General features: G+C 40.2%; 55 protein-coding genes and 1 other RNA gene (1 of these 56 running past the window's edge). 15 read left to right on the plus strand and 41 right to left on the minus strand.

Annotated elements, in window-relative coordinates:
* Nucleotides 1-286 precede the first annotated feature (286 nt).
* The 3 genes from CH377_RS05575 (at nt 287) to CH377_RS05585 (ending at nt 3,143) form a co-directional block, all read left to right on the plus strand.
* Nucleotides 287-1,045 carry a helix-turn-helix transcriptional regulator gene (locus tag CH377_RS05575; RefSeq protein ID WP_100722835.1) on the plus strand — a complete coding sequence of 253 codons (759 nt, stop codon included), beginning with the start codon at nt 287-289 and terminating at the stop codon, nt 1,043-1,045.
* A gap of 30 nt (nt 1,046-1,075) precedes the next feature.
* Nucleotides 1,076-1,906 carry a sterol desaturase family protein gene (locus tag CH377_RS05580; RefSeq protein ID WP_100722836.1) on the plus strand — a complete coding sequence of 277 codons (831 nt, stop codon included), beginning with the start codon at nt 1,076-1,078 and terminating at the stop codon, nt 1,904-1,906.
* A gap of 226 nt (nt 1,907-2,132) precedes the next feature.
* Nucleotides 2,133-3,143 carry a patatin-like phospholipase family protein gene (locus CH377_RS05585; protein ID WP_100722837.1) on the plus strand — a complete coding sequence of 337 codons (1,011 nt, stop codon included), beginning with the start codon at nt 2,133-2,135 and terminating at the stop codon, nt 3,141-3,143.
* Between the two features lie 3 nt (nt 3,144-3,146).
* Here CH377_RS05585 and CH377_RS05590 read toward each other — a convergent pair whose 3' ends face one another.
* Both CH377_RS05590 and CH377_RS05595 read right to left on the minus strand, forming a co-directional pair.
* Complete coding sequence (locus CH377_RS05590; protein ID WP_100722838.1) at nt 3,147-3,983, minus strand: RNA polymerase subunit sigma-70; 837 nt, start codon at nt 3,981-3,983, stop codon at nt 3,147-3,149.
* A 104-nt stretch (nt 3,984-4,087) separates the two neighbouring features.
* Entirely contained in the window at nt 4,088-4,861 is a 774-nt protein-coding gene (locus CH377_RS05595; RefSeq protein ID WP_165780505.1) for an intradiol ring-cleavage dioxygenase, read from the minus strand.
* 254 nt (nt 4,862-5,115) lie between these two features.
* On the opposite strand from CH377_RS05595, the gene CH377_RS05600 reads away from it, so the two are divergent.
* The gene (locus CH377_RS05600; RefSeq protein ID WP_100722840.1) at nt 5,116-5,514 is read left to right on the plus strand and encodes a hypothetical protein; all 399 of its coding nucleotides are present in this window, start codon (nt 5,116-5,118) and stop codon (nt 5,512-5,514) included.
* 12 nt (nt 5,515-5,526) lie between these two features.
* Here CH377_RS05600 and CH377_RS05605 read toward each other — a convergent pair whose 3' ends face one another.
* Nucleotides 5,527-6,090, minus strand: a complete 564-nt coding sequence (locus CH377_RS05605; RefSeq protein WP_100722841.1) for a SelL-related redox protein — start codon at nt 6,088-6,090, stop codon at nt 5,527-5,529.
* A gap of 76 nt (nt 6,091-6,166) precedes the next feature.
* Between CH377_RS05605 and CH377_RS05610 the strand changes: the two genes are divergently transcribed.
* Entirely contained in the window at nt 6,167-6,877 is a 711-nt protein-coding gene (locus CH377_RS05610) for a TerC family protein (RefSeq protein ID WP_100722842.1), read from the plus strand.
* Here CH377_RS05610 and CH377_RS05615 read toward each other — a convergent pair.
* The 6 genes from CH377_RS05615 to rnpB all read right to left on the minus strand — a co-directional run bounded on the left by CH377_RS05615 (nt 6,837) and on the right by rnpB (nt 11,777).
* Nucleotides 6,837-8,285 carry a peptidase C69 family protein gene (locus CH377_RS05615; RefSeq protein WP_100722843.1) on the minus strand — a complete coding sequence of 483 codons (1,449 nt, stop codon included), beginning with the start codon at nt 8,283-8,285 and terminating at the stop codon, nt 6,837-6,839. The genes CH377_RS05610 and CH377_RS05615 overlap by 41 nt on opposite strands.
* A 49-nt stretch (nt 8,286-8,334) precedes the next feature.
* Nucleotides 8,335-9,522: a PP2C family protein-serine/threonine phosphatase gene (locus CH377_RS05620; protein ID WP_243402105.1), complete on the minus strand. Its 1,188-nt coding sequence runs from the start codon at nt 9,520-9,522 to the stop codon at nt 8,335-8,337.
* A 100-nt stretch (nt 9,523-9,622) separates the two neighbouring features.
* On the minus strand, nt 9,623-10,045 hold the full coding sequence (locus tag CH377_RS05625) for an acyl-CoA thioesterase (protein WP_086446347.1): 423 nt from the start codon (nt 10,043-10,045) through the stop codon (nt 9,623-9,625).
* A 96-nt stretch (nt 10,046-10,141) separates the two neighbouring features.
* The gene (locus tag CH377_RS05630; RefSeq protein ID WP_100722845.1) at nt 10,142-10,690 is read right to left on the minus strand and encodes a hypothetical protein; all 549 of its coding nucleotides are present in this window, start codon (nt 10,688-10,690) and stop codon (nt 10,142-10,144) included.
* A gap of 95 nt (nt 10,691-10,785) precedes the next feature.
* Nucleotides 10,786-11,361 carry a hypothetical protein gene (locus CH377_RS05635; protein WP_244283705.1) on the minus strand — a complete coding sequence of 192 codons (576 nt, stop codon included), beginning with the start codon at nt 11,359-11,361 and terminating at the stop codon, nt 10,786-10,788.
* A 24-nt stretch (nt 11,362-11,385) separates the two neighbouring features.
* An RNA gene (rnpB, locus tag CH377_RS05640) (RNase P RNA component class A) lies at nt 11,386-11,777 on the minus strand.
* A gap of 111 nt (nt 11,778-11,888) precedes the next feature.
* Between rnpB and CH377_RS05645 the strand changes: the two genes are divergently transcribed.
* The 5 genes from CH377_RS05645 to CH377_RS05665 all read left to right on the plus strand — a co-directional run bounded on the left by CH377_RS05645 (nt 11,889) and on the right by CH377_RS05665 (nt 15,818).
* Nucleotides 11,889-12,584 carry a lysophospholipid acyltransferase family protein gene (locus CH377_RS05645; RefSeq protein WP_207797660.1) on the plus strand — a complete coding sequence of 232 codons (696 nt, stop codon included), beginning with the start codon at nt 11,889-11,891 and terminating at the stop codon, nt 12,582-12,584.
* A gap of 214 nt (nt 12,585-12,798) precedes the next feature.
* On the plus strand, nt 12,799-13,260 hold the full coding sequence (locus tag CH377_RS05650; RefSeq protein ID WP_100722847.1) for a tetratricopeptide repeat protein: 462 nt from the start codon (nt 12,799-12,801) through the stop codon (nt 13,258-13,260).
* A 240-nt stretch (nt 13,261-13,500) separates the two neighbouring features.
* The gene (gene hpf, locus CH377_RS05655; RefSeq protein WP_020771476.1) at nt 13,501-13,788 is read left to right on the plus strand and encodes a ribosome hibernation-promoting factor, HPF/YfiA family; all 288 of its coding nucleotides are present in this window, start codon (nt 13,501-13,503) and stop codon (nt 13,786-13,788) included.
* Entirely contained in the window at nt 13,788-14,720 is a 933-nt protein-coding gene (locus tag CH377_RS05660) for a hypothetical protein (protein WP_100722848.1), read from the plus strand. Before hpf ends, CH377_RS05660 begins: the two co-directional genes overlap by 1 nt.
* Nucleotides 14,721-14,756: 36 nt before the next feature.
* The gene (locus tag CH377_RS05665; RefSeq protein ID WP_207797659.1) at nt 14,757-15,818 is read left to right on the plus strand and encodes an NAD(P)H-dependent flavin oxidoreductase; all 1,062 of its coding nucleotides are present in this window, start codon (nt 14,757-14,759) and stop codon (nt 15,816-15,818) included.
* Between the two features lie 4 nt (nt 15,819-15,822).
* Here CH377_RS05665 and CH377_RS05670 read toward each other — a convergent pair whose 3' ends face one another.
* The 4 genes from CH377_RS05670 to CH377_RS05685 all read right to left on the minus strand — a co-directional run bounded on the left by CH377_RS05670 (nt 15,823) and on the right by CH377_RS05685 (nt 18,963).
* The gene (locus CH377_RS05670; protein WP_100722850.1) at nt 15,823-16,389 is read right to left on the minus strand and encodes an LIMLP_12425 family protein; all 567 of its coding nucleotides are present in this window, start codon (nt 16,387-16,389) and stop codon (nt 15,823-15,825) included.
* 6 nt (nt 16,390-16,395) lie between these two features.
* A complete protein-coding gene (locus CH377_RS05675; protein WP_100722851.1) occupies nt 16,396-16,998 on the minus strand; it encodes an RNA polymerase sigma factor in 603 nt (200 codons plus the stop codon).
* Between the two features lie 95 nt (nt 16,999-17,093).
* The gene (locus CH377_RS05680) at nt 17,094-17,447 is read right to left on the minus strand and encodes a PilZ domain-containing protein (RefSeq protein ID WP_100722852.1); all 354 of its coding nucleotides are present in this window, start codon (nt 17,445-17,447) and stop codon (nt 17,094-17,096) included.
* Between the two features lie 55 nt (nt 17,448-17,502).
* Nucleotides 17,503-18,963 (minus strand): MBOAT family O-acyltransferase, encoded by a 1,461-nt coding sequence (locus CH377_RS05685; protein ID WP_100722853.1) that lies wholly within the window; start codon nt 18,961-18,963, stop codon nt 17,503-17,505.
* 255 nt (nt 18,964-19,218) lie between these two features.
* Here CH377_RS05685 and CH377_RS05690 point away from each other — a divergent pair, with 255 nt between their 5' ends.
* The gene (locus CH377_RS05690) at nt 19,219-19,824 is read left to right on the plus strand and encodes a DUF3332 family protein (RefSeq protein ID WP_100723218.1); all 606 of its coding nucleotides are present in this window, start codon (nt 19,219-19,221) and stop codon (nt 19,822-19,824) included.
* Nucleotides 19,825-19,885: 61 nt separating this feature from the next.
* Here the strand turns inward: CH377_RS05690 and CH377_RS05695 are convergent, their stop codons facing one another.
* From CH377_RS05695 to CH377_RS05710, 4 genes are read right to left on the minus strand one after another with little or no spacing between them, the layout of a single operon-like run.
* Nucleotides 19,886-20,344 (minus strand): DUF192 domain-containing protein, encoded by a 459-nt coding sequence (locus tag CH377_RS05695; RefSeq protein ID WP_100722854.1) that lies wholly within the window; start codon nt 20,342-20,344, stop codon nt 19,886-19,888.
* Between the two features lie 6 nt (nt 20,345-20,350).
* Nucleotides 20,351-21,124, minus strand: a complete 774-nt coding sequence (locus CH377_RS05700) for an enoyl-CoA hydratase-related protein (protein WP_100722855.1) — start codon at nt 21,122-21,124, stop codon at nt 20,351-20,353.
* A 4-nt stretch (nt 21,125-21,128) separates the two neighbouring features.
* A complete protein-coding gene (locus CH377_RS05705; protein ID WP_100722856.1) occupies nt 21,129-22,502 on the minus strand; it encodes a PP2C family protein-serine/threonine phosphatase in 1,374 nt (457 codons plus the stop codon).
* Nucleotides 22,486-22,902: a hypothetical protein gene (locus tag CH377_RS05710; RefSeq protein WP_207797658.1), complete on the minus strand. Its 417-nt coding sequence runs from the start codon at nt 22,900-22,902 to the stop codon at nt 22,486-22,488. Before CH377_RS05710 ends, CH377_RS05705 begins: the two co-directional genes overlap by 17 nt.
* A gap of 133 nt (nt 22,903-23,035) precedes the next feature.
* Between CH377_RS05710 and CH377_RS05715 the strand changes: the two genes are divergently transcribed.
* Nucleotides 23,036-24,049: a hypothetical protein gene (locus CH377_RS05715; RefSeq protein WP_243402104.1), complete on the plus strand. Its 1,014-nt coding sequence runs from the start codon at nt 23,036-23,038 to the stop codon at nt 24,047-24,049.
* Here the strand turns inward: CH377_RS05715 and CH377_RS05720 are convergent.
* Complete coding sequence (locus CH377_RS05720; RefSeq protein WP_100722857.1) at nt 24,046-26,115, minus strand: methyl-accepting chemotaxis protein; 2,070 nt, start codon at nt 26,113-26,115, stop codon at nt 24,046-24,048. The two genes, CH377_RS05715 and CH377_RS05720, sit on opposite strands and share 4 nt — an antisense overlap.
* Nucleotides 26,116-26,135: 20 nt before the next feature.
* Nucleotides 26,136-27,704, minus strand: a complete 1,569-nt coding sequence (locus tag CH377_RS05725) for an LA_0442/LA_0875 N-terminal domain-containing protein (protein ID WP_243402103.1) — start codon at nt 27,702-27,704, stop codon at nt 26,136-26,138.
* Nucleotides 27,705-28,043: 339 nt separating this feature from the next.
* Between CH377_RS05725 and CH377_RS05735 the strand changes: the two genes are divergently transcribed.
* On the plus strand, nt 28,044-32,456 hold the full coding sequence (locus tag CH377_RS05735) for a PAS domain-containing protein (RefSeq protein WP_100722859.1): 4,413 nt from the start codon (nt 28,044-28,046) through the stop codon (nt 32,454-32,456).
* Here the strand turns inward: CH377_RS05735 and CH377_RS05740 are convergent.
* The 4 genes from CH377_RS05740 to CH377_RS05755 form a co-directional block, all read right to left on the minus strand.
* Entirely contained in the window at nt 32,446-34,512 is a 2,067-nt protein-coding gene (locus CH377_RS05740; RefSeq protein WP_100722860.1) for a methyl-accepting chemotaxis protein, read from the minus strand. The two genes, CH377_RS05735 and CH377_RS05740, sit on opposite strands and share 11 nt — an antisense overlap.
* 22 nt (nt 34,513-34,534) lie before the next feature.
* Nucleotides 34,535-36,784, minus strand: a complete 2,250-nt coding sequence (locus tag CH377_RS05745) for an ATP-binding protein (protein ID WP_100722861.1) — start codon at nt 36,782-36,784, stop codon at nt 34,535-34,537.
* Between the two features lie 13 nt (nt 36,785-36,797).
* Nucleotides 36,798-37,184, minus strand: coding sequence for a response regulator (locus CH377_RS05750; protein ID WP_008597002.1), 387 nt, complete (start codon nt 37,182-37,184; stop codon nt 36,798-36,800).
* A gap of 173 nt (nt 37,185-37,357) precedes the next feature.
* Nucleotides 37,358-39,079, minus strand: a complete 1,722-nt coding sequence (locus tag CH377_RS05755) for an EAL domain-containing protein (protein ID WP_100723222.1) — start codon at nt 39,077-39,079, stop codon at nt 37,358-37,360.
* Between the two features lie 89 nt (nt 39,080-39,168).
* Between CH377_RS05755 and CH377_RS05760 the strand changes: the two genes are divergently transcribed.
* Both CH377_RS05760 and hisC read left to right on the plus strand, forming a co-directional pair.
* On the plus strand, nt 39,169-40,797 hold the full coding sequence (locus tag CH377_RS05760) for a peroxidase family protein (RefSeq protein ID WP_165780503.1): 1,629 nt from the start codon (nt 39,169-39,171) through the stop codon (nt 40,795-40,797).
* 22 nt (nt 40,798-40,819) lie between these two features.
* Nucleotides 40,820-41,917 (plus strand): histidinol-phosphate transaminase, encoded by a 1,098-nt coding sequence (hisC, locus tag CH377_RS05765; protein ID WP_100722862.1) that lies wholly within the window; start codon nt 40,820-40,822, stop codon nt 41,915-41,917.
* A gap of 8 nt (nt 41,918-41,925) precedes the next feature.
* On the opposite strand, the gene CH377_RS19675 is transcribed toward hisC, so the two are convergent.
* From CH377_RS19675 to CH377_RS05855, 18 genes are all read right to left on the minus strand, one after another.
* On the minus strand, nt 41,926-42,096 hold the full coding sequence (locus tag CH377_RS19675; protein WP_165780259.1) for a hypothetical protein: 171 nt from the start codon (nt 42,094-42,096) through the stop codon (nt 41,926-41,928).
* Nucleotides 42,097-42,338: 242 nt separating this feature from the next.
* A complete protein-coding gene (locus tag CH377_RS05775) occupies nt 42,339-42,785 on the minus strand; it encodes an OsmC family protein (protein ID WP_100722864.1) in 447 nt (148 codons plus the stop codon).
* A gap of 127 nt (nt 42,786-42,912) precedes the next feature.
* The gene (locus CH377_RS05780; RefSeq protein WP_100722865.1) at nt 42,913-43,422 is read right to left on the minus strand and encodes a DUF1801 domain-containing protein; all 510 of its coding nucleotides are present in this window, start codon (nt 43,420-43,422) and stop codon (nt 42,913-42,915) included.
* Nucleotides 43,415-43,993 carry a YdeI/OmpD-associated family protein gene (locus CH377_RS05785; RefSeq protein ID WP_100722866.1) on the minus strand — a complete coding sequence of 193 codons (579 nt, stop codon included), beginning with the start codon at nt 43,991-43,993 and terminating at the stop codon, nt 43,415-43,417. Before CH377_RS05785 ends, CH377_RS05780 begins: the two co-directional genes overlap by 8 nt.
* Before the next feature lie 7 nt (nt 43,994-44,000).
* Nucleotides 44,001-44,369 carry a DoxX family protein gene (locus CH377_RS05790; RefSeq protein WP_100722867.1) on the minus strand — a complete coding sequence of 123 codons (369 nt, stop codon included), beginning with the start codon at nt 44,367-44,369 and terminating at the stop codon, nt 44,001-44,003.
* A 10-nt stretch (nt 44,370-44,379) separates the two neighbouring features.
* Nucleotides 44,380-44,844, minus strand: coding sequence for an SRPBCC family protein (locus CH377_RS05795; protein WP_100722868.1), 465 nt, complete (start codon nt 44,842-44,844; stop codon nt 44,380-44,382).
* A gap of 3 nt (nt 44,845-44,847) precedes the next feature.
* Nucleotides 44,848-45,171 (minus strand): ArsR/SmtB family transcription factor, encoded by a 324-nt coding sequence (locus tag CH377_RS05800; RefSeq protein ID WP_100722869.1) that lies wholly within the window; start codon nt 45,169-45,171, stop codon nt 44,848-44,850.
* Between the two features lie 241 nt (nt 45,172-45,412).
* Nucleotides 45,413-46,675 carry a replication-associated recombination protein A gene (locus CH377_RS05805; RefSeq protein WP_100722870.1) on the minus strand — a complete coding sequence of 421 codons (1,263 nt, stop codon included), beginning with the start codon at nt 46,673-46,675 and terminating at the stop codon, nt 45,413-45,415.
* Nucleotides 46,659-46,901 carry a hypothetical protein gene (locus tag CH377_RS05810; protein WP_086446281.1) on the minus strand — a complete coding sequence of 81 codons (243 nt, stop codon included), beginning with the start codon at nt 46,899-46,901 and terminating at the stop codon, nt 46,659-46,661. The genes CH377_RS05805 and CH377_RS05810 overlap by 17 nt, the downstream gene beginning before the upstream one ends.
* A gap of 45 nt (nt 46,902-46,946) precedes the next feature.
* Nucleotides 46,947-47,543 carry a YqaA family protein gene (locus CH377_RS05815; protein ID WP_100722871.1) on the minus strand — a complete coding sequence of 199 codons (597 nt, stop codon included), beginning with the start codon at nt 47,541-47,543 and terminating at the stop codon, nt 46,947-46,949.
* A 3-nt stretch (nt 47,544-47,546) separates the two neighbouring features.
* Nucleotides 47,547-49,331, minus strand: coding sequence for a DNA mismatch repair endonuclease MutL (gene mutL, locus CH377_RS05820; RefSeq protein ID WP_100722872.1), 1,785 nt, complete (start codon nt 49,329-49,331; stop codon nt 47,547-47,549).
* A gap of 37 nt (nt 49,332-49,368) precedes the next feature.
* Entirely contained in the window at nt 49,369-51,405 is a 2,037-nt protein-coding gene (locus tag CH377_RS05825) for a sensor histidine kinase (RefSeq protein ID WP_100722873.1), read from the minus strand.
* A gap of 73 nt (nt 51,406-51,478) precedes the next feature.
* A complete protein-coding gene (locus CH377_RS05830) occupies nt 51,479-52,735 on the minus strand; it encodes a chloride channel protein (RefSeq protein WP_100722874.1) in 1,257 nt (418 codons plus the stop codon).
* A gap of 21 nt (nt 52,736-52,756) precedes the next feature.
* On the minus strand, nt 52,757-53,794 hold the full coding sequence (purM, locus tag CH377_RS05835; RefSeq protein ID WP_100722875.1) for a phosphoribosylformylglycinamidine cyclo-ligase: 1,038 nt from the start codon (nt 53,792-53,794) through the stop codon (nt 52,757-52,759).
* Nucleotides 53,795-53,847: 53 nt separating this feature from the next.
* On the minus strand, nt 53,848-54,459 hold the full coding sequence (gene lsa19, locus CH377_RS05840) for an adhesin Lsa19 (protein WP_100722876.1): 612 nt from the start codon (nt 54,457-54,459) through the stop codon (nt 53,848-53,850).
* A gap of 77 nt (nt 54,460-54,536) precedes the next feature.
* On the minus strand, nt 54,537-55,310 hold the full coding sequence (murI, locus tag CH377_RS05845; RefSeq protein ID WP_100722877.1) for a glutamate racemase: 774 nt from the start codon (nt 55,308-55,310) through the stop codon (nt 54,537-54,539).
* Between the two features lie 3 nt (nt 55,311-55,313).
* Nucleotides 55,314-56,618 carry a pyridoxal phosphate-dependent aminotransferase gene (locus CH377_RS05850; protein ID WP_100722878.1) on the minus strand — a complete coding sequence of 435 codons (1,305 nt, stop codon included), beginning with the start codon at nt 56,616-56,618 and terminating at the stop codon, nt 55,314-55,316.
* Nucleotides 56,619-56,642: 24 nt separating this feature from the next.
* Nucleotides 56,643-57,671 carry the 3' portion of a S1C family serine protease gene (locus CH377_RS05855; RefSeq protein ID WP_100722879.1) on the minus strand. It continues 72 nt past the right edge of the window, so only the last 1,029 of its 1,101 coding nucleotides appear in the window; its start codon lies off the right edge, out of view; its stop codon occupies nt 56,643-56,645.

The following is a 57,671-nucleotide window of genomic DNA, read 5'->3' on the forward strand; positions in this document are numbered from 1 at the left end:
AATCTCGCGGGTCACGCTACTCTATATGTTTTCAAAGATCTTTTAAGATCCCCTCAGGCTTCTTTCCCTCCCGGGTGAACTCCTTCAGGCGTAAAGACCATATTAATTACGTCACTCAACCGGTCAAATCACTTTTGTAAAAAAGGAAGAAGATTTTCTTCCTTTTTAGAAGAAAATCTAAGACAAATTCTCCTGATTTTTGAAGAAATCGACCTAGAGAAAATTCAATTCTAAGCTTTCATTTGTCGAATAGCGCAGAAGATCAGAGATCTCATTCAATTTATTTATGATATCACAACTATGTATCTGGCCGGATAAGGTTCTATATTTAGGAAATCATTTCGAAACGGAATCTCACAGTCATTTTTTGACTCAAACCGTGATTGGAATACAAGCAGCCGTGTTAATAGAATTAGAAAATCTGCATATACGATCCGACTTTCATCACATTCCTGCGAATACTCCTCATAGAATATTAGAAGGACCTTCTTCCGTTTTATTATGTTATGCCGATCCACATTCCAGGATCAACTCAGCATTACTAGCCGCTCACAAAGAACGAAATGGAAGCATCCCAAAAGAACTCAAAGAAGATCTGCTCCTATTGAGTCAAAAGAATCCGGACCCAATTTCATTAGAGAAACTTTTTTATAAGATCGCTTACGTTAAAAAGAATACATTCGAAATTCCTAAAATAGATCCAAGGATCCAATCTTCTCTGTCTCTCTTAAGAGAATGGGATTTCGAGAAGCGCCCTACTCTTTCCAAATTCGCACAGAATGCGGGTCTTTCTTCTGGAAGATTTACTCATTTATTTTCAGAGTCTTTAGGGATCTCTTTTAAAAGATTCATACTTTGGACCAAACTTTCCAGAGCCGTCCTCTCTTTGAAGAACGGAAAGAATCTAACAGAGGCATGTCACTCTTCCGGATTTTCGGATTCTTCTCATTTTAGCCGGACGTTTATGGACATGTTCGGAGTGAATCCATCTAAATTTCTAACGGATAGCCGCTCCGTTCAAGTATATATCTTCGATCCAGTATAGACTGAAGACAATCTTTGACCGGAGACATTCATGCAGGTCCTTCGTTATTCCATTTATCCTCTTTTCATGAGCATAGGAGTCTTTCTCTTCTTCTTTCTTTCGGGGAAGATTGATCCTTTGGTGGCTTCTCTTATTAGCATTCTGGTATTAGGAAGTATCGTATTTTATCTGGAACGATTACTTTCTTACGATCCGAATTGGAATCGGAATATTGGAGATCTATTTACGGATATTATTCATAATCTGGTGAATTTTCTTTTTATAACTTTCAGCTTTGAGTGTATCCAAGCCTTAAGAAGTAAAACTTCCTTTCCTTCCTTCTTGCCGGAAGGTCTTCCTTATATTCTTCAGGTGCTTATCGCGGGGATCTTTATCGATCTGGGAATGTACTGGGTGCATAGGCTCAGCCATTCTGTTCCTTTTTTATGGAGACTACATTCGGTCCATCACAGCTCGGAAAGATTGTATTGGCTTAATGGAGAAAAGAGGCATCCAATCCACGCAATCCTGGAAGGAAGTCCAGGGATCCTATTGATCCTTATTCTGGGAGCCTCTTCTCAAGTAGTCTTAGGCTGGCTAACAATACTAAGTATTCATCTCATGTTCCAGCATGGGAACATGGATTATAAGAGCGGTTTCTTGAAATACATATTCTCTGTTGCAGAACTTCATCGATGGCATCATAGAAAAAAATACAGAGAGACCCAAGTAAACTATGGAGCAGTATTTTCTTTTTGGGATCGTATCTTCGATAGTTACCTTAATGGAGAAGGTTTTGTAAAAGGAGCAGAGGTAGGCTTAGAAAGAAGAACTAGTTTTCCCAAAGATTATTTAGGACAACTTACGGAACCGTTTAAGTAAAGGACCTCCGCGGCAGTGATGCGCAGACCTTTAGTCCCGGTCTTGCCGGGATGAGCGCGATTGCGCGAAGTCGAAGCAGCACGGTCCGAAGCAAAGCGCAGGAGCCGCCCGACCCTTTCCTATGTTGCAAAAAAGTCTATTTTTTGGAAGAAAAAGGAAATCGAATTTGGGATTTGAAATTTCAAGTTTCTTGCAAATGGAGAAGGGTAAAAAATTTTATCTTTAGATGAGTTCGTATTTTTCACCTGGAGAATCGGAACAATCCGGAATGACGATTGGTCTGCCCAAGGCCAAAAAAGGTGCGAGGGCATTGGTAGTTGCTGGCGGAGGAATGAAAGGTTCCTTTGCGGGCGGTGCATTGTATGCAATTAACCAGGCGGTGCCTTCTACATACTTCGATCTAATTTTGGGAGTTTCTTCCGGTTCTTGTGCTGCTGCTTATTATACTACTGGCTACGAGACAGATTATGCTCACGGTTTAAAAATCCTTGATATTTGGAGAAAAGAACTCACAGGCAGTCAATTGATCTCTTTCTTAAATCCTTTCCGGGGAAAAACTTTTTTAGATCAAGAATATCTAATAGACTATTTGTTCGGGACAAAGTATAGACTTCCTTCCGAATACTTGGAGAAGAAGGAAACTTCTCCTTTTTATGTAGTGGTCACGAATCTTGCAAAAGCAAGAGCAGAATATGTGAAGGCAACCGCCTCCAATATTTTAAATTTATTGAAAGCGGCTACTTCTTTGCCTATCGCCACCAGAGGGAAATGGAAATTGGGCGAGCAATATTATGGAGACGGAGGGATCTCTGATCCGATCCCTGTTGAGTCAGTCATCCAAGCGGGATATAAGGATATTACTGTTGTATTAAATAGTCCTGAGGATGAATTTTCTGATCCGATCCCAGGATTCCAAGGCTGGCTTTCTTATCCCTCCAACAAAAAACTTTCTCATATGATCACCAAAGTGCATCATACTATGTACAATCGTGCAGTTCGTATTATTCATTCTCCACCTAAAGGAGTGAAGATCAGAGTGATTTCTCCGGAAGAATCAGAGTTAAGCATGGTCACCACAAGTTCCAAACTTTTGAATCGCTCCGTTACCAAAGGTATGGATGCAGGACAAAGATTGGTCGCGAACATGATCGCTGAAATTTCAGGGCTCAAAAATAAATCCAAACTTTTGAGAAAACTTTGGCTTCCTACGATCCGTCCGGAAGAAGGCAAAAGTTGATCTTTAAGCTGCTTCTGAAAATCTGATCCTTTTCAGATCTCCTTTTCTTTTTAATTCGGAAATTGCAAAGTAATATGCTTTTCGAACGGAATGTTCGCTGAGTCCCAAATACCAGCCTATCTTTTTGAAACTTTTTTCTTCCGTTACTGCCCCACAGACTTCGAGTAACTGCTTTCTGGACATTTTCCATCTTTCTAAATTTTCGAAATGATGGATCTGCATGTTTTGGTAAAGCCTGGAAAGTTTTTCATTTAATTCTTTTTTTCTTAGCCAGGATTTTCTTTCTTCTTCTAAATCTTTCGAATAATAATCTCCCAATTTTAATTTTTTCTTTTTTAGTTTAGAGTAGAATAATCTGGATTCTTTTAAATTTAAAGGAATCCTATGTTTTAGCTTGAGAATAAGAGAAACAATCGGATCCATCTCTGATATAATATTTTGGATTAAAAGAGAAGTCTCCTGGGTTGGGCTCAGTATCTCTTTAGTGAATTCAGATCTTGGATCGTAAAATCTTTCGAATCCATCCGATAAAATTTCACTCTTATTGAGCCGGATCTCCTTCCTTCTCTGATTCCATATTAAATTTTTAGTATATGTTGTAAAAAACGCGGGAAAATTGGAATATCCCCTTTCCTTGAATAAATGTAATACTTCTTCCGCATCCAGAACCAGTTTTAGAACGATCTCAGAGCAAGAATCTTCGTCCAAACGATATCTTCCCCTGGCGAGTGTCCAAGCCCAGATCCATGCTTCTTTCAGAAAATTTTCTAAGTTTCCTTCTCTAAAATAGAATTCAACGGAAGAGATAAGTCTTTTGTCTTTTTCGGAGTTTTTTTCCATGATCGGATTTCGAAATAGAAGATCCGATCTTCTACAAATATAAAAATGGAACCGTTCGCCTTAGGTCCGATTCCGGGAGCTAAGACGAACTTTTTTAGATTTTTTTAATTTGCGATCCCCACTGTGAGATTTGCGATATATCCGCCTGTGGAAGAGTCGTTTGTAATTGTGCACAATTCCAAACTTAGATCGGAACTTGAGTTATTAAATATATTATCGTAACAATTTCCTGCAACGGAAGTGTTTTGACCATGAGCTGAATATAAGGAAGTATTATATACGGTTTTCGTAATGTCTTCCGGGAAAGCAATCTGAGAAGTTGCTACAAGCCCGTTATTCAAATACACTTGGAAATGGATATGAGTTACCCTTCCAGAATACCAACCAGGATAGATCGTAGTAAAATTTACGACCCCTGAACTATCAGTTAGCTGTATCCCTCTACAAAAGGTTTGTCCTATATAATTTTTGGTCCCTAAATATCCGGATTCATTATATCCGGAATAATATCCGTCCTTATCACAATGCCAAATATCCACTCTTGCATTCGAGATCGGATTACAATTATCATTTATATTTTGGATCGTTAATACAAGACTCAAAGGAATTCCTGTTTTTCCTTCTGTGATATCTTGGCGAAAATAAGAAGAATTAGAACTCAGATCCAAAGGATAAGGACCTTCCGTTTCCTGCGGAATCAAAGCACATACGGAAGAACTGGAAATTTCAGAGGTATTACAGGAAGAAGTATCCAAAATTCCTTGTAATAAGCCAAGATTAGATGGAGAACTATCCTTCTGAGAATTACAGGAATTGGCAAACCCCGTAAAAACCGCACCGGATACGAATATACTTTTCAGAAAATCTTTTCTTTTCAATGCAAACTCCGTATTCTCTCCCATTGGAAAGAGAGAACGATTTAGATATTTTTTGCATCTAGATAAACCCGGTCAGGTAAGAAGGTTCCCGAGAAACAATATGAGAAAGTTTTTTATAAAATAAAAATGATCTTTATTCGGATAACAATATCACTTAAGGATGAAAAATACAAAATGAAACTAAATCATAAGAATATAGGTCGCAATAGAAAATATAACTAAGGAACTAACAAACTCCCGCAAGAGAACCTATTATGAAAAAACTAATCTTATATTCTGCATTAGCACTCACCTTGACTGGAACAGCATTCGCTCAACCAAGCGGTGGGCCTGGAGGACCACCGGGAGAAGATCCCTGCAAAACGGAAAGACAAACCTATTGTAAGGATTCCAGACATGGTCATGAGTCTGATCGTTGTTTGAGAGAATACATGTCCAAACTGTCGGAGACATGCAAAAATCATATAAACGAAATGTTGTCTCGTTTCGAAAAATTCAGATCAGCTTGCGCAGCCGATGAAGAAAAATATTGTAAGAACGTAGAACGCGGCCCCGCTCATATGAGATGTATGAGAGAAAACGAAAGTAAGTTATCCGCTGCTTGTAAGGCGGCGCTTCCTTCCCCTCCTCCTGGAGGCGGACCAAGAATGTAAAGTTTGCGAAAACTAGGCTGGCAAAATCCCTGGATCGTATTCATCCGTAGGCAAAGCAGTACATCCGGGAATTTTGCTCCAGTCGGGTTCGTCTCCAATATGCCGATAAGAATGGGACCAAAGGATCCTATCTTTCAAAACTAAAAATACACCAGGCATTCTAAGTAGATGTCTACCTTGGACTCCATAAAAATTTCCTTTTGCAAGTGCGCGTACCGCACTCACCCAAACTTCTGGGCCGGCTAATTCGATTAGATTACCTTCATGTACATTGATCTGCTCATAAAAGGAAGCGTTCGGATTTGAGATCGCTTTTGCTTCTGGCCAGAATCTGGAAAAAAATTCCTCCCCTTCTCTCACGGACTCGGGATATACAAATAAAATGGAAGGGAATGCGGCCATTTCTGAACTGAAAACACGAAGGTCTTCTACTGTTTCTCTGCAGAATATACAACCAAGATGACGCAGAAAAACGACCAAACTAGGTTTTTGGGGAAGATTGTCACCGAAACTTTGGCCGGTTAAATTTCTTCCTTGGACCTGGGATTCCAAAATTTCTTTCGGTAGGAATTTCATCTCTCTTTCAAATCTTCTACGATACCGTAAAGGAAATCGATTGCTTTTCTAGTCCTTAGACTAATTTCTTTCTACAATGGATTTGCATCTCGTAGACATTATCATCTCTCTTTTGACCCTAACAGCGATGGAAATCGTTCTAGGGATCGATAATATTGTATTTCTTTCCATCGTAGTTGGTAAACTTCCTAAAGAGCAACAGGCAAGCGGCCGTACAATCGGTCTTCTAGCTGCATTGGGCTTCCGAATAGGTTTGTTATTTACAGTAAGTTGGCTTGCAAGTCTCACAAACGGACTTTTCCAAGTAGGGAATTTTACGGTTACAGGAAGGGACTTGATCATGCTTGGCGGGGGGCTTTTCCTGATCGCAAAAAGTACAAGCGAGATCCATCATAAGATGGAAGAAGGTGAAACGGATCTTGACACAGGATCTTCTCCTTCTTTTTTAAATGTGATCGTTCAGATCATCATTTTAGATATTATATTTTCGGTAGATTCTATTATTACTGCGGTTGGACTTTCCGGAAATTTAATGGTCATGGTACTTGCAGTGGTTATCTCCCTCGTGATTATGCTCATCTTTTCTGGAAAGGTAAGCGATTTTATAAACGAACATCCTACCATGAAAATTTTAGCTCTATCCTTTTTGATCATGATCGGAGTAATGTTATTCGCAGACGGTTTACATTTCCATATCCCGAAAGGGTATATTTATTTCTCTATGGCATTCTCACTTTTGGTGGAATTCATAAATATGCGGGTTCGTAAGGCAAATCAATCCCCTTAAGAACTCTGGAATTGATCCGAGCCTTTCGATTCCAAATCGCCCAGCTCAGATTATAAAATGGAGAAGACCAGAAGTTTGGAAGTATATTTCCGTTCACTGCAAGTTCTAATACCTGGTTTCTCCATTTTTTATAAAGTTTATCCACTTCTTCTAAAGCTTCTTTCGTGATCGGATCCAAGGAGAAATTCCTGCTTAAACCGAGGGTATATTCTACTTTTCGAATATATTTTTCCTGCTTCTCCTTTAGCTCCGCACTAAAAACAGAGACTGCCTTATCGTAATTTTTCAAACATAGCCTATATAAAATCTCATGATTCCACCAAAGTGAAGAATCCGGACTAGCTCCTGGTTGAACGATATCCCCTTTTAAGAAAGTTTTTCCAGGAATGGAAAAAGGGATAAAAACTGACAGAGAAGGAATAGAACATCCGGTCGCCCAGAACTGAGAATAGGTAGGATTAGTATCTAATTCCGCTATAAATGAGGAAGTTGTCTGATTAGGAGACAAAGGTCCTCCCGCATGAAGGCAAACCGATCCCATGCCGGATTGACTTGGAGAATATCCTATACTCTTAGAAGGAAAACCTCCTTGGCTGATAGAAAGAGGAACACTTCCATTTTCCTTACCTTCTAACCTCAGGATCTGCATCGCTTCCGCAATACCCAACTTGGAACCGAAAAATTTTCCTCCTCCAGTAACGATCTCTCTTCTAACTTTACATTTACTGAAACTAGTAAAAAAAGAATCAGAAAATGCTTCTTTAAAGGAGAAGTTTTCTCCCTTCTTCAACCAACCTTTTGCTCGCGCAAAATCGATCGCATGTGAATGAAGTCCGTCATAATCGGAGCCTAATGTTAAACCGTTGGAAATTGCGTAAAACCCCTTAATCCTTTTCCAAGCCCAGTATCTATCAGCAGTTTCCAAAACATAAGCTTCTTTAGGATCAGCGATTATAAAACTATTATGATAGAAGAAGTTTCGATTTGAATAACCTCCGCATGCATCTTGGCCGAATCTTTCCAAATATTCTATGATAAGGTCTCTTGCTTCTGCAGCGGTATCTGAACGTTCTAATCCAAGACGTAAAAGATCCATCCCGGTCAAACCATCATTCTTCTTTTCAATCTTAAGCTTTGTGAATACGGCCTCGTTACCGATCACGACTCCTTTTGAATTTGCACCCATCTCAGCTCCCCAGATATGAAGAGGACGAGAGATCAAAACTTCTCTGGATTTTTTAGAACTTGGAACATCTATAAAGGTAAGTCTTTGTTGGCTTTCCTTAGATACCGTTTCTGGATATCTTACCAGACATTGGGGTTCGTTAGGTTCTCTATCTGAATTTTTTCCAAAGATCATTTTTCCGGAAGAAGTAGAATCCGGAGTCGCCACGAAAGTATCGCACATGAGCAGTGATCCTAACTCTTCCTGCAAGAAGAGCAAGATGTTTTTTGGTTTAGAGAACTTCCAAAAGGAGCATGGTCATATCGTCCTTAGGCGGAGAGGAATGCAGACCAAGCACAGCATCTCCTAAAGAATCCAAAAATACTCTTCCGGAAAGAGATGTATAATCTCGAACCAAATCTAAGAAAGCTTCGTTACCGAAAAATTCTTTTTCTTCTGTATAAAACTCGAACATTCCATCCGAGAACAGTAAGATCCGATCTCCAGACTCTAATAAAATTTCGTAATCTTTATTGAATAATTTCGGAAGAGCAAGAAGTACAGTTCCTTTTCCGGTCAATTCTTGAACGGAACCTTCTGACTTAATAATTACCGCGGGATGATGTCCCGCATATGAATAGGTCAGACTCTTTTTCTCTAGATCCAGTCTCATATAAACTGCGGTGATAAAAAATCCGCCTATCATAGTCATTAAAGACTCATGGATCAGAGTTAAACCTTTAGAGGGACTTTCCGCTACAGGTGCAGTAGTTTTAAAAGCCATTACCGCCATAGCAGAAACCATCGCTGCAGAAACTCCATGACCTGCAGCATCAGCAAAGAAAAAATCAAGCTCCTCTTCCTTGCCAAGATTTGTTTTAATCAGATCTCCACCTACACTTTCCAAAGGTTTAAAATAAGAATAGATCCTAAAATTTCCGGCTTCCGGAAATTCAAGATCCACAAGACTTTTTTGGGTCTTCTGAGCGATAGCCAATTCTTCTTCGATATTGACCTGGAATTTTTCCATTTGTACATCCGCTTCTAATAAAGTTTCGAATGTTTTCATTCTAAAGCCGATCACAAGAACCGACAAAACTCCGGAAGAAATTAAGCCAAAATAATACATCCCGACATCTATCTTAGGGTCTTTTACATGAATTCCCACAAAGAACGCAACCGCTATGAAAAGAAGAAGGATTGCAATCAATACTCTTCGATTGTTGATAGAAACCCCAGTGCTGAATACAACTAGTATCAATCCGAATAAATAACCCAGATATAAACCATTCACATATAAAAGATAAAATGAATGGATACTCATCACCGCGAAATGAAAGAGCAAAACAGATTCAGAATATTTTTTGAATTTTTCGAATTTAAAACTTAAGAATAAGGAAATACAGATAAGAGTGACATGTGAAACCCTCATCCATCTTGGATCGGAAAGCCCCTGGGAAGCAGGGTCGCCTAACAACAAACCGAATCCCGCGAAAAAAAGAAAAAGGGACATCGCGAATCGAAATCGCGAAAGGGACTCCTCTGATAAAAACTCTTTTACGCTTGTGATTGCCGGCGTTTCATTTGTTTTGCTGGAAGAATTGTTCCTTGTAGACATCTGGAATTGCCACCGGTTTGCCAGTAGAAAAATTAAACCATAACAGCTCCGCTTTTCCAGTCAACACGCATTCCCCTGCCTGATTCCACATGGAACAAACGATTGAAAAAGATCTGTTCTTTACGGATTCCAATTTTACGGAAATATCAATCGTTTCTGGAAAACGGACCTGCTTTCTATAATCCATTTCAATATGAGTCAGGACCGGTCCACCTTCCATAGGTTTCTGAGGAGATTCCCAAAGACCCATATCATCAAAATAAGATGCCCTTGCAGTTTCGAAATATCTTGCATAGACCACATTATTCACATGACCAAATGCATCCATATCTCCCCAAGCTACCTTTTGTTGAACACTGTATGGGTATTTTTCCGGTTTAGACATACAGCTAGAAAAATCGAAGGGATCAATTCTGGAAAGGAAAGAATTTTGTTTATGTTTCTCGGAGACACCAGAGTGGCGAAAAGTAACAAAAAACAATCAGGAATCTTTGTATTTTTTCAAAGCGTCCTTAGATATTTCTGTAGGAACCGTTTCTCGCAAAGTTTTTAAAAATATATCCAATCCAGCTAAATAAGTTATAACTTCGATCTTTACCTTTGGACCGTAGACACGAAATGCGGACTGATTAAAAGTTACCTTATTAATCTCTTTCCAAAATAATTCCGACTTATTCCGAAAAAGACCAAAAGATTGGATAGAATTTTTATCTATAATGATCTCGTGATTTTTGTAATAAAACATGATGATTACAGATGCGATCATCATCGGAAATGAAATATAAAAGGCTGCTAGATCAGATGGCAGTCTAAACTCACCCGTTTTAAATTCAGGATAATAAACCTTAACTAATAGTCCAAATAAAAAAATAAGAAGGAAAATAGCTAAATACCAATAGATAATCGGAAGTCTTAATACAATTTTTCCTCCAGCCTCTCTCGGCTTTGTTTGTTTCGCGAGCAAATAAATGATAAGCCCGAAAACGGCACCCGCTATTTCAACCACAATATAATTAGATATCCAATCCAAATCTATTACCTCGAATAATGTAATTTTCTAATATATGATTTTTCTTTTAAAGACGGTCACTTATTTTTTAATAATATATAAAACAAGTGCCCCAATCAGGACTTTTTCAAAAAGTGTTCGTATTTTTGAAATGCATCTTCATACAAATCAGGTGTAACAGATTCTTCCAAAGCGGAAAGAAACACTTCAAACCCGGACAAAAGAGTCACCACTTCTATCTGATTCTTACCATCAGAAATAAAAAAAGCAGACTTTTCAAATCGAACGGACTCCACTTCTTTCCAAAGGATTCTTTTATGCTTCCGGAAAACTCCTTCAGACAAAAGTGCATTCTGTTCTAATACGATTCTATAATTCTTACAGTAGACTATGAGTAAAATTCCCGCCAAAAAAAGTAGAAAGGAAACCAAACATACTACTGGGTCCGGAAAATAGAGAACCCCGCTCTTCTGGAAAGTAAAATACGTATCTCCGAAAAGGACGACTGGAACCAGGGAGATCAGAAAAAAGCCGGCTAATCTGTAAAAGATAGGAAGCCTCAAATAACGTTTGGTCTTCTTTTTCAGTTGATCTGTATGTTTAATAAGATATTCGAATATGTATGTAAGTGAAAAAGCAAATACGGATCCAAATACCAAAACTAGGACCGCTTCTTTTGTGAACCATTCCATATTCATAAAATTCATATAATGTCAGTGGAAGATCTACCTATAAGCCGGATTTTGTACTCTTATGAGCGATGATCATTTATCTTGGTCTTTCAGTTACCGAAAAGACTCTTTGCTCTCTACCCACGGCCCTGCAGAACCAACGATGGCCGCCTATTCGAGATTGCACCCGGGAGGGTTTACATTGCCCACTTTTTCACAAAAGCGGCGGTGGGCTCTTACCCCGCCATTTCACCCTTACTAGAAAACTAGCGGTATATTTTCTGCTGCACTTTCCATATCCGGTTTCTTACGATCCCGAACTCCGGGAATTACCCGGTCCCGTGGTTCTATGGTGTCCGGACTTTCCTCACAAACTCTCCGAATGAGGGAAAAATCCACTCGATCAGAAAAGAAAGCGCGACCATCCGGCAGACCTTCCAAAACGAATTTAGAATGAATCCACGCCAAGTCGCTAAGAAAAGAAGAAATGTAAAATTTCCCCGCCTCTATTTTGCAACCTTCTCCAGAAACAAACCTCTAACTTTATAATGCCATCCAAGAATATACAAAAGCCCCATCCAGGAAGTTCTGAATTAGCTAGAAAAGCATTACGCTGGTTCGGAAGACTCTATGGATCCTTATTTTATAAAACAGAAGTTTATGGATTAGAAAATGTGCCCCAAACCGGAAAGGTTTTAGTACTCTCCAAACACCAAAGGAATGATGATATTCCTCTGGGACTTTCCAAGGCATTATATCATAGAAGAATGGATATCTGGGCGATCATGAAAGATTCCCTCGCTGCTCCTATTTTCATGGACTATTTTCTAAAATGCGGAGGAATTCCTCTCAATAGAAAAGAACCTAGAAAAAGTAAGAACGATCTTCTATTCGCTAAGAAGGTACTCAACGAAGGCAATATGCTCGTGATTTTCCCGGAACAAACCACCATCCCTTATAAAATGGGGAAAGGCCGCCCGGGCGGATTCAGATTTATTGTAGGAAAACCAGAAGAACCATTAGCAGTTCTTTGCCTGGGATTAGAATATAAGCCAAGAGGATTCTTGCGTAGGACGAGTTTCATAGTCCGTGCCGGAAAACTCAGACATTTTGAGCCTGATATGGACCATGAAGATTTCCTTCATGATTGTATGCACGAGATTGCAAGCCTAACAAATCTCAAATACCCGTTCGAACAGGGTAAAAAATCAGCAGATTTAGAGTTAGAAGAGGCATCGATCTAAGAAACTGTCCAGCTTCTTCCCTTTAATACCTTCCTAACGGGGTGGAAGGAACTCCTTACACCCCTCCCCATATACATCCAGAGCCCAAAAGGCTATACTATGCCAAGTTCCGGGAAATTTTCAGGTTTAAGAATAAAAAAAATCTAGTTTTTCCCAGAAACTTGGCACGGCGTTTGCACTATATTAGACAAAGCCTCGGCTGGGAGATAAAAAGATGAACAAATTAATTAAAATTGCCCTAATTTTAAGCATCTCCACTGCAATTTATGCAGAACCTGAAACCAACGTGATCGAAAGTTCGCTCAAGAACTACACACCGGAGACAGACACCCAGCTGGCAAATAAGCTAACTGCCCTTGGTAGCCTAAAACAAAAAACCAGGGACTATGAAGGTGCAATCGCTTTTTACGATCAGTCCTTAGCTGTGAGAACAAAAATCGGCGATAAAGAAAGTGCTGGATACGCTCTGGTTCTTTACCTGAAATCAATCTCCGAATTTCGTCTCGGCAAATCCTGCCAAGCCTTAGAGAACATTAAAGAAGTTATCCATGTATACCAAAAGATTGGTGACCTTGATTCCGCTCTTCACGCAGAGGAAGAAGGTCTTAAAAAATACCAGGAAGCATGCAGCCTGGCTTTTGCAAAACAGCCAAGCCTGACTCTAAACAAGGACTAAGAAACAGCCGGAAATCATCCCATCTCTAGTTCTAACTTCCCTGGTCCGCCCCTTTCGGGGCGGGCGCTTTTTTTGATTTGACTCTGATTTTTTCCATCCTAATCTTACAGGAATTCCTGGGTTGGGATGACTCCCTTTCTTTCCCGTCCAAAAAGTCGTTTCTTTAGTTTTTTCTGATCCGCATTCGTGCTATGATAAAACTTTTAGAAGCCAATAAATAAAAATCCGCGGAGGCTTTACATGAAAATCGTTTTTAATTGGAAAAACCTAGATCATTCCGGAACGGCAGAAGATTATGCCGGAAAAAAGTTAGAACGAGTCTCTAAATATATACAAAAATTAGTTTCGATGGAAATTTCATTCGAACAGGTGCATGGATTAATTAGCGCTAATTTGAATTTAGCCGCGGATGGAAGTAAATTTAACGCGCAACACGAAGACAAAGATATTTATTCCTGTATAGACGGTTTAGAAGATAAGATCGTAAAACAAGTAAGCAAACATCACGATAAAAAAGCCGCTCATTGATGGACCAAGACAGGAAGTACGAAGAAGCGATAAAACATTTATCCGAAGGAGAGTTCGAACTCTCTCGAAACATATTCGACTCCCTATTGGAAGAAGATCCGGAAAACCCCGAGTTTGCCTCGGGGTTTTATATTTCTTCTTTTTGGGATCATAGAATAGATCGGATCCATCTCACAAAGGAAGGAAGAGAAAGAACCGGGCTTCTATTAGAATTCCTGAAAGACTTCGATTCAGTTTATAAAAGTAAATCATTTCCAAAAGAACTCTCTTATCATTCCGCAATGAGTTCTATCCTACAAGAAACCACTGACCAAGTTCGTATTGCTCTTAGAAAAGAAGGGATTCAATCTCTTTCTCCCGGACTGATAGCAGAACTCGCATATAGACTTTTACTCGCAGAAGATACAGATCTTGCTTCCGAAGTTCTCCGAGATTCTTCAGGACTAGAAAGATTTTCCCCGGAGTTATTATTTTTTAGAGCGGAATGTACTTACTTAAGCGGACAACATTCTCAGGGACTTTTGCTCTATAGAGAAGCTTTTCTAAAAGAGCCTAGCGCTATTCGACTGGAATCCGTTCGTTCAGAACCTATCTTCTCCGCTATCCAAATCCTGAGAGAAGAATTTAAAGAAGAAGGTGAACTGAAAGAAGCGTTGCCTGTCCTACTTCTCGAAAGAGGAGTATTCAAAGAGATCCGCAAAATGAGCGATAAGGAACTGGAGGCATACCGTTCCGAATTATTTAGGCTTAGAGACTCATTGGGACTACGTAAAGGTGGAACTGAATTTAAGGTAAAATGTAGAATGATCCAACTTTGCTGTGCCTTGTTAGACTCCAGAACCTCGATCCTTTATGGAGAAGTGGCTCAGGAAGCAAAACGTATCCTGGATTCCTTGGATCCGAATTTATATCATAAAAGATTGAAGGTCTAATAAAGGCCTGCATAAATACTGTTAGGGAGAATAATCTTGGCTCTCGAAAATCAGATCATTAAAGTCCTGGGTTTAAAAGGACCACTTATCCTCTCTCCATTGGCAGGAGGTCCCTCCACTCCTGAATTGATTTCTGCAGTTTCTAATGCAGGCGGGCTTGGATCTCTCGGACTTGCTTATGAAACACCGGAACAGATCCGCGCAACCATCCAAAAAACAAGAAACCTAACCTCTAAACCAATCGCAGTAAATCTATTCGTTCCAACAAAAACCCCGGAACTTAAGCCCGAGCAAATCAATCAGGCGATCGAAGTCACAAAAAAATATAGAGAAGAGTTAGGAGTTCCTTCTCCTAAGCTTGAACCTCCATATGCACTCGATTTTGACCAACAATTCGAAGAGATGTTAAGCCAAAAACCTGAGATATTCAGTTTTACTTTCGGACTTCTACCTGATCATTATATAAAAGAATGTAAGAAGAATCATATCATTACCTGTGGAACGGCCACCACATTAGAAGAAGGTATCTTAGCGGAAGAAAGTGGTGTAGATTGGCTTGTGGCACAGGGCATAGAAGCTGGTGGGCATCGTGGGATCTTCTCCTCAACTGAAGAAGATTCCGGGATCGGATTATTTCCTTTAGTCAGAAGTTTAGTTCACAAACTGAAAATCCCTGTGATCGCTGCAGGTGGAATTATGGATGGAGCAGGAATTGCAGCGGTTCTTGCTTTGGGCGCAAAGGCTGCACAATTAGGCACTGCATTTTTATTATGTGAAGAAGCCGGAACTTCTAAACCTTATAGAGAAGCCTTACTTTCTAAAAATCGTAAAACAAAAACCACTCGTGCATTTTCAGGAAGGATCGCAAGAGGTTTAGAGAATAGATTTATGAATGAAATGGAGACTGAGAATATTCTGCCCTTCCCCGCTCAAAATGTTTTTACAAGAGATATCCGAAAAAGATCTGCAGAGCTTGGAAAGTCCGATTTTTTATCTCTTTGGTCAGGACAAGGAATAGAGTTAATCAGGGAAATGAAGGCTGGTCGGCTTGTTGCGGTCTTATTCGAAGAATTAAGAACCGCAACACTATCTCAGTAGAGAATTATTTGCCGGTAGATTCCAGAACGTGGCGGATTTCTTGAGCCGTTCTATAATCACCCTTTTCAATAAAGTATTGCTCTAAAGAACCTAAGGTCTTAGAAGCTTGGGGATTTTTAGAGATCTCAAGAAGATGGCGTGAATTCAAATCCACGTCCACTCTTGCAGAAGAAGGAAGATCCACGAATTCACGATCTTCGCCTACTGTAAGAGTTCCGGATCTTTCTGCCAAACTTGTTTCATTAGAAGAAGAAAAACGACCTACTGTAACTGCGAGAACTAAGATTGCGAGAGCTGCACTGAGGGAGTATTGGAAGGAACGGTTCCAAACAAAACCGCGGGAAAACTTGGACCAAGAGGTTTCTTCATCGAAGCGGACATCTTTGAGTAGATTCTCTAATCTAAGATTGAAATCCTTGGAGAGGTTGATATCTTTCATCTGTTCCGTTCGCAGTTCTGATACTGCTCGGACCAGAGAATTTTCCAATTTAACATGATCCGGATCTTCCTTTTGAAAAATGGAAGAGAATCCGAACTTTGTTCCCTGTTGTTTACTTGTTTGTTTTTCCATACCTTACTACCTAAAAAAGCCTTCGCTCTTCCCATCTTTCATAATCAGATGTTTCAAAAATTCCTTTGCCTTAAAGAGCCGGCTTTTGACTGTTCCGATATTGGTTCCGAGGATCTCTGCTATTTGTGAATAGGACATTTCTTCAAAATACCGGAGCTCGATGACTTCTTTGTATATATCCTCGAGTTCGTTGATTTTGTTGATTAGATAGTTACTCTCGTCAGAAAGTTCTACTTTTTTTTCAAAGCTGATACGATCGTCAGTGACCTGGAACTCCGAATCGTCCATGGAATTCTCCCTGGCCCTCTTTCTTTTGGCCAGAAGGTCCTTGGATTTATTTACCACGATACGGTACAGCCAGGTATATACCCCTGATTCTGCCCTAAAATTGCGTATAGAACGATAGCCTGAGATCAGTGCGTCTTGGACGATATCCTCGGCGTCATCCCCATCTTTTACCATGGAGACGGCTTTTCTGTACAATCTTTCCCTATAAGGGCCTGTAAGCTCTATGTATGCCTTATCATCCCCTTCTTTGATCCGTTTTAGAAGTTGGATTTCTTTTTCTCGTACGGTTTGTTTGCGTTGAGGATTATCGGTTTCGATCATTAGAAGCCTTTACGACATAGGTAGGCTCTTCCCTGGCCTTTGCAATAAAAATATGACGTAAGGAATCGAGCGCTTAAGTATGCGATTTTAGGATTTTAACCTTCTAAGGAAAGATTGATGAGTATAAGTGACTCAGTAAGTTCTAATGGATCTCTAAAACGTATGCCATATAAGAACTTTCGTTTTGAATCTACCTGCTTTGGGATTTTCCAAACTACGTCGCCTAAAAATTCCAAACGTTTACCGGTTCTTCTTTCGATGACTGAACCTTCGATCGGAATGGAGCCCGGTAGATCTTCCCCGCTCATTAAGATACAGATACCGGATTCGGAAATATTACCTAGTTTTCCCTCTAACGTGATTAGTCCTGAATCCACCTGCACGATATACTCGTCGAAATCTCTGGGATAAAATCTGGGACTCCTAGGTTTTTGGCCGGGTTCGCTCATCGATAAGGGTTCAAATTAGAAACGAATTCGACAAGTGTCCAGCGTTTTACTTTTTTCAGAAGTCGAAGTAGATAAAAGGGATCTCTCCATCCGGACTTAAGATCGCAAAACAAAATGCTATCAAAGGATAAAGAGAAAATTCCAACCAAACTGGGATCTTGAACTCCTTTCCTTTTTCATAAATTAGCCAACCAAGATAATGCCCAATGATCACACAAAGTATCGCAGGGATACCTTGCTTTAACATATAAGGTCTAAGTTCTCCACTTTGATACACATACATTCCGTGGATCATTTTCAGAGCGGATTCTATATTTGCGGAACGGAATATAACTCCGAAGGTAACCGCCACAGTGCTCGCATATAAAACTCTAACAGGGGTTAATACTTTATCCCAAGAGTCTGAAATCGTTAGGTTCGGGAACCATTTCGCTTTCCATTCTTTTAATACAGATTCTATTAATAGAAATCCACCTTGGATAGAACCCCAGATCAGGAAGGTCCAATTGGCTCCATGCCAAATCCCTCCCACGAACATTGTGAACCAAACATTGAATCTATGACGGAATAATCCTACACGATTTCCACCCAAGGAAATATACACATAGTCTCTGAGCCAAGTGGAAAGAGTGATATGCCATCTTCTCCAATGTTCCGTGACTGATTGAGAAATATAAGGCATTCTAAAGTTTTCAGGAAGTTCGTAACCGAGAAGAAGGGCAGCAGAATATGCCATATCAGTATACCCACTGAAATCACAATATACCTGCACCCAGAATAGGAATGCTCCTAACCAAAGTGCTTCCGTAGAATATACATCCGGATTTTTAAAGATCAGGTCGGCGATAGGAGAAATATTATCCGATAGTACAACCTTCTTAAAATAACCCATTAGAAAATAGCGGATCGCTTTTCTAAATGGAATATCTTCTATCTTCTTCTCCGTTTGTAGTTGAGGTAAAAAACTTTTGGCGGTGACGATCGGTCCTGCTACCAATTGAGGGAAGAAGGAAACGAATAATGCAAATCTTATGAAGTTCTTTTCGGAAGGAATCGCCCCTCTATACACATCTATCGTGTAACTCAAACTTTGGAACGTATAAAATGAAATCCCTACTGGAAGAACTATTTTAAGAACAGGAAATAAACTTTGGAAGCCTAAAGTATGCAGAAGTGCGTTTAGGTTCTCGCTTAAGAATCCGTAATATTTAAAAAATCCTAAAATGAATACAAGGTTCAAAACCAAGCTGATTACGATCATCCTTTTACGGAAAACTTGGTTTTTGGATTCAAAGATCAGATCCGCTAAAAAGAAATCGATTACGGTGGATAATAAGATCAATCCGCCGAATTTCCAGTTCCAGCTCATATAGAAGATATAACTTACGATGAGCAGGAAAATATGGATGAGCGATTTGCGTAGTTTTGGCTCCGGAATAAGCGCCGGTAAAATGTACCAATGGGTTACAAATACGAAGGAGAAAAAAAGAAAAAATTCAAGTGTGGGAAAGATCACGTAGGTTCCCTATCAAGCGGGCATTTGCCCTCAAGAACGGCTTTATTATTTAATCCGTCTTTCGGTCCAGAAATATCGAGACTGATACTAGGTCAAGGGATTCTCTTCCCTTTATTGGATCCCTTTCGGGCGGGAATTTTTCAGTCAAGATTTTGCTTCACAAAAAGCAGGGAAGAATGGAAATCTCTTGCAAGATTTTTTCCTTACTTTATTCGTAGTTTCGCATTCCATTCATATAAAGGAGTTCCGTTTTCAATGGTGAAAAACGTTTTAAAAAAAATTATCCTGACCTTGGTACTGGTAGGAGCTAGCTTCGGTTCTTTAGCGAACTGTTTCGGAAAATTCGCACTTGTAAGAGTTTTCTACAATGCTAACGACGGGATCAATGTAGGCGGCGGCCTTCTTGCAAAAATCGTAAAAACGGTTCTATTCTATATTCCTTTCGGATTTTTAATGGCAATCGGTGGATTTATCGACTTTATTCTTTTCAACTTGATCGAGTTCTGGTCTGGAAGTAACCCAGTAGGACTAAACGAGTATGATAAAGAAGGAAGATACGCAAAATCTTTCGAGCAAGACGGAGAAAAACTGACTTTAGTTTATACTGAATTCGGTTCCAGATTAGATCTAACTGCAGTTTCTAAAGAAGGAAAATCAGAAACTCTGACTGCTTTCCGCTCTCAGCCTGGAAAATTTTTCGTAGAGAGAGAAGGACAACTTTCCGAGATCGAAGTTACTTCTCAATCAGTAGGATCCCAAGTGATCTTAAAACTTACCGAACAAGGTAAATTAAAATCTTCTAAAGTAGTTGAAGCTCAAAATTTACAGGATCTGCAATTAAGAGCTGCAGAATCTCTTTAATATAAAAAAGCCTAGTCTTTCGGACTAGGCTGCAAAAGATCCGTTCAGATCTATGAGCGGATCATTTTCCGATATATCTACTCTCTATCTTTAAAACAGAATTTTTCCCGAGTCCACGTTTTGCAAACCATCTAGGATTTGCCTCCACTGCATACATTACCTTTTGGGTAGAATGATACAGAACTTGAGTTTGGTTTGGGGCCATCTCATAAACATCGACTAACTTTTTATCTTTTGAAAAATAACCGATGCTCAAAGGGATTAGAGTATTTTTCATCCAAAAAGATAAATGATCCTCACTAGGAAAAATGAAGATCATTCCCTCATTCTCTCCTAATTTTTTACGGAACATCAATCCTCTCTGCCTGGATTCGTCAGTGTTCGCCACTTCTACAAGTATCGCATGATCTCCAATATATATGGTGGTTTTTTCTAAATATAAAGGAGAATTATATTCTCCCCAACCAGCGATCGGAAGGCAGAACAAAAAAGATAGAAGTAGGAATCTGAAACTTTTCATGGATCCTTAGAAATTAGGAGGACGTTTTTCTAAGAATGCTCCCATGCCTTCTTTGGATTCTTTTCCTGAAAATAGATTGGAAAATTCCTTTTTCTCCAATTCGAGTCCTTTGGAAAGATGAGTATCTAACCCGTTTTGAATGACGGATTTAGCGACAGCCACTGCGATCGGTCCTTTTTTCAGAATGGATTCTGCGGTTGCCTTTGCAGTGGAGATCAGATCTTCTCCATCTTTAGTAAGTTTATTTAATATACCGATGCGATACGCTTCTTCCGCACCGATCATGTCTCCCGTGAAGATAAGTTCTGCCGCTCTCCCGTATCCGATCAATCTTGCAAGTCTTTGGGTTCCGCCGAATCCTGGGATCAATCCAAGAGAAACTTCAGGGAGTCCTAATTTTGCTTTTTCAGAACCTATACGGATATCACATGCAAGTGCAAGTTCCAATCCGCCACCCAGCGCAAAACCGTTCACCGCAGCGATAGAAACCAATCTACTTCTTTGGATCCTATCGAATGTGCTTTGCCCAAGGGCTGCAAACTTTTCCGCTCCGCTTGCATTCAATTCTTTCATCTTTGCGATGTCAGCACCTGCAACAAATGCTTTGCCCTGCCCGGTAATGATCACTACACGGATAGATTCATCTTTTTCTAAATTATTAATCTCGCTAGTTAATTCGTTTAATAGTTCTTCGTTTAATGCGTTTAACGCAGAAGGACGGTTGATCTCTAAAATCGCCAGTTTGCCTTCTTTTTGCAAATGGATCAGTGATTCGCTCATTTATTTACTCCATCTCGATGATCAGGAAAAGTGTGTCGTCTTCGAATTCAGCGTCTCCAAAAAATGCGGAGAGTTCCACTTGGACGGCCTCTTTAAACTGTTTTAAATCGGTAAAAGACTTATTTCTGTTCAGGATTTCAATTAGGCCTTCACTTCCAAGCTGTTTTCCTTGCGGATTTCGATTCTCTATCAATCCGTCGGTGTATAAAAACAACCTTTCCGCAGACTGGATAGGCAAAGACACGAGTTCCGCGATCGGCCTTTTGATCCCGAATCCTAATATACTTCCGGTAGTTTCTATTTCCCTAAAGTCGTTTCCATTTTGGGAATGCATCAAATAAGGATGTCCCCCGTTTGCAAAATGGATCTCTTTGGAAATAAAATCGAAAAATATATAAACCGCAGAAGCGTGGTGAGACTTGAATTGCCTAAGAAGTGTCTCATCCAGATATTCCAGTAGTCGGACAGGATGTAGCTTGAGACGATAAGGCATAGTCGCTACCATAATTTTGATAAATGATGCGACTAACGCAGAAGCGATCCCATGCCCTGCAATATCAGTTAAGAAAACTCCAGTGTTTCCTTCCCTTAATTGAATAAAATCGTAAAAATCACCACCGATCTCATTCGGAGTAGATCTAAATACCTCGTATTTAAAACCTTTGATACTTACATCTTCCGGAAATAATGTCTCCTGCACTTTTCTAGCGATCTGAAGTTCATGTTGTAAGAATCTATACTCAGAATCCAATTCGGAAGAAATACGGACTAACCTTCTTACGATTACTACAATCGTAGTTCCGATCAAACTTAAGATTAGATAGACCACATCAGGAACGAAAAGAACTAAAGGAAATCCAGGAAGAGAGCTATTATTGAGTTTGAAATAAATAAACCCAAGATGTAATACTATAGAATAAGTTGCAGTTAAGAAGCAGCCCTTCACTTTTAGTCGGAACATTTGGAATAGAACCAAAAATCCAACGAGTAAGAAATAATTATTATAAAGTTGTAAACTATGAAGATCGTCGAAGCTGTAGAAGGATTCGTTTAAGATCAACATTACCAAAAAGATAATGCTAAAGTTTGTACCATGAATGACCGCAGGCAGATATTTTCTTTGAAAAGAAAGAACAAGGCTCAGAATATTTAAACTTAAGATTAGACCGAAGTAAATGGTCCCATGAGGAGAATTCTGTATTTCAGGGATTAGAGCTAAAAAATAGACTAAGAAGTGGAGAAAAAAAGCGAGTCGAATGAATGATTGATCGATACGGACGAAGTCTTTCCATGCGCTTACTTCCCTGTAATTAAACTCGGTTTCCAGGAAAGACCAAGGGTTGAGTATTCCGCCAGCTTTTTTATTGGATAGATTCATCTAATATAAATTCGTAAATTTCCGATCCGTTAAATCTGATCTTCATATTGAAGCCAGACTTAAGATATCGATCTAATTTTTCCGCTAATTCCAAACCTTCTTTAGAATCCTTAATATTAGAATAATAGAAAGCGGCTGATTTTGATTTATAGTTATACGGAAATCTTTCGTTAATTAACAAAGTAACTCGAAATCCGCCGGGTCTTGTCTCTAAAACGATATGACTCACATCTTTTCGATTCAAGATCCTCTCATCTATTGGAAGCTCCCAAGGATTGGTCACATCCGAATAGATAGAGACTCCATAAAGAAACGATAAGACTAACCATAACAGGAAAGAAGTCCGAGCAAAATTGCCGGGAAATCTGCAAGTGTTATAAAAAGAGACGCCGGTCTTCATGAGAGACAGGCACAAATCTTACAAAGGGCCTATGAAATGCAAATCAATATCCCTATCTTTCTCTTTTCGATTTTTTGCGATGCAAAGAAAAATACTTTTCGTTCTAGCTCAAGTTTTGCACATTCAAAGCCGCATGTTTTTATGTCGATTGTTTGTCGTATTCATTCTTGTTTTTGAAACCTTCTACTCTTGCAAAGAAGAAGTAGGAGATCCGAACCCCTATGCAGATGTTCTATCTTCTACTCCTCTCTCAAAGATAGAGAACTATGTCGGGTTGGAATCAGAGGACTGGGATTCCAGGATTCTTAATTTAGACAAACATGCCTTAGATTATGTGAATGAATTGAATAGAATAGATGGATTTACCGAGTCACCTAGTCCTATCAAAAATCTAGACGTATTCAAATCTATATTATTGGAAGCCTTGAATTCGCAAACGGATCCGGTTGTTTCTCTTCTTAAAAACAAACTCCTTCGTATTTATGTATGCGAAAACTTAGGAGGCTCTGCAGTTACTGGGATAGTTCGCAAAGATGGCAAATCAATCGGGGGATTTGTGATCTTAGATGCAAACACTTTAAATCGAAATGCAAACGACTGGATCAGCTATAAGGAAAACTCTACATTCCAAAAAGGAAATATAAATATACGAATTAAGATAGAAGAGGAAAAACAGAATACTAAGGCAAATGCTCTCCGTTATATCCTATTACATGAATTCGGCCATATCCTATCTGAAACGGAAAATATAGGCCCAAGCTTTTTTTCTCCCAAAAGATCTTATTCAAACTATGAGTTTTATAAAGGGATTTGGAAATCGGAGAAGGTTAGCTATTTGGATGATTCAGTGTTTACCATCCGACCTCAGATCCGTTTTTATTCCGAATCTATTTCTTTAGATGAGAACTGGGAGAAAATTTATCCAATCCTCTCTAAAACACCCTTTCCTACATTATATGCGGCAACAAATGCGGATGATTTTTTCGCAGATTCTTTTGTTTCATACGTTCATGTAGTCTTAGAAAAGAAACCCTGGAAATTAGAAATATTAAAAGATAATAAACCTGTCTTTAAAATGGAAAATGGGATTGCTAAAGATTCTCTCCGATCTCAAAGACAGATCTTAGAGAGAATCTTCCCGAATTAAAGTTTAAACTTATCCACTGATCTTAAGAGTCCTTCGGATTGTTGGTGCATTTCACCGGAGTAAGAAGTTAAATCATCCGCTCCGGAAGCAACCTCCTGGGTCCCTTCAGAGATACTTACGATCGTCTTAGTGATCTCATCAGTTGCCCTCTTCTGCTCCTGGACTGCTTCTTCTATTTGTAAACTGAAACTCATCAAAAAATTCGCAGATTGATGAATATCCTGTGTGTTCTTCTCTTGGGTCTTAACGGACTCTAATACCTTCTTCGCAGATAATCCGAAAGAATCCACTGAGGTTCTAAGCTTACGAAGTATATCACTCGCCTCTTTTACCTTAGTGTTCCCGTTATGAACCGCATTGTTTGTAGAATCCACTAACTCTCCAATCTCTTGCACGGAAGAAGAAGTTTGAGATGCAAGTTTACTAATCTCTTCTGCAACCACAGCAAATCCCTTACCTGCTTCTCCTGCACGAGCCGCCTCGATCGCCGCATTCAATGCAAGAAGGTTTGTTTTTTCAGAAATTTCAGTGATGATTGATAAGATCTCATTGATACGACTCGCACTTTCTCCAATCTCATCCATCGCTTGGTTCGTAGCACCCATCGCATTTTCACCGGTAACAGCGCGTTCTTGGGATTCGGATGCCACCTGGGATAAGGTTTGCATTTCGTTATTAATAGTTCCAATCTGTTCTCTCAACAGAACTACATTCGTATCGATCTCCTTCATATTCTCGATCGCTTTTTCCATCGATCTACGAACATTCTCCGCTGAGGCCGCAAGTTCTTCTACCGCTGCCGAGGATTCTTCCGCTGCAGAAGCCTGTGCTTGCGCTACATCCGAGAAATTACGACTGGACTCTGCCATTTGATCTGAAGTGCTATTTAGTTTTGTAGAAGAAGTTTTGATGTCCAAGATGATCTTTGATAGATTTACCTTCATCAGATCCATTGACTTAAGCAATTTTCCGATTTCATCTTCTCTTGCTATCTCTATATGAGAAGTAAGATCCCCATCCGCAATCTTCTCAGAAAAACCGATCGCTTCCAATAAACCGCTAGTGATGAGTTTATTAAAGATCAGGTTGAGAATGATCAGGATTACTACCATTATTACGAGAGAGGATAATATTGTTTGTAATATCACTCCTCTCATATCTGACCAAAAAATCGAATCTGGGATCGATACTTCTACTGCCCAAGGTTTATCATAATTTCCTAATAAAAATGGGAAAAAATGATGCCCTTCCCCTCCTCCATGCAGCGAGAAAGGTTTTCCTTTTGCGATACCATCTACGATCTGTTTTAACCATTCTTGGTCCGGGCTCTTTTTACCTACCAAGGAAGGATCCTTTCCATTTGCTGCATAGGTACCATTTGGAGATATAAGTGTAAGATAACCTTCTCCCCTGAATGGTTTGATTGGTCCTAAAAGTTCCTGTAAGTTTTCCATAGCAAGGTCAATGCCTACAACTCCTGAAAAACTTCCTCCCCTAAGTATAGGTTTCACGAGAGAAACCATAAGTACATCTTTTCCACCTACGGGATAAGAAAAAGGATCCGCAACAAAATCATGAAGTGTCTTTTTAGGAACAGTATAAAAAGCTCCCGACTCATCCAGATTTTCGTAATATATTACCGGTTCAGCTATAACTGCTCCTTTTGATTTATTAATATAAGGTACAAATCTTCCTGTTTTATCATGATAAGGAGGTTTATTTTTGAATCTTGCATCCTGCCCATCGAAACCGTTCGGTTCGAATACAACCCAGGTCCCGAAATAATATTGGTTTGCCTCGACCAATTTCCAGAGTGCAGCTACTACTTCTTCTCTTGCCGGTTTAGAAGATTCCAATAAAAATTGGGCCCCTCTAAGAGAGCCTAATGCGGAATCTAAAAAATCCTTCACTTCATAAGCGAATCTTTCTCCAGCCATTCTAGAACCATCTTCTACCTGATACTTTAGGCTAAAATATGATCCTACCGAGTTGATCACTGTTAAAATAATCGAACCCGAGAGTAAAACTATCGATAGATAAAGTGAAATCCTAAACCGAATACTCATTTTAAATATTCCTTATATACTTAAAAGTTCTGGCTGAAACCAATACTAAACCAAACCAAATGAGAAGGAATTTTCTGCAAAAGATAAGATTCCCTTACCGATTGCCTCAATTGGTCCGGTATGGTCGTAGATGTATTAATAAAATCCAATACTAACTGATTGGCAGGACCGTTTACCTTTCCAGGATCCACGATCTTACTATCCTTGCTAGTGCTATTTACGTAACCGCCTGTCGCTCCGTAATAATTATCCGTATCATACATATATAAATTAGGTCTATATACGTCCGCAGCCTTGAAGAAGAACTTCCCGAAAAAGAAAGTAAGCGTAGAAGTGATATCCTGGATTCCATATCTATTATCCACGATATTATTGCTCATCGCATAACCTATATTAACCTGAGGAAGGATCCTGAAAAAACTCCCTTCAAAGAACTCATGCCCCATCGTTAAAGATAGATAGTTTTTACCTGCCATCAAACCCGCATTCTCCTGAGAGAATTGAGTATAGAATGAAATTGTAGGATTCACATATTGTAAGAAAGGCAATTTCCAAAAGAAAAAATATTCCTGCCAAGCCAAACGAGTGATCTGGGTAGAAGGGTTATTTGCTCCGGCAACTCCTTGCGCAGCAGCGGAGTTGAATCCTCCTAATGCAGGAGATGTATAAGCTGCACTCTTTTGGAAAGTATTATAGAACCAAATACCTGCAGTAAAAGTTCCCCAACTGGTCTTCTCGAAATTATAATAGAATGCGTAGAACAAACCATCCGAACGTTTCATACCATTCTGTTCTTTTTTGAAACCCGGAACGTCCCCACCGCAAGTGGAACCTGTAGTAGGATTTCCCGCTAGAAAGTTTGTTTGAGTATCATAAGGGCAAGCAGAGTTTAACGTGTCGGGAGAAGGAGCTGAGAATGGGCTTAAGGAACCCGCAGAACCCTGTCCTGCATAACCCGGTCCGGCTCCTCCAGGATACATTTGAAATCTTCCGTCATTATCCCTATCATTACGTTCAGTTAATTGAAAGTTTCCCCAAAACTGTACCTGAAAACCTTTTAATGGAGTATTAAATGTTACGGTAGGTTGGTAAGAAGGAACGAATGTCATAGCCCTATAACTTTCGTTATCCCTGCGATTGGCGATCTCTCCGGAGAAACTAAGTCCCCGCCAAATAAAGTCCGTGACCACCTCGTGTATAACTTCTATAGAAGTATCTTCTGCCCCATTACCATTACTGGACCCGGCGCTAGGCCCATACATATTCGGAGGACCGGTCTCCACATGTCCTTGAGGTACATCGGAGACTTTTTGCGGAGCCGTTTTTTTATCTAAGGTAGAAGCGCCGGTATTCTGTTTTCCTTTTTCGTAACTTACCTGTGCTACGTTATCCTTATCTACATAACGAACATAATCATCATTCTCAGCGACCAGTACCTTCTCTTCGTCTTCTAAGATGATCTTACCCCGGACTACCTGTCCGTTTTTTAAACGAACAAAATCGGCTGAGAATACTTCTCCGAAACCAAAAAGAAAAAATATCCCTGCCGCATATGCAAACGAACGCTTCGGCCAAACTCCAAGGAACATAATTTTGTCTCCAATATAAACTAGGGCGGGCACCCTATTCTCTCGATTTTTCCCAAGTACATAGAGCGGTCTTCTACGGGACGAGAATCATCAAGAAGACGAAAAGAAATGTGTATTTATCTTAACTCGTCACTCAAAAAATTTTATTCTAAAAAATATTGATAATTTATTTCGGAACACTTGAAATATTTCGAATAATTTACATTTTCACCCAGTTTGGGATCGGGAACTTTTTGCCTTATTCTTTCCACACAATCACAACAAAGGCGGAATGAAAAGCCGAAGCCCTCCCGTATTTTTGTTTTCAAAGTGAGGTTTTCGCTTTCTATTAAATAGAGAGTGAATCCCAAAAATACAAAACAGAAGGACAATGATCTCCAAACGGAGTTAGATGCGGCGACCCAGAGGATCTCCGAGTTAGAGAGAAAATTAGAAAAACTCTACCACTCGGAATCAGATAATCGTCTGTTGAGATCTTTGATCGATCATTCCCCTTCCGCGATCACGATCCTGAACTCGGATACAGGTATATTCGAGGTAGTTAATTCAACTGCTGAAATTCTTTTCGGATATACTAGAGAAGAATTCTTAAAATTAGGTCCCGCCGATATTTCACCGGAATTTCAACCGGATGGCAAGATTTCCAGAGAATCCGCCCGTGAAAAAATATCCCTGGCATTAAAAGGAGAAACTCCAGTATTCAGATGGGAGCATTGTGATAAAAATAAACAGATCTTTCCTTGCGAAATACATTTAGTGAAGATCCCCGGTTCCAACAATCTAGTCCGGGGAAACATAATCGATCTCAGAAAAGAAATCGCGGCGGAAATCCTACTCAAAACGAGAGAAGAACAATTAGATCTAGTCATTAAAAGTGCAGACTTAGGATTCTGGGACTGGAATATTCCAAACGCATCAGTAATACCTAATGAACGGTGTGCAGAAATGCTTGGGTATACTCTAGAAGAATTCCTGCCCACTTCGGAATTTTGGAGGTCCAGAATCCATCCGGATGATATTTCCCTAATGATGGAAAGATTGGATCAACATACAGAAGGTAAATCCGAACTATTTGAAACAGACTTCAGAATGTTATGTAAGGATGGAACTTGGAAATGGATACGCTCTAGAGGAAAAGTTTGGGAAAGAGATAAAAACGGAGCCCCCGTCCGAGCACTCGGCATTCACATAGATATTACCGAAAAAAAAGAAACAGAAAAAATCCTAGAAGAAAAAGAAAGGAACCTAGACCTTGCAGTCCAAGGAGCCAATCTAGGTATATGGGATTATAATATTGTAACGAACGAACATCGTGTAGATGAGAACTGGCTAAAAATGCTTGGTTATCGTTTGGGGGAAATAACTCCTACTTACGAATTTTGGAATGAAAGTCTTCATCCAGAAGACAGGGACAAAACGAATATTGCCTGGCAAAATTATGCAAAAGGAGAATTGCCAGTCTACTCCACAGCATTCCGCTTAAAATGTAAAGATGAGTCTTATAAATGGATCTTAACTAGAGGAAAAATAGCAGAGAGGGATCCTAATGGAAACCCAGTTCGAATGATCGGTATCCATATAGATATCTCAGAACAAAAACAAATAGAAGACGAATTAAGAGAAACAAAACTTTTCCTAGACAGAGCCCAAAAGACTGCAAAAATAGGAAGCTGGGAATATGACATACCCTCCGGAAAGATGACTGCTTCCGAAGGACTATACCAAATATTAGAAACGAATGATAGAATGCTTGTACCTACATTTGATTATATGCATCCGGATGATAGGGAAAGAGTAGAAGAACATTTCAAAAGATCCGTGATAGAAGGGGTCTCAGCAGAAATTGAATATAGATCCATTACAACATCAGGAAAGGAGAAGATACTTTTAAACAGAACTGATTTTATCAAAGATTCAGAAGGAAAAGTACTTAAACTTTTAGGAACGGTCCAAGATATCAGCGATGAGATCCAAAGAAAAAAAGAAGAAGAATATAAAAGAAATATAGAACGTCTAACTTCTTCCATTTCTACCGAGCTTATCAATCAACCTATCTTAGAAATTGAAGAAGCGATCTCGAGTGCGGTTCGGAAGATCGTTAAAACTTTCAAAATGTCCAGGGGAAATCTAGTCTTATACGACATGGAAAAATTAACCAGGACGCTTACATACGAATTCATTGATCCGAAATCCAATAACCAAGATGCGAGCTGGCCTAAGGAAAGCCCGATAGATCCGAATAATTTCCTTACAAAGAAGATCTTAGATGGGAATATATTTCTGCTAAGCCAGGACGATTTTCCAGAATCGGATATCAAAAACAAATTGAAACTTTTACATATCGAGTTCTTGATCGCGATTCCTCTTACCTTAGAAGGAAAAGTAGTCGGAGCCTTAGGAATGAATAACGAAGTTCCTTTGAACAAAGCCGATCTAAAATTAGGAGAATTCGAACTCGCAAGTTTAAAAGCGATCGGAGAAATTCTTACTAACGCGATAGAAAGAAAAAGAAAACATAGTGAACTCATTACAGAAAGAGACCTTCTTGCTGAGATCATGAAAACATCAGTAGCTGCGATCACCGTATTAAGTCCTGAAGGAAAAATTTTATACGCAAATTCCTCCGCAGAAAAAGTTCTGGGCTTAAATGTAGATCAGATACAAAAAAGAAAATATAATGCGCCCGAATGGAAGGCAACTTCAATTGATGGTGGAGAATGGACCGCGGAGGATCAACCGTTCACACGAGTACTTACCTCTGGGCAACCCGTATTTGATATTCGACATGCGATAGAAGATGAATTCGGAAATAAAAAATTCTTATCCATCAATGGAGCTCCGATCAAAGATGTTTCCGGAAAAATAAAAAATCTCGTTTTCCTAGTCACGGATATTACTGAATCACTTCAGGCAGAAAGGGCCTTAAAGTTGAGCGAAGAAAGACTCAGGCTCGCTTTAAACGCATCTAAAATGGGAACTTGGAGCTGGAATCTAAAAGACAGAACAGCCCATTGGTCTTCTGATACCGCTTCCATTTTCGGGGTTGACCTACAGGATTTCGATAATGCTACTTCAGTGTTTATGGATCTTGTCCATCCAGACGATCAAAACCTGATCCGAAAATCGGTAAAATCTAGCCTGCTAGGAAAAGAGAATGCGATCAATTTAGAATATAGGGTTTTCCATCCGGATGGAACTATTCATTGGTTAGAAGTCAAAGGCCAAGTATACCGTAACTCTAAAAAGGTTCCGGGAAGAATGGCAGGGATCGTGGCAGATATCACCGATAGAAAAAAATCGGAAGAAAAATTAAAGGCGAGCGAGGCGAGGTTCCAAACCTTCTATAGATTCGCAAACGAGGCAATCATCTTCTTAGATCCAAGAACGGAAAGTATCTTGGACACTAACCCCGCTTTCCTAAGAATATTCGGTTTTCATCAAAAAGACATTCATTCTGTTTCTCCTGTGTCCTTATTTACTTCCGATTCTTGGGCTACATTACATGCAAGGATACGTTCTTTCGAAAGTTCCGAAAACCTGGAACTGAGAGCAATACGTTGGAACGGCCAAGTGTTTTCCGCAATAGGAAGTGTTCATTTTTATACGGAAAAAGATACTTACGTAGCTGCAGTCAGCCTTTTAGATACTTCTGCCATCCAAGAGGTGGAAGAATTAAAAGTGATTAACGATGAGATTTCTGTCAGGAACAGACTGATAGAGATGCAAAAAAATGAGTTATTAGAAACATTAGAAAACCTTAAAAAAGCCCAGGCTCAACTCATCCAATCCGAAAAGATGGCTGCACTAGGACAATTGATCGCGGGCGTGGCTCATGAGATCAATAATCCAATTGGAGCAGTACAAGCATCCAATCAAAACCTGCAAGAATGCCTAATACGTTTCCAAACAATTTTACCTGACGTACAAAATGTATTAACAGTAATGAATTCGGAACAGGTAGAATCCTTCCGTCAATTTTTAAGCCTGGTTCGACAACCAAAAGACCAATTGGCAGGAATGGAGGAAAGGAATGCCAAAAAAAGTATAGCAGCTCAATTACAGGAATTGAATATTCCTTCTCCTTATGCGATCGCGGATACTTTAACCGATATGGGATTTAAAGAATTGCCTAAGTTAGCACTTCCCTTTCTGGTCTGCGAAAAAGCAAACGTGCTCTTGGAATATTCCGCATTGGAAGCATTCTTTTTCTCAAACACGAACACGATACAGATCGCAGTAGACCGGGTTTCCAAGATCTTATACGCTTTAAAAAACTTTTCTCATTTCGATACTACTTCGGAAAAAATCCCTGCATCTATTACGGAAAATATAGAAACAGTCCTTACGATCTACCAAAACCAACTCAAAAAAGGGATCCAAATCTCAAAGGAATACGAAAATATTCCAAAAATATTATGTTATCCGGACGATCTCATCCATGTATGGACAAATCTAATCTATAATTCTCTGCAAGCGATGGAGTTCAGAGGAACAATCGAGATCAAAGTTTATCAAAAAGTTGACTTTATCTGCGTAGAGGTAATAGACAATGGACCTGGGATTCCTGAAAATATTTTAGATAAAATTTTCCAACCATTCTTCACTACAAAACTTCCGGGAGAAGGAAGCGGTTTAGGGTTGGATATTGTGAAAAAGATCGTAGAAAAACACGAAGGAAAGATAGAAGTAGAAACAAGACCCGGATTTACAATGTTCCGGATCCTGCTTCCTTTTTTAGAAGTTAAAGTTTAAACTTATCCACTGACTTCAAGAGTCCTTCGGATTGTTGGTGCATTTCACCGGAGTAAGAAGTCAAATCATCCGCTCCGGAAGCAACCTCCTGGGTCCCTTCAGAGATACTGACGATCGTCTTAGTGATCTCATCAGTTGCCCTCTTCTGTTCCTGGACTGCTTCTTCTATCTGTAAACTGAAACTCATCAAAAAATTCGCTGATTGATGGATGTCTTGAGTATTCTTCTCTTGGGTTTTAACGGACTCTAATACCTTCTTCGCAGATAATCCAAAAGAATCCACTGAGGTTCTAAGCTTACGAAGTATATCACTCGCCTCTTTTACCTTAGTGTTCCCGTTATGAACTGCATTATTCGTGGAATCCACAAGCTCTCCAATCTCTTGGACAGAAGAAGAAGTTTGAGATGCAAGTTTACTAATCTCTTCTGCAACTACCGCAAATCCTTTACCTGCTTCTCCTGCTCTTGCCGCTTCAATCGCAGCATTCAATGCAAGAAGGTTTGTTTTTTCAGAAATCTCAGTGATGATTGATAAGATCTCATTGATACGACTCGCACTTTCTCCAATCTCATCCATCGCTTGGTTCGTAGCACCCATCGCATTTTCACCGGTAACAGCACGTTCTTGGGATTCGGATGCCACTTGGGATAATGTTTGCATCTCGTTATTAATAGTTCCAATCTGTTCTCTCAACAGAACTACATTCGTATCTATCTCCTTCATATTCTCGATCGCTTTTTCCATCGATCTACGAACATTCTCTGCAGAAGCCGCAAGCTCCTCTACCGCTGCCGAGGATTCTTCAGCTGCTGACGCCTGTGCTTGTGCTACATCCGAGAAATTACGACTGGACTCTGCCATTTGATCTGATGTACTATTTAATTTGGTAGAAGAAGTTTTGATATCCAAGATGATCTTTGATAGATTCACCTTCATTAGATCCATTGACTTAAGTAACTTGCCTATCTCGTCTTCTCTTGCTATCTCTATATGAGAAGTTAGATCCCCATCCGCAATCTTCTCCGAAAAACCGATCGCTTCCAATAAACCACTAGTAATGAGTTTATTAAAGATCAAGTTCAGAATGATCAGGATTACTACCATTATCACGAGAGATGATAATATCGTCTGCAATATCACTCCTCTCATATCAGACCAAAAAATCGAATCTGGGATCGATACTTCTACCGCCCAAGGTTTATCATAATTTCCTAATAAAAATGGGAAAAAGTATCTGGTATGACCGGAACCCTTGATCTGAAAATCTTCTCCTTTCAGACTCAGCTCTTTCACTTGGGCACGGATATTTTCTTCCGGGATTGCCTTACCCACCAAGGAAGGATCTCCACCATTCGCTGCATAAAGCCCGTCAGGTGAAACTAACGCAAGATAACCTTCTCCTCTAAATGGTCGGATTGGCCCCAATAATTCCTGGAGATTTGCCATGGCAATATCTGTCCCGACTGTTCCTACAAACTTTCCGTTTCGTAGGATTGGTTTTACCATAGAAACCATGAGTACATCCTTTCCACTTACTGAATATACATACGGGTCTGAGATAAAATCTTTTTGGGTCTTTTTAGGAATTCTATAATAAAAGCTGATCGTATCATCAACGTCATACGATTCTGCGAATGTGATCTTCAAGTCACCAGTTGCCCTATTCCAATAAGGGATAAACCTACCTGTAGCATCATGATAAGGAGTATTTTTATATCTTGCATCCTGCCCATCAAAAGCATTTGGCTCGTATAGCACCCAGGTCCCGAAAAAATGAGAATCTGTTTCGGCTAACTTTTTAAGGGAAGAGATCATCTCCTCCCTATTAGGATGGGAAGTTTCCAACATAAATTGGAACCCTCTTAAAGATCCTAAAACGGAATTCAAAAAATTTGAAATTTCGTATTGATACCGTTTACCAGCCATGGTAGATCCCGAATCCACCTGAGACTTTAAGCTAAAATAAGAGGAGAATGAATTTATACCAGCGAGAACAAAAGAGCCCGTCAAAAGTACTATCGCTAAGTAGAGTGAAATCCTGTATCTGATACTCATAGTAAAAGCCCGAAATTATATTTTATTCTGATTTGGGAAAGGAGAAGCGAAAAATAGTGCAGCCGGGTTCACTTTCCCAATTCCAACTGCCTCCATATTTTTTGGAAATAGAAGCGGCAACCGCAAGTCCTATACCTGCACCTACTCCTTCCGATTTTCCGGAAGATAAAACTTCTCCCACTTGTTCTCTAATGTTTTTAGGAATGCCGGAACCACTGTCTTCCACTTCACAGACAATCTTTGATTCCGCATCATAGATATTTACCTTAAGTTTTCCTTCACCGGACATTGCTTGGTATGCATTATCCACTATTTGTGTCCAAAGTCTCACCAAATCTTCCGGAATACATCTCATAGTTGCTTCAGAGATATAATTTCTTTCCACTGTGACCCTATTACCGCCTGCACCCTCGTATACACCGAGCACAACTTCCATAGTATCCGAAACTTTTACCCATCTTTCTTTGTCTTCTTTCGCGGTCCCCGAATAGGTTTCCAACGCGGATACAATTTTATACATTCTGTCGGTGGATCTATGAATAACTTCCTCTGAAATTTCCAGTCCTCTGACTGCCATTAAAAATTCGGAGATACGTTCCCATTCGGAACATCTACATAACTGAAGAATGAATTCAGGACAATCCACAAAACCGAGCTCAGCCACTACTGCCGCCTTATCCCCCGCATCCTCTATTTGTTCCTGTCTTAAGAATGCCTCCATGGCATGCCGGGTTTCTCTGAACTTTTTACCGATCTGTTCTTTATCGTTTTCTAATGTTCTTTTTAAGGCGATAGTAAAAAATCCCCTCTCCGACTCACTTGCCTTGCTTAAATATTCAAAAAGAAAGGGCAGAAGTATCGTAATTCTTTTTACATAAAAGGAAATATTTTCCCTAGATGCTCCGATCGCACCTAATGGATTGTTGATTTGGTGGCTAACTGCGCCGGAGATCCTACCTATGGCAGCCAATCTTTCGTTTCTAAGTAAGGTTTCTTGTGCTGTTTTTAATTCCCCTAAGGTAACTTCTAATTCTTCTTTTTGGAGTCGGATAATCTCGTTACGCGAATAGATCTCAGCTGATTCTCTTAAGATCTTTTCGGACCGGATCTGCTGATCAATCGCAGCCAGTAACTTCTCCTTCATATTCTCCAATGTTACAAAAAGATGATGGATCTCATCTTGGAATTTTCTGGTAGGTATCTGAGCCGAATAATTTCCGGCTCCTAAAGAATCTGCAAACGTAGTGGCTTCCGACAGTCCTTCTGAAACAAACTTACAAAAGAATCTATCCAGAAAGTATAAACACACGGGTAATAAGGCAAATGTGATGAGTAAACATCTTAGAATAATCGGCCCGAGATCATTCCAAAGAACAGAATCCGGAACATATACTTCTATAGCCCAGTTCTTTCCGTAAGTTCCCATGCTGAATGGAAATATGTAGGAGTTCCCACCTTCTACTGGATAAGCAAAAGGTTGTCCGGAAGCTAAGGATTTTTGAATGGACTCTTTTACTTCAGGAGTTCCTGCATTTTTTCCTTGCAGGATACCTTTAGCACCATGGACTGCATATTTGCCACCAGGAGAGATCAATGCCAAATGTCCGTCACCAAATGGCCTCTTGGAAAACAGCTCTTCTTCCAGATCGGAAAGTTTTAAGTCCAGGCCCACTATTCCTATAAACCTTCCTTGGCGGCTGATCGGCCGGATCAAGGAGATCATAAAAATATTCACTCCATCTAATGGATAAAAATAAGGTTCTCCGACAAAGTCACTTAACGTGGCTTTTGGGATCTGGTAATAGTTGCCACTTTCGTCGGTATTATCATAATAAACACTTTCTTCTAAACTGATCTCGTCCGGATTTTTGACACTCCTATGGAAGTATGGAACGAATCTACCTTTAGGGTTGGACCCTTTACGGCCTATAAACGAAGCATCCCTTCCATCAAAAAGATTCGGTTCAAAAACCGCACCTGCTCCTAAAAATCTTTTATCATTTTGGAAAAGATCCAATAGATCTTTTTCAACGGAATCGCGAGAAGGACGAGTAAGCTCCCAACGAGTTTTAGCTTCTCCTACCCTGGAAATTGCTTCTGAAAAAATTTTACGTACTTCGAAGGATGCGCCTTCTGCTTTTGCAAATGCAGCTTCTTGAGAAGAAACTTTGGAATCATAAAATGCGGATGCAGCCACTAACATTGTTAGCAGAACGGAAAATGCAAATAGGACAATAGCGCAATAAAGAGAGAAGCGCGTTCGAAGGCTCATTATGCCCCCCTATTTATTTAAGGGCTGAGGTGATAGTGGTTACTAATTCTTTTTCGTCCCAGGGCTTTTTCAAGTAGCTGTATAAATTGATCTCTTTCTTTAAAGCTTCGACGGAAGCAATATCAGCATGACCTGTGATGATTATCTTTTGGATCTCCGGATATCTTTGATGAACGATCCTCAAAAATTCGTCCCCTTTGATATTAGGCATCAGCCAATCAGAGATTACGATCAGGATCTTGACTCCTTCCGTTACCAATTCTTCAATGATCTGCATCGCTTCAGACGCATCTAGAGCAGTCTCATAACGATAAGTATCACCCAGATGTCTTTTGACTTGGGACTTCATACTCATCAAAATGAGCGCTTCATCATCAACAAAAAGAATCGCTTTCTCCACCGCTCCCCCGGTACCAACGTATAAATTAGACGAACAAAAACGAAAAAACCCCGGCTCAAAATCCGGAGCAAAACAAGGATACTTACTCTATAAATTATGTTTGCAACTCATTTTCGACTTTATCCCCGAAAGAATGAGTTACAAGACCACCTGAAAAAAATAGACCAAAGTACCTATTCAATAATTTTTATCGAAACCGGGGTTATGTCGGGAGAAGGCTGCATAATCAGATATCCTTGGGAATATTCTATCCCCAGAGAGCGTACAACTTTCAGTTCCTCCGGAGTAGAAACGAATTCCGCGACTACTTTCGCTCCAATTCTATGCGCAAGTTCTGTGATTGCAGAAGTCAAAATGAATGCTGTCCGATTCCTTTCCAGAGACTGGATAAATTTTCCATCTATCTTGATGAAGTCGGGTTGGATCTCCAGTAATCTGGAAAAATTCGAGTGCTCTACTCCGAAATCGTCGATTGCAATTTTTGTTCCCAATTCTTTCAGCTCAGCGATCACTTTCAGTCTTTCCGGATTTCCGTGAAAACTTGCAGTTTCTAAAATTTCAAAAGTCACTCTGGAAGGATTAATCCCATAATGTTCCATCCGAGAAGCCGCCCATTTGGGGAAACTCGGACTTTCTAATTCTGTTTCCGACAGATTGATGGAAAATGAATAAGAAGAATCTGAAAATTTACGAAGTGCTTTTTCAAAAAGTATAGGACTGATCCTTCTCAAAAGACCGGTGGACTTTGCCAGATACAAAAAGCTCGCAGGTGCATAAACTTTCCCGTCTTCCACGATCCTAGCAAGGCATTCGAATTTTTCTACCTTACCGGTTTGGTTGTCCATGATCCCTTGGAAATATGGTACAACATTGCCGGAATGGATTGCCTGGTTCAGTCTTTTTCCAAGATCCATATTAATCTTGTAAAGATCTTGGTCGTCCATCTTCTCAGAATAGGAATAAATACCTGATTCCGAGTCGAATTCAGGCTCTTGGCTTGCTTTGACGAGTGCAAGCCTTGCCTTATAATATAGATCTTTTTTTCCATTCGCAGTGGCTATGGTCGCATTGATCCGGAAGGAAATTCCGGAAGCCGTAAAATAATCGGAGCGAAGAAGGATCCGAAATGCGATCAAATGAGGTAAAAACTCCTCTTCCGACACTTTGGAGAGAATCGCTACCTCGTCCTCATACACATGGAAAATTTCACCATAGTTCCCAAGAATAGATTTCATCGAATCCAGGAACTTCTTCATTAAATCCTTATAGAGAGAAACTCCAAAATCTCTAGTGGTCAAAGAAGTAGATTCGATTCGTATTAATGCGAGAAGAGAATCTTCTTTTTCTTCTGCCGCGAGATCTAATCTTCTTCTTAAGGACTCCAAATTGGGAAGCCCCGAATCTCTATTATAAAGAAGTGCTTCTTCTAATTTTTTATTTAACTCGGAAAGGGAAAGATCTGATTCGTAAGAACGGACAGCTTCTTTCACTGTCATGAGTAGGTCGTTTGAGTCCCAGGGTTTGGAAAGATATCTGTATAAGTTCGCCTTATTCAAAGCATTTCCCACGGACTCTGCACTCGCCTGTCCAGTGAGCATGATCTTTCTGGTATTCGGATTTGTTTCTTGGATTCGAATTAAGAACTCATCCCCTCTAATCCCAGGCATTACCTGGTCGCTTAATATTACAGGGATATGAATTCCTGCCTGGTTACACTCTTCCACTATTTGGAGAGCGAGTTCGGCGCTGTCGGCCGCTTCTATTTGGTAACTTTTTCCGAAGGCGGACTTGAGTTGCTCCTTTAGTCCCCTCAGGATGATCAGCTCGTCGTCTACGCATAAAATCACCGATCTTTTAGGCGATTCTTCTGATGATCCATTTTCTTGGTTTTTCACGATAGGATACTCGTAGAACTTGGAATTAGACGCCGAAAAAAAGATTTTCCGGCCCGGACAAAAGAATATTTTTATTCTTAGAGAGCGTCATGATAAAGATTATTTTTGAAAATGATAAGGAAGTATTCCTCGAGCCTTCCGAATTAAACAAGTCATTATTACAAATTTCACTGGATGCAGGCATCCCTCATATACACGCATGTGGAGGTAACGCACGTTGTTCTACTTGTAGGGTATTGATCCAAGAAGGAGATGAATATCTTCTTGCCCGCAACGAAAAAGAAACGGTGTTAGCTCAAAAGAAGGGATTCCCGGATAACGTAAGACTCGCCTGTCAAACGAAAACCACAGGTGATATCGTACTCAGAAGATTAGTTATAGATGAAGCGGATAAGGCTCTTGCTTCTACATTCTCAGATCTGATCTCCGGGATAGAAAAACCTGTTGCGATCTTATTTAGTGATATTAGAGGTTTTACAAGTTTTTCGGAAAGCCATCTACCTTATGATGTGATCCATATTCTGAATCGTTACTTTTATAGGATGGGAGATAAGGTCCTAAAGTATGGTGGGATTATTGATAAGTATATAGGTGATGGGCTCATGGCGATCTTCGGTTTAGAAGACCCTGATCCGGTCCGTGCAAATCTAAATGCGATCCGCTCAGCATTGGAAATGAGATCAGAATTAGAAAGTTTGAATACGTATCTCCAAAATCATTTGGGTTCCGAATTCGAAATAGGCATCGGTATCAATTACGGAACTGCGATCCTAGGAAAATTAGGTCACCCATTGAGTATGTCTTTCACTGCGATTGGAGACACTGTCAACTCTGCAAGCAGGATAGAAACAACCACTAAGAAGGCTGGAGCAAAGATCTTAATCTCCCAAAAGGTTTATGAATCCGTAAAGGACAGAGTTCAGAAGGGAAGAAGTTTCGAAACAAAACTGAAAGGCAAAACAGGAAACTATAGAGTCCACGAAGTATTAGGAACCAAAAATAATTGTGAAGGAAGTACCTGGCAAGAAACAGGATATAGGATCTGGGATAAGATCGATCCTACGGAGGTCGGAGCCTGGCTTCGTATGGTATTTCACGCCTCTTCTATCTTCTCCGCTGATGGAGAATGGTTAGGTCTCGATGGCTCGATCCGTTTTCCTACGATCTTAAACGATGAGAATAATCGTGGAGTCGCAAAACAAATTGAAGCGATCATTCATTTAAGGGAAGAAATGGAAAAAGAAGGAAGAGTTGGAATTCCTTCTCTTGCGGATATGATCGCTCTTTCTGGAGCACTCGCGCTCCAAAAAGCAGGAGGACCTCAGGTCCATATTCTAACAGGCAGAAAGGATTCGAGTTATCCAAACGGAAGAATGCTTATGCCTGTGGATAGTCCGGACGTAAAGGATTCTTTGGATTATTTTTCTATGATGGGATTTTCCACAAGAGATACGGTTCTATTAATGGGAGTCCATACATTGGGTTGGCATTCCAAGGGTTCTTTTACGGAGACTCCGAATATATTCAATAATCATTATTTTAGGGATCTACTTTTAGATGGCGGAGTCAGAATGCTCGCAACAGACAGGGCACTACTCGGCTCTGAAGAGACCAAAAGAATGGTGACTGAATACGCGCTCAACGAGTCCTTATTTTTCAAAGACTTCCAAGGACTTTACCAAAGATTGGTAGAACAAAAACGATTGGAAGAATCCTGACTCCGTTTTTTTCTGGAATTAGATGCGATTCCAACCCGCTTTAGACAAGATCCCGGCTTACGAGGCCGGCAAACCGATTGAACTAGTTGTACGTGAATACGGAATTTCTCCGGAGAAAGTTCTCAAACTTGCCTCCAATGAGAATCCTTATGGTGTATCTCCCAAGGTTTCCGAGGTCATTAAAGAAGCGGTCTATAAGATGCCTTTATATCCCGATGACTCCTATAAGGCATTAAAAGATGCACTTGCAAATGCACATGAAGTAGATGCAAAAAACGTAATACAAGGGAACGGTAGTGACCAGATATTCGATTTTGCAACAAGATCTGTTCTAAATTCAGGAGATCGGATCCTCCAAAACGGCAAAACATTCTCTATGTATTCTATTTACGCCGGACAATGTGGGGCGGAAACAATCCAAACCAGTTCCGAACTTCATGATCTGGACCAATTTTTAGATCTGTATAAAAAACATTCCCCTAAGATCATATTCATCTGCACTCCTTGTAATCCGATCGGAGACGCTTTGGATCAGTCCGACCTATACACTTTTCTCCAAAAAATTTCCCCCGATACAATGGTGGTTTTGGATGCGGCTTATATGGAGTTCGGAAAAACCAGGGATCCTAAAAAAGAAGTCAAAGCAGCTGATGTAATTTCAAAATTCCCGAATGTATTATATACAAATACATTCTCCAAAATTTACGGATTAGGTGGAATGAGAATCGGATATGGAATCGCTTCCGAAGAAATGATCCGCGCATTCTACAAATTGAGACCTCCATTCAATGTTTCTCAACTTTCTCAATTAGCTGCTGCAACCGCATTAGCCGATAGAGAATTTGTGGAGAATTATCTCAAATCAAACTTAAAAGAAATGATCCGTTACGAAGAATTCGCAAAGAAGAAGGGACTTTTTTACTTCGAATCCTATGCAAACTTTATCACGATCAAATTGGACCAAGCAAAATTGGATTCCACCCAAACCTTCGAGACATTGCTGAAGGAAGGGATTATATTAAGAAATCTGAAAAGTTACGGATTGAATGCTTTGAGAATCACAATAGGAAGGCCGGAACAGAACGACCGAGTGTTAGAAAGACTTTCGGAACTTCTATAGTTGCGCGTCTATTTTTCGTATAGATCTGGTCTTAGTCGGACCACTTTTTCGTCTCTGCTTTCTGCCTTTTTAGTGGAGAAATTTACAGCTTCCGAACGAGCAAATTCCTTTCTGACTTGGATCGGTCCAGCGGATTGAAATTGGCTTTTTTCGTTTTTCTCTTTTTCGGATCGAAACATTCGAAACCTCCTTTTTTCGTCTTGATGGGTAAGACCCGCAGTTTCCATATTTAGTTTCGTCTCGAAACAGCGATTTCCTTACCGTATTATGTCAAAATTTTCTAGTTCTTTACTAACTTACTCCCTATCTACAACAAGTGAATGACTAGAATATTACAGAAAGATATTTCTTTTAAAGCGAAGGTAGGAACTCCTTTCCGAAAGCCCCCCGAGGGAAATTTCGAAAAGAAGTCTAGATTTGATTAAGCTGCAACAGAAGATCCAGATTTTTGGGACAATACACCTACTCCGGATAAAGTATCCTTCACAGGGCAGATCCTTTCTATATGAGCAAGTAGTGAATCCACATTCTCTTTAGGAGAATCTGTTTGGATATCTACTCTGTATCGGATTTGCGAAAACCCAGGACGAACTGGCGCAATTTCTTGGAACCCGTCCAAATCCAGATCTCCTTCCACAAATACATGGAAATCCTTTAATTCTACCTTATGGGCTGGAGCGTAAAGAGAAACCAAAACTCCGACACAACTTGCTAGTCCACCTAACACGAGTTCTACTGGATTTGGTCCTTGGTCCGTGCCACCTAAAATTTCAGGTTCGTCCACTACCCATTTATGATTCCTGGATTGTAGGTTTAATTTCAAACCTCCTGCCCAAGAAGCCTTACTTTCGAATACAGTATTTGCCATATCTTCCTCCCGAAGTTAAAATCATTCGGGACTTTGGCTTTTAGATGGGAAGAACTTAATATGCTATTACGGATATTTTAGACGCTTTATTGAACAAAGAAATGGACCCTTGCCCAATCACTTAGTCTTACATTTTTTCGCCAGGCAATTCACTGGCTTGTTTGATCCAGGAAGAAAGTTGGGCTTCGTCTATTTTATCGTTCTCTTTGATATCCAAGTAGCGAACTTCCTTCTGTTTGGATTCACCTGGAGGAAGTGGTTTCAAATGGCTTCCTCTAAAGAAGGCAATCTTAACGTATTTATTAAAAACATGAATCCCAAGAAACCAACCATCTCCTTCTATCCCATATAAAGGAGAGTTCCATTTTACCGCCTTGTATACATAAGGAACAGTGCGGACTATAATTTCGTCCAGCTTACGCCCAATTTCTTTTTTCCAACCGGGCATTGCGGAGATATATTCTTGGACCGGGCCGTCACCATACCCTTTTGTGATTTGGGGATTACCTCCCGAAAGTAAGACCGGCGCTTTTTTCTTAATTACGGACTTCTTTGCAGGCAGCTTGCTAGTCTTAGATGATTTTTTAACCGCAGGTTTAACTTTTACCTTCTTTGCTGATACCTTCTTCTTAATCATCTAATCCCTTTCCTTTCAGAATATGGGGGATATATTTTTTAATCCTCTCTTCTCTGGTCTTAGATTGTTTTGCGGAGGAAAAATGAAGAAGATAACCTCTTTGCCTTCCTGGAGTTAATGAGTCGAAAGCGGATTTTAAGTTGGGAGATTCTTCTAACTTGCTTAGGAATTCCTCAGGCATATCAAACTCTTTTGTCTTTTTGAAATTTACTTTTAGGCCTGACTTCTCTACTTCTATCGCATTTTTGATATAAGATTTCAAAGCAGTTTTTAGCTTATCGATTTCTTTCAGATTTGTAAATCGAATCTGGCGAGCGGACTGCACGTTCTTGGTTTGTTGGATTAAAATTCCTTTTGGATCTTTTAATAGTGCGCCTTTGAAAAACAAAAATGCACAATATTCTTTGAATCCATGTATCAAAACTATATTATTGTCTTGAGTTGTATAACAAGGCTGACCCCATTTTAATTCTTCGGTAAGTCCGGAAGCTAAAGCGATCTTACGTAAAGCCTCGTATTCTTTCTTCCATTGTTTAGCCTTATTAAAAAAGAAATCAACCTTAGGATTCATTGATGGATCACCCTTGCAATTTTCTATCAGCGGGTCTGAAATACCAGGATACTACCGTGAGCACCAGCAATAATACAGGTCCAAAATATTCTTTTGCACCATCTCCCGCCGCAAAATGAGAGAACACTGCTCCAGACATTGTAAAGAAAAATCCAGCATAAGCCCATTCCTTTACTAAAGGATATTTAGGAACAAGCACTGCGATCACTCCTAACAATTTCCAAACGCCTAATATGATCATCAAATAAGCAGGATAACCTAAATGAGCAAACATATCTGCTTCTTCTTTCATTTGGATCGCCTGAACGATCCCAGTTGATACCATTCCCAAAGAAAGCCAAGCAGTAGCGATCCAGTATATAATCTTATTTCTCATGTTTAATATCCTATTTTAATTTATTTGCGACTTCTTGTAATCTATTATGAGCCATATTGATACCTTGGGCAAAAGGCAGCTTTAATAGTTGGTCTCTAAGTGAGACAGACTTGAATACTATGTGCATAGTAAGTTTACTTTTCTCTTCGCCAAGGGATTCGAATTCTAAGAACTCAAGCTGGGGTGGAAAAGTGGAATTTTCCATTTCGAAAGTGCGGGTGATCTTTTGGTCCGGAACAAATTCATGGATAACGCCGTTAAATCCGTGTTTGTTTCCGTGAGGATCCGTGGTTTCATATTGAAAGCTGCCGTGCTTCTTACCTTCTAACTTTAATACTTTGGTTCCCATCCATTCTTCTACAATCTCCGGCTCTATATGCGCCTTAAAAAGTAGATCCAAGGGAAGATCAAATTCCCTGATGATCAGCAATTCTTGTTTGCCATCTTCTGCATCAATTTTGGTTTTTCTTTCCATATTCTATTTTCTTGATCTGTATTTTTTCATTACGGATTCCAGCTTATTGAAACGATCGTCCCACATATTACGGAATGGTTCTATAAAATCGGCAATTTCTTTCATTTTATTCGGATTCAGTTGGTAATAGACTTCTCTGCCGTTTTGCTCTTGTTTTAACAATTCACACTCGGTGAGTATCTGCAAATGTTTAGAAACAGTGGGCCTGGCAGTATCAAAATTAGAAGCGATAGCTCCCGCAGTCATTGCCTGAGAGGCCACCAACAGTAGTATAGCCCGTCGAGTGGGATCTGCGATTGCCTGGAATACGTCCCTTCTTAGATTCATTATGTAGCCACTTAGCTACAAATTAAAATGTAGCCACTTAACTACGCAACAAATATTTGAAATTTTTTCACAAAGAGATACTGATGTTGGAATTCCTACATGGATTTTAAGAATAGGATTTGGTTGACGGAGCGAGGATCTTGTGATATGCGAAATGCGGTCTCCCACGGGCCACTCCCCCCTTCCCAATGCAGGGCGGGGGCGATCTTCATTTCAAGTAGGAGTTCCTACATAGAATTATTTATTCGTAATTTTTTCCGGAGATCTTTTTCCAGATGGAAGCAAGATGTTCTTTAATCTTTCCTTCCATACCGTTTTTGGTAGGCTTATAGAATTGAGGAGGATTGGCCGAGAGATCATCCGGGAAATAGGAGAATGGTACAAATCCGCCAAAATCATGAGGATACTTATAACCCTGCCCGGCTCCTTCTTTTTTATGAGTAGAAGTAGGAGCATTTCTGAGTCGATTCGGTATCTTTAAACTCGGCCCCCTTTCTTTCACGAATGAAAGTGCGGAACCTATTCCCAAGTATGAAGCATTGGACTTAGGGCAAGACGCTAAGAACGTAGTGACCTGTCCTAAAACGATCCTTCCTTCAGGCATCCCGATTGTCTCTAATGCATGAAGTCCAGCGACTGCTAAAGGTAAACCATGGACGGAGGCATTTCCAATATCTTCAGAGGCCAGGATGATAAGTCGCCTTGCGATAAAGAGTGGGTCTTCTCCGCCTTCTAACATCATTGCCAAATAGAATAATGCTGCGTCTGGATCGCTTCCGCGCACCGACTTGATGAATGCGGAGATCACATCGTAATGACTTTCCCCACTTTGGTCGTATTCGATTACCCTGCTTTCTAAAAATGTTTCTATATCGCCGGTCTCTATCTGAGCTCCGGAATCTCTGGAAAGAACAAGTCCTTCTAAATTAGAGAGAAGTTTTCTTGCGTCTCCTCCTGAATAACGGACGAGCAAAGAACTTGCTTCTTTTGTAATATCCGGTTTTGGATCTAAAGATTCTATTCCTCTGGAAAGTATTTCCAAAAGATCATTCTCTCCCAATGGTTCCAGCCTGAGAACTTGGCATCTGGATAATAGTGGTCTTGTAATTCGAAAGGAAGGGTTCTCGGTTGTTGCTCCGATAAGAACTATTCCGCCAGTTTCCACTCCCTTTAATAAGCTATCTTGTTGAGAAGAACTGAAACGATGGATTTCATCTAAAAAAAGTAATATACTTCCTTCTTTTTCGGATCTTTCTAATAGTTTTTTAATGTCCGCAACACCTGTAGTGACTGCGTTGTATTCTACAAAAGGTAGTTTCCAGGTATTACCTAAGATCCTTGCGATCGTGGATTTACCTGTGCCGGGAGGTCCGTATAGTAGAATACTTACCGGTTCTTTATATTTTTGTAATTGAAGTTTTGCCTTTTCCTGTCCTATGACCTGAGCAAAAGAACTAGGCCTGATCTTATGAGGAAGAGGTGCTCTTTCAAATAGACTGCCCAAGTTCTTCTTCCAATTCTCTTTGGATCTTACGTATACAGGAACGGATGGTAGAATTGCATACGTCACAGGCGCTATGACAGCATACTAAGGATTGTTCTCTGATCTTTCCATCCAATACATTCTCGACCAATTCGGAAATACGAACTGGTAACGCGAACCAATCTAAATTTTCTAAAATTAGTTCTTTTCTGGTTTTAGGAATGAGTCTGGGAGAATCGTCCTTCATCTAAACTTTTGTACCTTTGTTTATAACTTACGTCAATCTGAATGTTCAGATCCCGATCCATCCGCCCTTTATTAGATAGTAATAAAGAATGAAACGAGGGATCCTAAAAAGTGCAGCCGCGAAAAAAAGATCAATCCTCATCTTCATTACACCCGCGGCCACCGAAGTCCATGAATAAGGTAACGGAGTAAGGGCCGCAAGCACCACCGCCCAAAAGCCGAATCTTTTTACGTAACCTTCTAATTTTTCTTCGTGGTTTCGAATGAATTTGGAGAATACGGTTAACTTCGGAAGAAGGAATCTTCCTTGAGAATAAGAACATCCTCCTGCAAGTAAAGACCCGACAGAAGCAAAGAAGATTACCCAAAAATCAGGCATCTTTGCAGCTACTGCCAGGATCAAAAATGTATCCGGAGGAAAGAATACGTGTATTGAGTCCGCGACGAATATGGAAAGTCCCACTCCCCATACTCCAGTGTAATTCAAAAAGAGCCCAGCAACCTGAGTCACTCTTTCATTAAAAAATCTTGCGAGAACGAGTACGACCAATAACAAGATCACACTTGCGATCAATGTTTGTTTGACCAAAGTGGAGATTACATTCTCCGCCGAGTTTTTAAGTTCTTGGGATTCTGTTTTCAAATTTTACCTGCGATGAAACATTCTTTCCAGATCTTCTCTGGTTAATTTGACCAAGGTGGGTCTTCCATGAGGACAACGGGATGGATTCTCACAATAGCTCAAACGGTTCAGCATCTCCGCGATTAGATGGTCCGAAAGTTGATCTCCCTTTTTAACTGCCGATCTACAAGCCACACATTTTGCCATAAGATCGTATAACTCAGGCTCAGGGACTTCTTTGCCTCCGGTCCGATTTAGAAAATCCAGAACGATCTCTTTTTCATGTCCTGGCAAAAAGTAACCTGGGACTTCTCGGAGGACCATTGTGTCTTCTCCGAGTGAATCTAACTTTAAGCCGACTTCTTGGTATTCTCCAAGTCTATCTTTGATATCTTCTGCTTCTTGTTTAGAAACAGGAATACGAACCGGAGTGAGAAGAGGTTGAATTCCGTAATTTTTCTTTTTCAGTTTTCTTAATACTTCTTCGTAACGGATCCTTTCGTGGGCAGTATGCTGGTCTATAATATAAAAACCATCTTCTCCTTCTGCCAAGATAAACGTTTCGAATAATAATCCGAAATGTTTTTTAGGAATAAACTCGGAATGTTTGATGGGTATATCCGTCAGATCATCCAACCTGGAACCAGGTCCAACTGCTTCTACAGGAAAAGAAGGAGAATGTTTTACTTCTTCATATAAAGAAGAACCTAAAAGATGTTGTTCTGTTCCGGCAGAAGAAGAACCTGAAAAGGAATATAATGTAGATTCCATCTTCTTTGGTTCAGGTCTTAAAAGCCTGTTTTTTAATTCCAAAAAGCTGACCGGCGTGCTGGATCTAAGTTCTTTCTGGATGAGCTGTAAGAAAAATGTATTAAACCCTTCTTCATCGAGGAAGCGGATCTCTTTTTTAGCAGGATGAACGTTTACGTCTATGGATTCCGGATCTACTTCAAAAAACAAGAAGCAGTATGGATGAGCGTTCGGAGGAAGAAGTTCATCATAACATTTCTTTAATAAATGAGAGGAATATTTGATCTCAACCGGTCTTCCGTTCACGAATATAAACTGGCCGGTTCGATTTGATTTATAAAAATCCGGGTCGCTAATATAACCTTTTGCTTTCCAACCTTTTCTTTCCAGTTGGACCTCCAACAAATGGTCCCTAAAATTTTCTCCGAATAGATCGATGATCCTTTCTCTTTTATCTTTAGGGGGAAGTCTATAGATCTCTTTATGATCTTGAACGAACCTGAATCGGATATCTTCCCGAGCAAGTGCCTGGATGGTTACCTTGTCACGGATCTTCTTATCTTCCGAACGGACCGATTTTAAAAACTTTCTTCTGACTGGAGTGTTATAAAATAGATCCTCGACCAGGATCTTGGTCCCTTGGAAACCTGGGATAGATTCTTTGGAAAGGATTTGTCCTTTTTCTGCCCTCACCTTCCATGCGGTAGGCTGCCCTGTTCCTGTTTCAATCGTAAGTTTGGAAACGGAGGCAATGGATGCCAATGCTTCTCCCCTGAATCCGTAAGAAGAAACTAATTCAAGATCTTTTAATGTACGAATCTTACTTGTGGCATGTCTTTGGATCGCAAGAGGGATATCCTCTTCTTCTATTCCCGATCCATTATCAGAAAGAAGAAGTGAGGTGAGACCTCCGTCTCTCGATTCCACTTCTATCGTATCTGCCCCTGCATCCACCGAGTTCTCCATCATTTCTTTGAGGACGGAGTGAGCAGATTCTATCACTTCCCCAGCGGCGATTTGGTTGATTAATTCCGGACTGAGTTCTTGGATCCTTCCCATATAGTTTGGACCCAGCTTGGAAGGTGGAAATCTTATGTCAAGATTGGATTTCCGGTTTAGATAGGGCGATTTCTAGTATAAATTCGGAACCCTTGCCAGGCACACTTTGAACGGAAATATCCCCATCCATCTTCTGGGCAAGAGCCTTACAAAGTGCAAGCCCGAGTCCTGCTCCTTGGAATGGTTTAGTAACACCGGAATCCACCTGTTGGAATGGATTGAATATAGAACTGAGTTTATCTTCCGGGATTCCTATGCCAGAGTCCTGGACCCTAAATCTAAGTCTATAATCCAGATTGGTGTCTTGGACTTTTTCTCCGGTAAGTTTGACGAATCCTTTTACGGTGAACTTCTCCGCATTTTCCAAAAGGACCAAAAGCATAGTTTTAAATCTTTCTTCATCTCCTTCCACAATCTCCGGAAGGTTATCTGAAAGTGTTACACTAAAATCCAAGTTCTTTTTACGGATCTTATCTTCTACCCTCATAGCGGCCTCATAGACGGACGCCTTAAGGCTAAAACGTTTATTCAAAAGATATAATGTACCTTTTTCCAAACTGGAAGCATCCAACATGGAACCAAGGATAACCATCATTGCATCCCCGCTTCTTTTGAGTAACTCCAACATTTCTTGGTGTTCCGGTTTGATATCGGAATCCAATAACATTTGAGTGATACCCATGATCCCGTTCATAGGAGTGCGGACCTCATGGTCCACGTTAATCAAAAATTCACTTTTTGCCTTATTGGCGGCCTCTGCTTCATCTCTTGCAAATTCTAATTCTCTGGTCCTTTTTCGGACGAGCTCTTCTAAGTTGGTATTCAGAATTTCCTGGACCTTCTCTCTTTCCCTAAATCCACTCAACATTTTGCTGGATAAAGAAAGAGAATTTCCTAACACGAATATCCCAACTCCTATCCCGCTCAGTTCCCAAGAATCCAATATTTCCGCATGAAATAATATCTCGCTAATCATAAAGAATAGAAGAAAGATAAAACCTGTAAGATAGATATAGGCTCCTGGCATTTTCTGAGATACGGCTTTTGCTAAAACAATAAGAGAACAGACACCGTTAAACACAAAGAGTAGATAAGAAGGATTGATCAGATAAGAATAAACAGCAGGCCCGGTAAACAAAGTGATGAGTGTAAATATTCCGGCAAAAATATATCCTAACCTCAGGAATTTTTTCCCGAAGTTCATAGGAAAGACTTCTAATAAAAAGTGCAGGGCCAAAGGCATTCCCATAAACCAGGAGATAAATTCGGTTCTAAGATATATTTCTGGTCCTACTAAAAAATGTTCAGGAAATAATCGGACTCCGGTAGAGTATAATCTAAGTCCGACCGTGATGGAAAGAATCCCAAGGATCAAGGCAGAAGAATCTTTTTTATAAAAAACTGATACAAAAATATGGAATAGACCTAAGAAGAAAAGTCCTCCACAAAGTATTCCTTCTAAGTCCCTTCTATCCAAATAATGGCGACTTACACATTCTGCAGTGCCTAAGATCGGAGGTTTCCAAAGCCCTCCCTTCCTATACTGATAATTTGAAATTTCAAAATCAAGATGTGCTGTTCCCTGCCAAGCAGGAAGAATAGAATAACTAGTTTTAAGCTCGAGTCCGTCCTCGGTTGGATCTCCTACCTTCCCAACTTCGTTAATTACTTTTCCGTTAAACAGAATCCTGTAATTAGTTCCTTGGTCATAAGAAACTAAATGTAAACTTTCAACGGGAATAGAAGAGACCAAGTCCACTCTATACAAAGCTTTTCCGTATTTTGGAAATTCTCCCTCGTCGGAACCAGGCCAATCATGTTTAGTCCAGCTACCGGGGATAACGGTTAAGGAAAATTTTTCAGGCTCTTTTGGAAGACTTGTGTCCGGAGTGGCGCCTAACCAGGCAAACTTCCAATCTCCAGTCATTCGGAAACATTTTCCCTGTTGGGCGGATTTTTCCCAATCTATAACACCATTCTCTAATAAAGCTTTTTTAGGAGAAGGTGTACAGTATGTGAAAAATAAGAATGCCGCCAAAAGAAAAAGCGGATCCTTTTTGGAGAAAATTCCCATAGAGTTGGCTATCTTTTATCGATTTGCCGGAAATCGTCCAGGACAAAATCGATGTTAGAGTTCGATCTAAAAATTAAACTGAATCCGCCTGAGAACTGATAAACGGTGCCTTGGGAGATAAGAAGTATCCGCTTAAAGAGGCAAATAATACAGGAGTAAAATTGGAAACCCCGGTTAAACCCGTAAGTAATATGGTAGTGCTAATTGGTGTTTTGGTTACGGATGCGTTCACTGAAGCCATTAAACAAATCAGCAAAAAGGATTCATTTTCAGAAGGGAAGAAGTCCATAAAAAATCTACCGGCCACCGCTCCAACGAAGAATAACGGTATAATAATACCACCTCTCCAACCGCTGGAAACAGTGATATTGATCGCCAATATCTTTAATAAAGCGAGAGTTCCAAAAAAGATCCAATTCCCTTTGGTAACTACTATCTCATTCAACTGATCATGACCGAAATAACGAGTGAGCGGTTCGTAATAAGCAATACAGCCCAGCAATAATCCGCCGATAGTAGTCTTTACAAAAATAGGAAGAGTTATTTTTGAAAAAGAAAATTTAGTAATTCTGAATATTCCATAGAATATCCATCCTACGATCGCACCTGCCATTCCAAACCCGATCGCATATTGGAAATCCTCTATTCCACCCGGAATATATTGTGGAAATTCCCAAGTAGGCCCTATTCCCATATCAGTCATAAAAAGAAATACAAAGTATGCGCTACAACTGGAGAGAAATGCAGGAAGTAATGCCTCGTAATATTCTACCACATGTCTATGCTGTAGGATTTCCAACGCGAACAAAGCTCCGCCTAAAGGGGAACCGAATAAAGAAGTAAATCCTGCTGCCATTCCGGCAATGGTCATGGATCTAAGCTCTTCTCCTTCTAATCCTATCTTTTCAGCAAACCAACTCCCGAAAGATCCAGTGATCTGAACGAGAGGAGCTTCCGGTCCAGCGCTTCCTCCAGAAGAAATACTGAGCAAAGAAGACAAACTCATAGAAGGATTGTTTTTAGGGTCGAGTTTCCCTCCCCTAAAACGAATATTATCAATTACTAATGAAATTTCTCCCGGTTCTCCCAGGAAATATATGAGCAGTCCAATGCCCAAACCGGACAAGGTCATGATTAGAATAACGGAATGACCTTGGAAACCAGCTAGAAGTTTGGTTAGATATTCTAAAATTTTCCAAAACACCGCAGAAAATACACCCGCAAATAATCCAAGGAGTACATACAAAATACTCCATCTGGAAAGCATGAATGGATTCTTTTTAGATAGGATAAAAATTGGATTTTTTAAAAGAGTTTGGATCCGATCCATATATCTGCCGGTTTGAAAAGTTCAGACAAAAAGAACAGACTCTTTATTTTTCGAAGTGATTACTCCGATTTTATGGACCAGTTCTCCTTTTTCTTCCAAAGCAGCAGTAGCATCCGCTACGGACTCCGGAGAAACGATGACTATGTATCCGATTCCCATATTAAAAGTGGAATACAATTCCTTTTCAGTTAAAGAAGGAAAATCTTTCTGCACTCGGGTAAAGAAAGGATTTTCAGGAAGATTGTCTCTTTTGATCTCAACAGCCAGGGAGTCAGAAAGCACTCTAGGAATGTTTTCGTAAAAACCTCCTCCTGTGATATGTACCATTCCTTTTACTTCAACCTTCTTCGTAAGGTTTAGTATACTCTGAACATAGATCCTTGTAGGACGAAGTGCAAATTCTTTTAAGAAACCGACTAACTCTTGGTTTGCGGGAAGTTTTCTTCCCCCTTCCAAATACAATTTACGAATAAGGGAAAATCCATTGCTGTGAGGTCCAGAAGATTCCAAACCTAAAACGATATCTCCAGGTTTGATCTTGGATCCATCTATTAAGTCTTCCTTCTCCACTGCGCCTACAACGAACCCGCCTAAATCGTACTCGTCCGGATCCATTGTCCCAGGGTGTTCTGCGGTTTCTCCGCCGAGTAGCGCAGCTCCGGAAAGTTTACATCCTTTTACGATACCTGCAACGATCCTTTCCATTCTTTCCGGGATCAATTTACCGCAGGCAATATAATCTAAGAAGAATAAAGGCTCTCCACCTGAGACAAGAATATCATTCACACACATAGCAACTAAGTCTATGCCGATCGTATCATGGATATTGAATAAACGAGCAAGCTCTAACTTGGTACCTACACCGTCGGTGCCGCTGAGCAATATTGGATTTTTATAATTTTTGAGGAAGGAAACGTCGAAAGCGCCTGAAAATCCTCCAAGCCCACCTATAACTCTCGGACCATGAGTAGACTCAACGTTCTGTTTGATTTTTTTGACGAATTCTTGGCCGGCTTCTGTATCGACTCCGGCGGATTTATAACTGATTTCTTCTTGCATGGACCCGCTCCAGAACAGAATTCCCGGATCGGGTCTAATGCCCAGAAAAAAAGCTATTTCATTTGATCGATTTGTTCCATTGCAGAGAGCTCTCCCGCCGCTGCCGGACGAACTTTTAGAGCCTTAATCCCAGGTCCCAAATCCACTGCTTCACCTGCTTTTACCAAAACTCGCGCCTCGTCGTCTTTTCTTGTGATTTGAACACTACCCTCTCTAACCGCGAATGTTCCTGTTTCATTAGCCGGGTTTACCTGTCCCCAGAATTGGGTTCCTCTAACAGCAGCTACTACGGTTGGAGTGTCTATAGAGATAGATTCGTTCTTTTTTAGTTTGGCGACTTTTACTAAAATATTGCCTGAGTTGACCTTAATATAATTTTGATCAGCTCTCAATGCCGCAATCGAAGCCTCCGAATCACCTAAGAGTCGAACTGTCCCTAAAGTAGTGGTTAAGTCTACGGTAGCATCCTTATCTGTTTTTACGGTTTCGGATTCCACAACACGATCGCTTGCCTTCAGGACAGAGCCCGCTTTTTCAGCAGTTGCTTTTCCCACGATAAAGGAGACGATTGCATCCGTAGTTTCTTCTTCTTTAGGTTTGCAGAAGAAGAATAGGCTCGGAACTAATAGGATCGTAACTAGCTTTGAGATAGATATAGAGTTCATACGGATTCATAAAGCTAATACAAAGCGTCTAGACCGGGAACCAAAAAAATACCGTTTTGGAAAAAAATTTCCACCTATTATGGGGATACTTTTCGTAATAACCGAGAGGCAAAACCTTCCGTTTCTTCCCTGTTTGTAACAGAGGAAAAGAACAGTGTATAGTTAGGCTTCCCAGGTTTTTCGTCCAAATGAAGAGATCTGACTAAATGGCGGACGGTCCCCTGGTTCCCATCGTGAAGAATTGCCTCTGGATAAAGGTCTTTGATTTCGTTTTTTAAAAATACGTAATGTGTGCATCCAAGCACAAGAGCACGAATACCTTGTTCTTGAGGAATTTTTAATATGTTTTTAAGAAGAAGTCTGGCTTCTTCCCATTTTTCATGATCCACTAGTGTAGCAAGACCGTCACAATTCAAGTGAACTACCCTTCCGGATGCACCCAATTCAGACTTCAAGTCCTGTAATTTTTCTTCCCTATGTGTGACTGAAGTAGCGAGTAACGCAATTTTTTCACCAGGATGTGCAAGAAGTGCAGGTTTGATCGCAGGTTCCATGCCGAATACAGGTACGGATAATTCTGCCCTGAGTTTAGAGGCAGAAGCGGAAGTTGCAGTATTACATGCAAGAAGGATTGCATCCACTTCTTCTTTTAAAAAGAAGTGACACACATTACGAGTGAGTTCCAAAACTTCGGAGGTTTGTTTTTCCCCATAAGGAGCATGTGCAAGATCTCCATAATAAAGAAAATTTGCGGAGTATGGAAGATCTAAGAGTTCCTTAAGAACGGAAAGTCCTCCCATTCCGGAATCCATTACTCCGATCTTAGGAACTCTTTCTTTATTGTTTTCCATATCCTAAGCGGAAGCTGTATAATCCTCTATACTCTTTCTCAAAGTATTATAGATCCAACGGAATTTTTCCTCATCTTCTTCGAGAAGAGTGACCCTAAAACCGTCTCTATCCGTACAGAAAGAAGAAAGTGGAACCACACAAATCCCTGTAGAAGCCAGAAGATAATACACAAATCTACGATCCGGAGCACAATTCCCAAGAAGAGGTCGGATAAATTCTTCTGCCTTTGGATTAGAGATAGGAAGAGTCATCTTATCTCCCAAAACTCCCTTATCGAACGCAACAGTAAGATAGAATGCACCCTTAGGTTCTACTACAGTAACACCTTTCAGACCTTTAAAAGATTCTGTGGCAAGTTTTGCCTTCTTTTTGAACTTCTCATTTCTTTCTTTTAAGTGGGGAAGAAACTGAGGGTGGGAATATACTTCAGGAATTGCCATCTGAGGAAGAGTGGTAGAACATACTTCCAACATTTTAGCATCCAAAAGAGATTTTGCATAACGTGCAAAAACCGGATCCTTATCTTTGTTGAATATCTCCAACCAACCGCATCTTCCACCAGGCCAAGGAAATTCCTTGGACACGGAACGAAGAGCCATTCCAGGCACCTTATTTCCGATCACTTCCGAAAGATGAATAGTTCCTGTTTCTGAATAATTCACATGAGCGTATGTCTCGTCGCAGATCAGCATTACATCATACTTTTCTGCGATCTTAACGATCTCTCGCATTACATTTTTATCATATACTGCGCCGGTCGGATTATCCGGATTGATAAGAAGAATACCCGCAATCGAGTCGTTATATTTGACTTTGTTCTCAATATCTTCCAGATCAGGCATCCAACCCTGCTCCGGATTTAAGTTATAAGTCATATGCTCATAACCGGAATGAGCTGCTTCCGCAGAAGATAGAGTAGAATACGCAGGACTTGGTCCTATGACCCGAGCCTCTCTTCTTAAAAATCCGAAAATTTTAGCGACTGCGTCCCCTAATCCATTGAAGAATAATATATCATCGGCGGTGATTTGGGCTCCGCCTCTTTCGTTCACTTTGTCCGCTAAAAAGTTTCTGGTTTTTTCGAATCCTTGAGTAGCCGTATAGGCCCAGGACTTGTCTTCCAAGATCAGATCCGAAACGATTTTTTTCATCCATGGAGCGACCTTCTCTCCTTTTTGAATGGGATCTCCGATATTCTCGTACGTAATCGGAACTCCAAGAGCTTCTAACTTTTTAGCGACTCCTACGATCTGACGGATCTCGTAAATGAGAGCGTCAGCACCGCTATGAACGATATTTCTTCTCATGTCTAGCCTATGATTTTAGAAAAATTATTTCTGTATCAATCGAACGGTCAGTTCTTGTAGGGATTTTTCCCTGTAGATCCTAAGTTTCAACCTGCCGCCTAATCCTACTATTCCGACCTGTTCCCTCAGATCATTAATATTTTTAACTTGGACTCCGTTTGCTTCCATAATGAAGTCGTATCGTTTCAAACCGGAACTTTCTGCGGAAGAACCCTGGTCCATATCGTAAACTAGAACTCCTTTCCAGTCTGCGGGAATTCCAAGAGCCTTTCTATGGTCTGGAAGCGGTACAGTCGCCATCACTCCCAGAGTGGCAGGTCGGATGATCCGTCCCTTATTCTCTTCGATGAGCTGGATTATTTTTTTGGCGTAATTCATCGGAATAGCAAAACCGATGCCGGTGTTCCTACCAGAGTCGCTTCGGATCAAACGATTGATCCCGATTACTTCTCCGTAAATGTTTAGAAGAGGTCCGCCACTGGAACCCGGGTTGATCATGCTATCTGTTTGGATATGGGTTTGGCCTGTCTCATCCAGATCTTCTCTATATTTTGCGGAAACCACACCCACTGAAAAAGATCTTTCCAAGCCGAAAGGAGAACCAATTGCGATCGCCCAATCCCCCACTTCTATCTTATCAGAATCGCCGAAAGAAACTGGCTTGAGTCCGCTTCCTTCTTTGATTTTTAGAAGAGCAATATCCGCTCTTTCATGGCTTCCCACAAATTTAGCGGGGAAAACACTACCGTCTGAAGCAATGACTTCTATACTTTCCGCGTCCAAGATAACGTGAAAATTTGTGACAACATATCCTTTTTCGTGGATCAGAAATCCGCTCCCAAAAGAGGAAAGTTTTTCAGTGCGATAATCGAAATATTGATAAGGACTTGTGATCGCTTCTGTTTTTTTGGTCCGGATAGAAACTACAGAATCCTTTGAAGAATTATAAACATTTCGAAAAGCATTCTGTAATTGGATACCGGCTCTCTGGTCGGAATAGCCGAGAGGTTTGCCACCTCGGAAAAAGGAGGACAAACCTCCTTCTCCCGGAAG

The sequence above is a fragment of the Leptospira haakeii genome (genome assembly GCF_002812045.1).
Lineage (GTDB): Bacteria > Spirochaetota > Leptospiria > Leptospirales > Leptospiraceae > Leptospira_B > Leptospira_B haakeii.

Excerpts from the sequence above, each read along its gene's own strand:
- CH377_RS05590 (WP_100722838.1), bottom strand. The coding sequence starts at position 3,983 with ATGGAAAAAAACTCCGAAAAAGACAAAAGACTTATCTCTTCCGTTGAA.
- CH377_RS05585 (WP_100722837.1), top strand. The coding sequence starts at position 2,133 with ATGAGTTCGTATTTTTCACCTGGAGAATCGGAACAATCCGGAATGACG.
- CH377_RS05785 (WP_100722866.1), bottom strand. The coding sequence starts at position 43,993 with ATGAATCCTAAGGTTGATTTCTTTTTTAATAAGGCTAAACAATGGAAG.
- CH377_RS05745 (WP_100722861.1), bottom strand. The coding sequence starts at position 36,784 with ATGAGCCTTCGAACGCGCTTCTCTCTTTATTGCGCTATTGTCCTATTT.
- CH377_RS05810 (WP_086446281.1), bottom strand. The coding sequence starts at position 46,901 with ATGAAGGACGATTCTCCCAGACTCATTCCTAAAACCAGAAAAGAACTA.
- CH377_RS05740 (WP_100722860.1), bottom strand. The coding sequence starts at position 34,512 with ATGAGTATCAGATACAGGATTTCACTCTACTTAGCGATAGTACTTTTG.
- murI (WP_100722877.1), bottom strand. The coding sequence starts at position 55,310 with ATGGAAAACAATAAAGAAAGAGTTCCTAAGATCGGAGTAATGGATTCC.
- CH377_RS05680 (WP_100722852.1), bottom strand. The coding sequence starts at position 17,447 with ATGAGCGAACCCGGCCAAAAACCTAGGAGTCCCAGATTTTATCCCAGA.
- CH377_RS05760 (WP_165780503.1), top strand. The coding sequence starts at position 39,169 with ATGATAAAGATTATTTTTGAAAATGATAAGGAAGTATTCCTCGAGCCT.
- CH377_RS05850 (WP_100722878.1), bottom strand. The coding sequence starts at position 56,618 with ATGAGAAGAAATATCGTTCATAGCGGTGCTGACGCTCTCATTTACGAG.
- CH377_RS05710 (WP_207797658.1), bottom strand. The coding sequence starts at position 22,902 with ATGAAGACCGGCGTCTCTTTTTATAACACTTGCAGATTTCCCGGCAAT.
- CH377_RS05600 (WP_100722840.1), top strand. The coding sequence starts at position 5,116 with ATGAAAAAACTAATCTTATATTCTGCATTAGCACTCACCTTGACTGGA.
- lsa19 (WP_100722876.1), bottom strand. The coding sequence starts at position 54,459 with ATGAACTCTATATCTATCTCAAAGCTAGTTACGATCCTATTAGTTCCG.
- CH377_RS05650 (WP_100722847.1), top strand. The coding sequence starts at position 12,799 with ATGAACAAATTAATTAAAATTGCCCTAATTTTAAGCATCTCCACTGCA.
- CH377_RS05775 (WP_100722864.1), bottom strand. The coding sequence starts at position 42,785 with ATGGCAAATACTGTATTCGAAAGTAAGGCTTCTTGGGCAGGAGGTTTG.
- CH377_RS05825 (WP_100722873.1), bottom strand. The coding sequence starts at position 51,405 with ATGGGAATTTTCTCCAAAAAGGATCCGCTTTTTCTTTTGGCGGCATTC.
- hisC (WP_100722862.1), top strand. The coding sequence starts at position 40,820 with ATGCGATTCCAACCCGCTTTAGACAAGATCCCGGCTTACGAGGCCGGC.
- CH377_RS05635 (WP_244283705.1), bottom strand. The coding sequence starts at position 11,361 with ATGGAATGGTTCACAAAAGAAGCGGTCCTAGTTTTGGTATTTGGATCC.
- CH377_RS05645 (WP_207797660.1), top strand. The coding sequence starts at position 11,889 with ATGCCATCCAAGAATATACAAAAGCCCCATCCAGGAAGTTCTGAATTA.
- CH377_RS05670 (WP_100722850.1), bottom strand. The coding sequence starts at position 16,389 with ATGGAAAAACAAACAAGTAAACAACAGGGAACAAAGTTCGGATTCTCT.
- CH377_RS05720 (WP_100722857.1), bottom strand. The coding sequence starts at position 26,115 with ATGAGTATTCGGTTTAGGATTTCACTTTATCTATCGATAGTTTTACTC.
- CH377_RS05690 (WP_100723218.1), top strand. The coding sequence starts at position 19,219 with ATGGTGAAAAACGTTTTAAAAAAAATTATCCTGACCTTGGTACTGGTA.
- CH377_RS05705 (WP_100722856.1), bottom strand. The coding sequence starts at position 22,502 with ATGAATCTATCCAATAAAAAAGCTGGCGGAATACTCAACCCTTGGTCT.
- CH377_RS19675 (WP_165780259.1), bottom strand. The coding sequence starts at position 42,096 with ATGTTTCGATCCGAAAAAGAGAAAAACGAAAAAAGCCAATTTCAATCC.
- CH377_RS05610 (WP_100722842.1), top strand. The coding sequence starts at position 6,167 with ATGGATTTGCATCTCGTAGACATTATCATCTCTCTTTTGACCCTAACA.
- mutL (WP_100722872.1), bottom strand. The coding sequence starts at position 49,331 with ATGGGAAGGATCCAAGAACTCAGTCCGGAATTAATCAACCAAATCGCC.
- CH377_RS05575 (WP_100722835.1), top strand. The coding sequence starts at position 287 with ATGATATCACAACTATGTATCTGGCCGGATAAGGTTCTATATTTAGGA.
- hpf (WP_020771476.1), top strand. The coding sequence starts at position 13,501 with ATGAAAATCGTTTTTAATTGGAAAAACCTAGATCATTCCGGAACGGCA.
- CH377_RS05725 (WP_243402103.1), bottom strand. The coding sequence starts at position 27,704 with ATGTTCCTTGGAGTTTGGCCGAAGCGTTCGTTTGCATATGCGGCAGGG.
- purM (WP_100722875.1), bottom strand. The coding sequence starts at position 53,794 with ATGCAAGAAGAAATCAGTTATAAATCCGCCGGAGTCGATACAGAAGCC.
- CH377_RS05695 (WP_100722854.1), bottom strand. The coding sequence starts at position 20,344 with ATGAAAAGTTTCAGATTCCTACTTCTATCTTTTTTGTTCTGCCTTCCG.
- CH377_RS05615 (WP_100722843.1), bottom strand. The coding sequence starts at position 8,285 with ATGTGCGATACTTTCGTGGCGACTCCGGATTCTACTTCTTCCGGAAAA.
- CH377_RS05780 (WP_100722865.1), bottom strand. The coding sequence starts at position 43,422 with ATGATTAAGAAGAAGGTATCAGCAAAGAAGGTAAAAGTTAAACCTGCG.
- CH377_RS05625 (WP_086446347.1), bottom strand. The coding sequence starts at position 10,045 with ATGTCTAAACCGGAAAAATACCCATACAGTGTTCAACAAAAGGTAGCT.
- CH377_RS05675 (WP_100722851.1), bottom strand. The coding sequence starts at position 16,998 with ATGATCGAAACCGATAATCCTCAACGCAAACAAACCGTACGAGAAAAA.
- CH377_RS05580 (WP_100722836.1), top strand. The coding sequence starts at position 1,076 with ATGCAGGTCCTTCGTTATTCCATTTATCCTCTTTTCATGAGCATAGGA.
- CH377_RS05830 (WP_100722874.1), bottom strand. The coding sequence starts at position 52,735 with ATGGATCGGATCCAAACTCTTTTAAAAAATCCAATTTTTATCCTATCT.
- CH377_RS05800 (WP_100722869.1), bottom strand. The coding sequence starts at position 45,171 with ATGAATCTAAGAAGGGACGTATTCCAGGCAATCGCAGATCCCACTCGA.
- CH377_RS05715 (WP_243402104.1), top strand. The coding sequence starts at position 23,036 with ATGTTTTTATGTCGATTGTTTGTCGTATTCATTCTTGTTTTTGAAACC.
- CH377_RS05795 (WP_100722868.1), bottom strand. The coding sequence starts at position 44,844 with ATGGAAAGAAAAACCAAAATTGATGCAGAAGATGGCAAACAAGAATTG.
- CH377_RS05790 (WP_100722867.1), bottom strand. The coding sequence starts at position 44,369 with ATGAGAAATAAGATTATATACTGGATCGCTACTGCTTGGCTTTCTTTG.
- CH377_RS05605 (WP_100722841.1), bottom strand. The coding sequence starts at position 6,090 with ATGAAATTCCTACCGAAAGAAATTTTGGAATCCCAGGTCCAAGGAAGA.
- CH377_RS05660 (WP_100722848.1), top strand. The coding sequence starts at position 13,788 with ATGGACCAAGACAGGAAGTACGAAGAAGCGATAAAACATTTATCCGAA.
- CH377_RS05700 (WP_100722855.1), bottom strand. The coding sequence starts at position 21,124 with ATGAGCGAATCACTGATCCATTTGCAAAAAGAAGGCAAACTGGCGATT.